This window comes from Streptomyces sp. PR69 (assembly GCF_026420845.1).
GTDB lineage: Bacteria > Actinomycetota > Actinomycetes > Streptomycetales > Streptomycetaceae > Streptomyces.
This window is the reverse complement of sequence record NZ_JAOWCB010000002.1, coordinates 115,344-170,922: the sequence shown is the minus strand read 5'-3', so window position 1 is coordinate 170,922 and position 55,579 is coordinate 115,344. Positions and strand designations below refer to the sequence as shown.

Genomic DNA, 55,579 nt, shown 5'->3' with positions numbered 1-55,579 from the left:
GGAGCGACGGAAGGACTCTGAGCGCGTACAACGGCGACTACACCTGGGAGATCAGCGCCGAGCCGCTCAACGGCATCGGTCCGGCCCTGACCGCCTCCGGCACATTCAAGGTCGTCCGCGAGGACGCCCCGCACGACTACAACGACAACGGCTCTCCGGACGTGCTCCTGCGGGACTCCTCGGGCAGCCTGTGGCGCTCCGACACCCACTACTACACCTACGACGGCAGGCTGTCGGAGGGGGAGCAGAAGCTCATCGGCGGCGGCTGGCAGATCTACGACACGATCGAGGCCGTCGGCGACATCGCCGGCCTGCCGGTCGGCGACGTGGTCGCCCGCGATAGGGACGGCGTCCTCTGGGAGTACCTCGGCTACGGGAACGGGGCCTTCGCCAAGCGCGTCAGGATCGGCGGCGGCTGGCAGGTCTACAACCAGATCGCCGGCGGCAGCGACCTCGACGGCGACGGCAGGAACGACCTCCTCGCCACCGACGCCTCCGGCGGTCTGTGGTTCTACAAGGGCACCGGCGACTGGCGCGCCCCCTTCGCGCCCCGTGTGAAGGCCGGCTGGGGCTGGAGCATCTACAACAAGATCGAGGCCGTCGGAAACATCGCGGGAGCCCCTGCCGGAGACGTGGTCGCCCGTGACAAGGACGGCGTGCTCTGGCTCTATCTCGGCAAGGGAGACGGCACCTTCGCCCCGCGCACCAGGATCGGCGGCGGCTGGAACGTCTACAGCGACCTCGTCGGCATCGGCGACGCGAACCGCGACGGACGCCCGGACCTGTACGCGTACGGCGACCGCGGCGCGTACCTCTACCAGGGCACGGGCGACTGGCGCGCCCCCTTCCGCCCGCGAGAGGTCACCAACATGCCCTACACGGAACCGGCGCACACCGCCGTCGTCTGACGGACGGTCGGCCGACGGCTGACCGACAGCTGATCACCGGCTGAAAGCACGCGGCCCCGGCGGGCTGTCTCACCACGACCCGCCGGGGCCGCGGCTCCGTGTCAGGCGCGCGGGTGGGTCTCGTACATCCGCACCGCAACCACCAGGCCGGAGGCGGCGGTCAGGGCGGCGATCGCCCAGATCGCGGCGGTCAGACCGTAGGCGTCGGCGAGGGCTCCGGCGAGGAGGGCGCCGACCGCGAAGCCGCCGTCGCGCCACAGGCGGTAGACGCCGACGGCGCGGGCGCGCCAGGCGGGGTGGGCGACGTCGCCGATCACCGCGAGCAGGGTGGGGTAGACCAGGGCGGTGCCGATGCCGAGAAGGACCTGGGCCGCGGCCCAGACGCCGAAGGCACTGCCCGCGGCCACTAGGCCGATGGCGGCGGCCTGGAGGAGCATCCCGGCCGTGATCAGGTGTTTGCGGCCGATGTGGTCGGACCACCAGCCCGTGAGCATCTGGCCCGCGCCCCAGACGGCGGGATAGAGGGCGGCGAGGATGCCGATCTGGGCGATCGGCAGTCCGTGCGCGGCGAACAGCAGCGGGAAGATGCCCCAGGCGAGGGCGTCGTTGAGATTGTTGACCAGGCCGGCCTGGCTGGCCGCGGACAGGGATCTGTCGGTGAGGCTGGTGAGGCGGGCGATCTGGCCTGTCGTCAGCTCCGTCGTCGTGTCCACGGGATGGCGGGCCGCTTCGTAGCGGGCGTGGCCGCGGGTCTCGCGTACCGCGAAGGCCGACAGGCCCAGGGCCAGGACGAGATAGGCGGCGCCGAGCAGGAAGGGCGCGGGGCGCAGGCCCGCGTGCTGGGCGATGGCGCCGGTGGCCATGGCGGTGGCGGCGACCGCGAGATAGCCGGCGGCCTCGTTGAAGCCCATGGCCAGGCCGCGGCGTTCCGGACCGACCAGGTCAATCTTCATGATGACGGTGGTGGACCAGGTCAGCCCCTGGTTGACGCCGAGCAGGATGTTCGCGGCGATGATCCAGCCCCACGACGGACCCCACGCGAGCATCGCGGGCACGGGCAGGGCGATCAGCCACCCGGCGATCAGCACCGGTCTGCGGCCGAAGCGGTCGGACCAGGCGCCGGCGAAGAAATTGGTGACCGCCTTTGTCGCGCCGAAGGCCAGGATGTAGGTCAGCGCGGCGGTGTAGGCGGACAGCTGGAAGACGTCTTCGGCCAGCAGCGGCAGGACGGTGCGCTCCTGGCCGAGCATGCCGCCGACCAGTGCGTTGACCACCACGAGCAGGCTGAACTGGGCGAGGTTGGCGCGCAGTCCGAGCCGGATGCCGCCGGTCGCGGGCAGGGCGTCCTGGGAGGTCACTCCCCCTCCTCAAGCGCCCGTCCGCCGGTCCTCGCCCAGTCGGCGGGCCCGCCCTGGAGGACGGCGAGACCGTGCCGCCCGGCCCGCTGCAGCAGGCTGGCGGCGGTCATGGCGCGCTCGCCGTGCCCGCAGTGGACCAGTACGCCGTCCGGCACATCGCCGGCGCGCTCGGCGAGTTGACCCAGTTCGATATGGAGCGCGCCGGGGATATGGCCGGCGCGGTACTCGGCCCGCTGGCGTACATCGAGGACCGGGCGGCCGTGAACCGGTCGGCCGGGGGCCTGGCGGCCGGACACACGCTCCGCGCTGACCAGTTCGACGGTCCGCTGCTGTCCGCCGTCGGCCGCCCAGGCCGCCATCCCGCCGTCGAGACGCCCGGCCAGCCGCTCGTATCCGATCTTCAGGGCCTGCCAGGTGAGTTCGCCGGGATCCTGTCCCGCGCTGGTGACGAACACGAGCGGCATGTCGTCGGGCAGCAGCCATCCCAGCCAGGTGGCGAACTGATCGCGCAGCGGAATGGAGACCGCGCCGGGGATATGGCCGGCGGCGAAGTCGGCGGCAGGACGGACGTCGACGAGCTGCGCACCCCGGCCGAGCAGGCCGCGCACCTCCGCGGCCGTCAGCGGGGCGAGCGCGGGCGACGGGGGGAGGACGGCGGGGCCGCGCCGGTTCGCCTCGCTCAGGCGGTCGAAGTACGCGGGGTAGGAGCCGAGGCTGCCAAGGAGCAGTCGTACAAAGCTGTCCTCGTCCGGTGCGGCGAGCAGGGGGTTGGCCCGCTTCTGTGCGCCGATGGCGGCAGTGCGCGCGGCGCCCGGCGGCGCGGAGCAGAAGGACCCCGCGCCATGCGTCGGCCAGACCGCCGTCTCGTCCGGCAGCTCCGCCAGCCGCCGCAGCGAGCGGTACTGGGCGCGGGCCAGTTCCTCCGCGCGGTCGGCCCCGAGCAGGTCCGTACGGGCGGCGGAGTCGACGATCAGGGAACCGCCGGTGAAGACTCCGAGCTCGCGGCCGCCGTCGAGGAGCAGGAAGGACAGATGCTCGTCGGTGTGGCCGGGGGTGGCCAGCGCGCGCAGCGTCAGGCCGCCGAGGTCCGTCTCGTCGCCGTCGGCGAGCGCGGTGTGCGCAAACGCCCGGTTGCCGGCGGCGGAGGCCAGTACGGCCGCGCCATCGTCGGCGGCCAGCTGCACCGCGCCGGAGAGGAAGTCGGCGTGCAGATGGGTGTCGGCGGCGTACGCCACGGTGAGACCTCGCCGGGCGGCGGCTGCCCGCAGGGTGCGCAGGTCCCGGCTCGCGTCCACGGCGAGTGCCCGGCCGTCGCCGAGATCGACGAGGTAGGCGCTGTTGCCCAGCCCCTCGTCGACCAGCGGTATCAGATGATCGTCGGCAAAGCGCATTGGTACTCCTCCAGGGGAACTGGTTATACTATTCCATGGAATGTTGGAGGATGCCATGGGAGACCCCGAGCGCAAGGCCGCGCTGTACGACGCCTTCGCCCGCACCGGAAAGGCGCTGAGCAATGGAAAGCGCCTGGAACTGCTCGATCTGCTGGCGCAGGGCGAGCGCACCGTCGACGCGCTCGCCAAAGCCGCGGGGCTGAATCTGACCACCGCATCGGCGCATCTGCAGACGCTCAAACAGGCAGGGCTCGTGACCGCCCGCCGCGACGGCGTACGCATCCGCTACCGGCTGGCCGGCGATGACGTCGCCGCCCTCTACGCCCTGCTGCGCCAGGTCGCCCGGACTCATCAGGCCGGCGTCGAGCCCGCCCGCACCGCCTACCTCGGCACGGACGACGCCGAGGAGGTCGACCGCGAGGAGCTGCTGGCGCGCGCCCGGACGGGCGGGGCCGTCATCCTCGACGTCCGCCCGCCCGAGGAGTACGCCGCCGGGCACATCCCCGGCGCGATCTCCATCCCGGTCGGCGAACTGGGTCAGCGCATCGCCGAGCTGCCGGACGGCGTCGAGGTGGTCGCGTACTGCCGCGGCGCGTACTGCGTCCTCGCCTACGACGCCGTACGCCTGCTGAGAGCCCGCGGCCGCAAGGCGGTCCGGCTGACCGACGGGATGCTGGAGTGGCGTCTCGCGGAGCTGCCCGTGGCCAGCGGGGCGGCCGCGTGATCCGCGCACCCGGCCTGTGTTTCCAGACATGTGTCTGGCGCTCGGCCCACGGGGCGGCATGACAGAACGGAGACGGCGGCCGATGACGGACCAGCAGCGGCAGATGCAGATCGGCGACGCCTGCCGCAAGGTCGCCGACGCCCGCTGGGAGAAGCCGCGGGCGCAACTCATGGCCGCCGAAGACTTCGTCGCCGTACTGCGCCGCAAGCTCCGCGGCGCTGGGTGACGAACGGCTGCTGATCGCCGCCACGCGGCCGTGTGCTCCGTGCCTTCAGAGCCCGACGGGCAGGGCGGGGAGGTCCTCCCGGATCTGGCGCAGGTCCGTATATCGGCGGTCGGGCAGGCTTTAGGGACTTCGCGCACCGCTGGCCGGGCGACGGGGACCGTCTGCCGGTTCCTTCGCCTGGCCGGGGCGGTTCAGCGGAGTTTCGCCGCGGGGTCGGAGGCGAGCCAGCCCCGGGCGCCCCAGAAGTCCATGGCCCGGCGGATGGTGTCCAGCGCCGTTCGCGCAGACTCCGACTCGCCGCCGCCCCAGTGGTCCTGGCACCAGGCCGCCAGCGAGTCGGCCGCTTCGGGTGTGTCCAGGGTGCTGAGGCGGTTGTGCGAGCCCAGGTGTGTGCCGAGCAGCACCATCGCCGTGTGGTTGACCTCGCCGGATGCCTCGGCGAGGAATGCCGCGACGGCCTGGCGCACCGTAGGCGCCGCCGACGGCGCTGAAGGACGCGGGCGCGCGGTCGGAGTCCGCCTGCGGGGCGGCGAAGCAGGCCGGGAGCCCCGCGCCGCCGGGGTGCGCCCGGCGGCTGTGGCCGACGGCGGGACGGGCGGCGGCCCGGCCTTGTCCGCGCGTGGCCGGGGCGTACCGGCTGCCGGTGCGGGAGGGGCGGTCGCACCGCCTGGCGGGCGTTCGGCCTGCCCGTGCAGGCACTTGGGCACGTAGTCGCTCGGCACGGGCACGTTCTGGTCGACCGACGCCGCCAGAGCGTCCGCGTCACAGACCCGGCAGAGCGGAACTTCCCGCCACCCGATGATCGACAGTTGCGTCCCGCGCGAGTGCCGGGTCATCGACTGCGGCCGGCGCACGATGTCCGTTCCCCCGCATCCCGCGCAGCGAGGGGCGCCGCGCATCCACTGTGCGCCGCAGGACAGGCATGTGACGCGAATGTCGTTCTCATGCGACTCGCCGCGCAGTGCCTCGGTCTCGCCGCACGACGGACACTCCGGGGCACCGGCCATGGGGCGTCGATCTCCCTCCTGCGACCGTGTCCCTCCTGGGTGCGGTCGCCCGCCCTACTCTAACGCGAGGGTAGAGTTGCCGGAGTCGAGCGGACAGCCGGAGAGGCTCCGGCCTGTGGGGACGGAACCGAGGGCAGCCCGGCCGCGCTTCCTCCGCGGTGTGAGCCGGACACGGCGCCCGCCCTTGGTCGCGACCGCCAGGGACGAAAGTCGTGCCGACGGGGCCGACCCGCACCGCTGTCTCCCGCCCCTGCTCAGGGCCTCCGCGGTCGCTGCGCAGACCGCCTCGCGGTGATGCGCCCACAGCGCCGCAGACAGGTGCGCGCCCAAGGGCGGGCGGGTGTGGGTCCGGGCGGGGCGCGGAACGACGCGCTTCACCATGACCGCGAAGCGACTTTCGTCTGAGGGCTCCTCCTGCGGAAGGACTGCTGACCGGACCTCAAGTCGGCCCCTGAGGCTGACGAGACCGGGCCATGATCCACGCCAGGCTGTGTGGCATCGGCCGCCGCCCCCACGAGGAGCACGCCGCCCCTGGTCAACATGGTCAGCCGGGCGGTGCGGACGGCCGCTTCCCGTCAATGCCGTCACCGGCCGCCCGAGAGGCTCACCCCCGCTGTCCCTCCTCGCGCCTGGTGTGAAAGATCGGATTGCCTGATGCCCATAGCCGCCAGGAAGACCGCACGGGCCGGCGCGCTGAGCGCGGCCGCCGTCGTGCTCAGCGCCACAGTCGTCGCGTGCGACGGCAACGATTCCCCCAAGCCTTCGTCCTCCTCGTCCTCTTCATCGCGTTCGTCCTCGTCCGCGTCGGGTTCCGGCCCGGCCACGAGTGCGCTCCCGGCGTCGCTGACCGGGCAGAAGCTCAGCTGGAAGGAGTGCCCGGAGCCGACTCCCGCGCAGGGCGGCGGCGAGGCTCCGGGGAGCGAGTGGGAGTGCGCCACGCTCACCGCGCCGCTGGACTACGCCAAGCCGGACGGCGAGACGATCGGCATCGCGCTGATCCGCGCCAAGGCCAAGGACCAGGACAAGCGAATAGGCTCGCTCGTCTTCAACTTCGGCGGTCCCGGCGCCTCCGGCGTCACCGGGCTCCCCAGCCTCGCCGAGGACTACGACACGCTGCGCTCACGCTACGACCTGGTCAGCTTTGACCCGCGCGGAGTCGGCGAGAGCGCGGGCGTGACGTGCCTGAGCGACAAGGAGCTGGACGCCTTTGCCGCGGTCGACGGCACGCCGGACGACGACTCCGAGCTGAAGGCCGTGACCGCCGCAGGCAGGAAGTACGCCGAGAGCTGCCAGCGGAACTCCGGCAAGGTGCTCCCGCATGTGGACACCGTGAGCGCCGCGCGCGACCTGGACCTCATGCGTGAGACCCTCGGCGACAAGAAGCTGAACTACTTCGGCATCTCGTACGGCACCAAGCTCGGCGGCGTCTACGCCCACCTCTTCCCTGAGAACGTGGGCCGCTCGGTGCTGGACGCCGTGGTCGACCCGACCGAGGACACGGTCTCCGGAGCGCTCGGCCAGGCGAAGGGCTTCCAGCTCGCGCTGAACAACTACATGCAGGACTGCGCCGCGACGATGGGCGCCGAGTGCCCGACCGGCGCGGGCGGGGACAAGGGCAACCAGAAGATCGCCGCGCTGCTGAAGAAACTCGACGAGCAGCCGCTGCCCACCGACGGGGACCGCAAGCTCACCCAGGACCAGGCGCTCACCGGCATAGCGGCCGCGCTCTACGACAAGGAGTACTGGGAGTACCTGACGACGGGGCTGGGCGAGGCGATGACGCTCGGCCAGGGCAACGTCCTGCTGGCGCTCGCCGACAGCTACATCGGCCGCGATGAGCAGGGCCGCTACAGCAACACCATTCCCGCGAACCGCGCCGTCAACTGTGCGGACGACAAGCGGCGCTTCACCGCGGACGACGTGAAGGCGAAGATGCCGGAGTTCCGCAAGGCCTCACCGGTCTTCGGCGAGTCCATGGCCTGGTCCCTGACCGGCTGCACCGACTGGCCGGTTCCCGGGAAGACCGACACGACCGAGGTCAACGCGGAGGGCTCGGCCCCGATCGTCGTCATCGGCACCACCGGCGACCCGGCCACCCCGTACGAGGGAGCCAGGAAGATGGCCAGGGAGCTGGGCGACGGAGTGGGCGTCGAACTCACCCTCGACGGCGAGGGCCACGGCGGCTACAACAGCGGCAACCCCTGCCTGAAGAAGGCCGTGGACGGCTACCTGCTGGACGGCAAGGTCCCGGCGGCGGGCACTGCCTGCTCATAGCGCCGGGGCGCGTACGAGCACTCGGACCATACGGGCCGCACTCCCGCCGACAGCGGCCGCGCATGACCTGAGCCCGCCCCACCGGAGCCATCCGGTGGGGCGGAGGCGTCGCGGGCCTCGGCCGTGTACTCCGGTCCAAGCCGAGGCGGCCGCAGAACAGAGAGATCCGCGCACCAGGCTTGACCTTCGAGTCGAGTCGAAGGTTTACCGTCGAGGTCATGAAGACCTACCGGATCTCGCAGCTGGCAGAACGCTCCGGCGTCCCGCCGACGACGCTCCGGTTCTACGAGACCGCCGGGCTGCTGCCCGCCGATCGGACCCCGTCCGGCTATCGCGTCTACGACGAGCAGTCCGTGGACAGGCTGGCCTTCATCTCCTCCGCCAAGCTCCTGGGGCTGCCGCTTGAGGAGATCCGCGAACTGCTTGAGGTGTGGGAACAGGGCGTGTGCGCGGCGGTGCGGGCTCGGATGCTGCCGCTGGTCGCCGACCGCATCGCCGACGCGGACCAGCGCCTGGCGGAGCTGTCGGCGTTCTCCGCCCGGCTGGCCGAGGTCTGCGAACAGCTGTCGGGCACCGCGCCGGAAGGGGGCTGCGGGCCGGACTGCGGCTGCGTGACCACCACAGCGCGCCAGGGCCCGGCGCCGGTGGAGCTGACGCCGAACCGGCCCGCGCGGCACCCGAGCGAGGACGAGCCGCGGCGCAACGCCGAGGACGAGCCGCGGCGCAAGGCCGAGGACGAGCCGTGGCGCAACGCGCCGGTGGCCTGCACGCTGAGCGGCGCCGAGCTGGGAGAGCGGGTCGGACAGTGGCAGCGCCTGGCGAGCAAGGCCACCGGCCGCGAGGAGATCCAGGACGGTGTGCGGCTGGCCTTCCCGGCCGCTCCGGAGCTGGCCGGCGAGGTCGTCTCACTGGCCGCCGCCGAGCAGGACTGCTGTGCGTTCTTCGACTTCACCCTGCACCTGGCCCCGACGGAGCTGGTGCTGACCGTGCGGGCCCCCGAGGCCGCCGGCTCCTTGCTGGCCGAGCTGTTCGGAGCGACCGCATGAGCACCTCCTCTCCCCGCCGCTCCCGGCCGTGGACGACGATCGGCGTCGGCGCCGCAGCGGTGGCCGTCTGCGCGGTGTGCTGCGCGGGCCCCCTGCTGGCGCTGCTCGGCGGGATCGGCGTCGCCGCCGCACTGGCCGCCGTGTGGATTCCCGCCCTGGCCGTTCTGGCCGTCGCCGCGCTGGCCGGCGTGGTGTGGGTGCTGCGCCGCCGCCGGGCGGCTGCGTGCATGACCGGGCCGGGCGTCGCCGACCTGGGCATGCCCGCTCCGGCGTCGGCCGAAGCCGAGACCGGTCCGGTGCGGACCTGACCCCACCGGAGCCGACACCCGCTCACCGTCAACCCGACACCGCCCACCGCCAACAGGACCCTCCCGGCTTGAGAGCCGGCGGCTGTCCGCTCTTCCCGGAGGCACCGCCCGTGCGCCCTGCCCGTCCCCTGCCTGCTCGTGCTGGCAGGCGGCTACGTCGCCTGGTACGGCGTCTGCGAACTCCGCCTGTACGCGGGCGGCAGCGCCGAGGACCCGGTCGTCACCGCGGCCTCCGGCATCCAGAACGCCCTGGCCGGATGGGTCGACCGCCTAGGCCCGGCTCCCTTCGCCCTCGCCCTCCTCGCGCTAGTCGCCCTCGCCTGCGTGGCCACACTCCTCACCCGCCGCCGCACCTGCTCCCGCACCGCGCCCGACCGGGGCGGCCCGGTCGACCCGGTCGATCCGCCCGACCCGGTAGGCCCGGGAGCGTCCACCGTCGTGGGCAGGCCCGCAAGCCCGGACGGCAGGACCTCGCGCTGAAGGCCCTGTGGCGGCCGAGAGCGGTCCGCTTGCGCGGCACGGAGTCGGGGTCGTACGGGTCGATCTCCACGATCCAGCCGTGCCGGTTGGGCTCGCTGGGCTCCTCGGCGATGTCGAACCGGTCGTCGAACCGCTCCCACTTGCGGCGGCTGGACCCGCTCGGCAGCCCATAGCGGGCCAGCCGCTGCCGGGCCACGGGGTCGGTGACGGCGGAGGCGTTGGCGAAGTACTGGTTGAAGTTCTCCTCGCCCGAAAGCACCGTGCCCCAGGGCGTGACGCCGCCGCCGCAGTTGTTGAGGGTGCCGAGCACCAGGGTGCCGGTCGGGTCGGCGCCGGTCCTGAGGAACTCGCTGCCCGCGGCAGGACCGGTGATCCGGAACGGCGTGGTCGCGGTGATGCGGCGGTTGTGGCTGTCGCCGGCGACCGGCCACAGCCGGCCGGAGCGCCGGTCGGCGCGCACCAGCAGCACGGTCATGCCGTGCGCAGCCCAGGCGGTCTCCACCTGCTCCCGGGTGGGGGCGGCGGGGTCGTAGCCGAAGAACATGATCTCTTCGTCGGTGTACTCGTGGTTGACCACGAGCAGCTGGTGGTCCCGGCCGCAGGGGGAGTCGAGCAGCGCCATGTAGTCGCAGTTGTAGCCGAACTGGCGGGACTGCGCCGCGGCGCTCTGTCTGAGGGGGTCGAACCGCGGGGCCCGGGAGAGTACCGGATCGCCCCAGCGGATGACGACCTGCTGGCTGAAACCCTCCGGCACGATGACGGCGTCTGCGGTGTTCGGGGCCACCGGCTCGAAGCCGAGCCCGCGCGGCGGGCGGCCGTGGCGGGCCGGAGCCGCCGGTCCCGCGGCCGCGGCTGTCGCCGGCGCGGCGCCCAGACCGGCGCCCGCGGCGACGGCGAGGACCGCGGCGCCCTTGAGCGTGCCCCGGCGGGACAGCGCCCGGTGGATCACATCGCCGAGACAGGGGTTCAGCGAGCGGTTCGGCGCTTCGTGGGAGCAGGCGTCGCCACACCGGTAACGGCAGGTCAGCGCCGACCGGGCGGTGTTGTGGCCGGGCTGGGGCAGCAGGGGGAGTTCGCCGGGGCGTTCGGGCACGGTTCCTCCACGCGATGAGGGTTGAGGGTGCGACCGCCGGGAAGATAGGCGATTGTCGATGCATGACGCTAGGCCGCCTGCGTCGGGAGCTAGGCGGAGGAAGGGTGAACTCCGTCCGAACTGTGGCGGCGGCCGGGGCGTCGGCCGGCCTGACCCCCTCCGTATGATCAATAGTCATCTATATAGATGAACGGCTATCGTTCATGCGGCAGGTGTCGCCCGTACACCCCTCGTTCATATAGTCGAGCTTCGATCCAAGTGTCCGAAACGGCGCGCTCAGCGCACCTGATCCAGACCGCCGGGCATCCGGCAGACACGAGGGTCGAGAGTCGTGAACATTTCCACTTCGTTGCGCAGAGCCAAGGCCCCCCTTGCTCTCACGGCTGCTGTGATGCTGGCCGCGACCGCGTGCGGCGGCGCCGACGCGGGCTCGGACGGCGGTTCGGGGGGCGGTTCGGGGGGCGGCTCGGCCGGCGACAAGCTGTCCGGCTCCATCAAGGTCGACGGCTCCAGCACGGTCGCCCCGCTCTCCACGGCCGCGGCGCAGCTCTTCCAGGCGCAGCACAGCGGGGTCAAGGTCACCGTCGGCACCTCCGGCACCGGCGGCGGCTTCGAGAAGTTCTGCAACGGCGAGACCGACATCTCCGACGCCTCCCGTCCGATCAAGGACGAGGAGGCGGCGAACTGTGAGAAGAACGGCGTCAAGTTCGAGCAGTTCTCCGTCGCCAACGACGGTCTGTCCGTCGTAGTGCCCAAGGAGAACGACTTCGCCGAGTGCCTCACCGTCGAGCAGCTCAACAAGATCTGGGCGCCGGGCTCGAAGGTGAACAACTGGAAGCAGGTCGACCCCAAGTTCCCCGACCTGAAGCTGGAGCTGTTCGGCCCCGGCACCGACTCGGGCACCTTCGACTACTTCACCGAGGTGGTCAACGGCGACGGCGGCGCCTCCCGCACCGACTACTCGCCGAGCGAGGACGACAACGTCATCATCCAGGGCGTCTCCGGCTCCAAGGGCGGCATGGGCTACTTCGGCCTCTCCTACTACGAGGAGAACAAGGACAAGCTCAAGGCGCTGAAGATCGACGGTGGCGGCGGCTGCGTCGAGCCCAGCGTCGAGACCGTCCAGAACGGCACCTACACCCCGCTCGGCCGCCCGCTGTTCATCTACCCGACCACCGCGACGCTGGAGCGCAAGGAGGGCGAGGCGTTCGTCGAGTACTACGTCGAGAACCACGCCGAGATCGCCACGAAGGCCCAGTTCGTGCCGCTCAACAGCGAGCAGGAGGCGGAGCTCAAGAAGGACCTTGAGGCGCTGAAGGCCCAGAAGTAATGAGTTCACCGGTCATCCGGCGGCAGGCCGCTTCAGGGGGCTCCGGCTCCCTGAAGCGGTCTCGGCCGCGTTACGGCGAGCAGGCCATCCAGGTGCTCCTGGTGGCCGCCGCCCTGGTTTCGGTGGCGACGACCGTCGGCATCGTCGTCGCCCTTGTGCCGCCCGTCGTCAGGTTCTTCGGCCACATCGGGATCGGCGAGTTCCTCACCGGCACCAACTGGGCCCCGCTGTTCAAGCCGGCGTCCTTCGGCGTCCTCCCGCTGATCGGCGGCACCCTGATGGTCACCGCCATCGCGCTGCTGGTGGCCGTGCCGCTCGGCCTGGGTGCGGCGGTGTACCTCAGCGAGTACGCCAACTCCCGCGTCCGGAAGGTCTTCAAGCCGGTGCTGGAGGTCCTCGCGGGCATTCCCACCGTCGTCTACGGCTTCTTCGCGCTGAAGGCGATCACCCCGCTGCTCCAGGACATCTGGCCGGGCGGCGAGGGTCCGCAGATCTTCAACGCGCTGTCGGCGGGCTTTGTCATGGGCATCATGATCATCCCGACGATCGCCTCCCTGGCGGAGGACTCGATGAGCGCCGTGCCGCGGGCGCTGCGCGACGGCGCGTTCGCCCTGGGCTCCTCCCGGATGCAGGTCTCCACCCGTGTCGTGTTCCCCGCCGCGCTGTCCGGCACCGTCGCCGCGATCGTGCTGGGCATCTCCCGGGCGATCGGCGAGACGATGATCGTGGTGATCGCCGCGGGCGGCCGGCCCAACCTCTCCTTCAACCCGCTCGAAGGCATGCAGACGATGACGGCGTTCATCGCCAGCACCGGCATCGGCGATGTGCCGGTCGGCAGCGTCGGCTACCAGACGATCTTCGCGGTGGGCATGCTCCTGTTCCTGATGACCCTGGTGATGAACCTGGTCAGCATCCGTCTGGTGCGCAAGTACCGCGAGGTGTACGAATGAGTACCGACGTCATCGACCGCGACCGCACCGTGGACGCCCCGCGGGCGCCGCGGCTCCAGGGCAGCGGCACACCCTGGCGGGAACGCTTCTTCCACCTCAGTCTCTGGGCCTCGCTCGCCGTCGCCGTCGTCTTTCTCGCCTCCCTGCTCGCCTATGTCGTCGTGCAGGGCTGGCCGCGGCTGGACTCCCGGCTGTGGACGAACTTCCCGGACATCATCGACCCGACGCAGGGCGGCGCCCAGTCGGCGATCATGGGAACGATCTGGGTCATCTCCTTCACTGCTCTGTACTGCCTGCCCACCGGCGTCCTCACCGCCATCTATCTGGAGGAGTACGCCGATCCGGATCGGTGGTGGAATCGCGCGATCGAGATCAACATCCAGAATCTGGCGGCGGTCCCGTCGATCGTCTACGGCATCCTCGGCCTCGGCGTCATCGCCCGCGGACTGGGCTTCGGCCTGACGGTGCTGACCGCCTCGCTCACCCTGTCGCTGCTGGTCCTGCCCATCGTGATCATCTCGGCGCGTGAGGCCATCCGCGCGGTGCCGCAGTCCATCCGGCAGGCCTCGCTGGCGCTCGGGGCGACGCGCTGGCAGACGATCTGGCGTCAGGTGCTGCCCGCGTCGGTGCCGGGCATGGCGACCGGCTCCATCCTGGCGCTGTCCCGCGCCATCGGAGAGGCCGCGCCGCTGCTGCTGCTCGGCGGGCTGACCTTCATCACCTTCAACCCCTCCGGCGTGCAGAGCCAGTTCACCGTGCTGCCGATCCAGATCTACAACTGGATCAGCCAGTCGCGTGCCGAGTTCGCGACGCTCGCCTCGGCCGCGATCGTCATCCTCCTGCTGATCCTGCTCGCCATGAACTCGCTGGCGATCTGGCTCCGCAACCGCTACTCGCGCCGGTGGTGACCGTCATGACGCAGGCCGACCGACCCGACAACCCCGTTACCTCCCCGCAGGAGACCCCGATGAGCTCCCCCACAGCCTCCGCAGGCGGCAGGACCCCCAAGGTCGCCTTCCGTGAAGCACCCTCGCTGGTCAGCCCGGTCTTCGAAGTGGGCAGCCTCTCGGTCTTCTACGGTGACGTCGAGGCCGTGCGCGACGTCAACATGAACATCGGGCACCAGCAGATCACCGCGATGATCGGGCCGTCCGGCTGCGGCAAGTCGACCGTGCTGCGCTGCTTCAACCGGATGAACGACCTGGTCCCCACCGCCCGGGTGGCGGGGAAGGTCCGCTACCACGACGAGGACCTGTACGGCCGTGACGTCGACCCCATCGAGGTCCGCCGCCGCATCGGCATGGTCTTCCAGAAGCCCAACCCGTTCCCCAAGTCCATCTACGACAACATCGCCTACGGGCCCAGGGTCGGCGGTTTCAAGGGCAACCTCGACGACCTGGTCGAGGAGACCCTCACCCACGCCGCGCTGTGGGACGAGGTCAAGGACAAGCTCAAGACGTCCGCGCTCGCCCTGTCCGGCGGTCAGCAGCAGCGGCTGTGCATCGCCCGCACCATCGCGGTCAAGCCGGAAGTCATCCTGATGGACGAGCCCTGCTCGGCCCTCGACCCGATCGCGACGGCGAAGATCGAGGACCTGATGGAGCAACTGGCCCGGGAGTTCACCATCATCGTCGTGACGCACAACATGCAGCAGGCCGCGCGTGTCTCGCACCGCACCGCCTTCTTCACCGCGGACGTCGACGACCAGGGCGTGCGCCATGGCCGGCTGGTCGAGTACGACGAGACGGCCCGGATCTTCTCCAACCCCTCCGACCAGCGCACCGAGGACTACATCTCGGGCCGCTTCGGCTGATCTGTCCGCCCTTCCCCAACCGACCGCGGACCGCATGGACCGCTGCCTTTGCGCGCTGCCACACGTGAAGGAGTACGGGTGACTCCCGACGCACCACGCACACCGAAGCCCCCCGCCCAGCGGGGCCCCCATGGCCCGGAAGCGAACGAGCCGCCGGGACTGCTGCTCGCCGACCCCGACGCGGCGATCGCGGCCGAGGCCGAGGCCCGCTTCACCGCAGCAGGCGTGTCGGTCATCACCTGCCACGACGGCGCGGAAACGCTCCTGCAGGTCGGCGCCCGTCACCCTCGGGCGGTGCTGCTCGGCGCCCCGCTCCCGGTGGTGGGCGCTGCCGACGTCACCTCACTGATCGCGCGGCTCCACCCCGTCCCGGTCCTCGTGGGCGCCGGACCCGACGGGGCAGCGGAGGCCACGGCCGCGCTCGCGGCAGGCGCCGTCGCCTTCGTCGCCCGCCCCTACCGCACCGAGGAGATCCTGCCCCTGCTCACCTCGGGCCGGCCGGCCGGGGACGGCTCGGCCGGGACCCTCGTCGTCGGCGACATCGAGCTTGATCCGGCGGGGTTCCACGTCTATGTACAGGGCCGCTCGCTGCAGTTGCCGGTCCGTGAATTCATGCTGCTGCGCTATCTGATGCAGCACCCCAACCGGGTCATCAGCCGTCAGGAGCTCACCCGGGAGCTGTGGGGAACCGACAACCTGGACAGCAACACCCTCACCGTGCACATCAGGCGGGTGCGCAACCGGCTGCGTGAGGAGTCCGGCAGCTGCTGCACCATCGACGCGATCCGGGGAATGGGGTATCGCCTGGAGTGCAGCCCCCGGTGCGGCCGGGAGCCCGCAGAACAGCGGTCCGCGCCCAGCGCATAAGGTCCGCGTGTGCCGAGGCGCACCCCGCGCCCGGCCGGGGACGCCGTCCGAGGCCCGGACACTGATTGCGTGGTGTGCGGCCGAGGCGACGGCCGAGGAGGACTGACGAACCGGCCGGAGAGGCTCGGCGTTCCGCGGCCGGCGGTCAGGACGGCGCGCCGGCCGGCAGCAGCTCCTGCGCGAGCCGTTCGACCCGCCCCTCCAGCGCGTCGCGCACCGCCCGCGCACTCTCCATGTCCAGCCCGCTCAGATCGGGCAGGTCCCAGTCCAGATACCGGCGGCCGGGCAGCACCGGGCAGGCGTCGCCGCAGCCCAGCGTCACCACGACGTCGGCGGCTGTGACGACCTCCGAGGTCAGCGGTTTGGGGAACTCCTCGCCGCAGTCCAGGCCCTGCTCGGCGAGCAGGCGTCGCACCACGGGGGCGACGTCCGCGGCGGGGGCGGAGCCGGCCGTCATGACGATGACCGCGTCCTGGGCGCGGCGGCGCATCAGCGCCGCGGCGAGCTGGGACCTGCCCGCGTTCTCCGTGCAGACGAAGAGGACCTCGGGCACAGGCTTGGGGGAGAGGCCGAGTCCCCTGGCGAGCGCTCCAAGGCGCTGGTCGGCGAACCGCTCGACCAGGACGGGCAGATGGCGGCCCACGCGCGCGCCGTCGGCGAGGAGCACGGCGCACTCGTCCACGTACCGGGCGACGGTCTGGCGGGAGAACGACCGGCTGTGGCGGCCGGCCAGCCGGCGGGTGATGCGGTCGAGCACGCCGCCGCTGTCCCCGAGGGGCGGAGTGGACCGTCCGAGGCGATCCGGACGGTCCGGCGGCGGCTGACCCACGTCCGGCGGCGGCTGACTCACGTCCTGCCTCCCTGCCCTCGGGCCGGTCCAGCTGACCGGACTGCCCTGCCATGATAGATGATCATCTATCTTTTCGGGGGATACGGGACGGAAAGTGAACGCTCGGTGAACACCTGTCGGGGGCGGCTTCCGTCACCCGGTCGGCCCATGTCCCGACCGTATGGTGAATAGATGGCTATCACTGCGTTGGACGCGCCGGAGGCGGCGGTGGACGATCAGGGTGCGCAGACCTGCACCCACGAGCTTGCCTGCCTCCTGATCGACCGGGAGGAGGCGGAACGTTTGGCCTGGATGGTGAAGGCGATCGCCGACCCCACGCGTCTGCAGATCCTCCGGCTGATCGAGCGCTCGCCGTCAGGGGAGGCATGCGTCTGCGACCTGACCGACTGCCTCGGGCTGCGCCAGCCGACGGTCAGCCACCATCTGAAGATCATGACCGATGCCGGGCTGCTCACGCGTGAGCGGCGCGGCACCTGGTCGTGGTTCTCCGTCGACCACGAAGGGCTGCGCCGCATCCGCGACATCCTCGACCCGTCCACCGCCTGATCCCGCCCGCCCTGCGGGAAGGCCGGCCGGCGCCGGTCAGCGCCACGCCCGCGACGACCGCGATCCGGGCGGCCAGCGCTGCACTGCCCTGGCCGCCAGCAGCTCGCAGGCGATGACGAGAAAGCAGTTGAGTGCGATCAGGGCGGCGTACACCGCCGTGCTCGCCCCCAGGCCGCGGACCGTCAGCGGCGGAACCGGGCGGCAGCCGGGGTGCGCCCGATCCGGTGGAGACGCCCGACACGCACTTCAGGCGCAGCGGGCGTCCCCGGCGGGGCAGGGGCGGGTCAGGCCACGGCCGCAGACGCTTCCGGCTCCGCGAGCCGGTCGTGCGCCAGCGAAGCGAGGTGCCGCTCGGCGTCCAGCGCCGCCGCGCAGCCGGTGCCGGCGGCGGTGATGGCCTGACGGTATGTGCGATCGACGACATCCCCGGCGGCGAAGACGCCCGGGAGGTTCGTACGGGTGGAGGGCGCGGCGACCGTCAGATAGCCCTCGTCGTCCAGGTCGAGCTGGCCCTTGAACAGCTCGCTGCGCGGGTCATGGCCGATGGCCACGAACAGCCCGGTGGCCGCAAGCTCCCGCGTCTCGCCGGTGACGGTGTCGCGCAGGGTCAGGCCGGTGAGCTTCTGGTCGCCGTGCACCCCGGCGACCTCGCTGTTCCAGGCGAAGGAGATCTTCGGGTCGGCGAAGGCCCGTTCCTGCATGGCCTTCGAGGCGCGCAGGGTGTCCCTGCGGTGCACGACGGTGACCGATCGGGCGAAGCGGGAGAGGAAGGTGGCTTCCTCCATGGCGGTGTCGCCGCCGCCGACCACGACGATGTCGTGCTCGCGGAAGAAGAACCCGTCGCAGGTGGCGCAGTACGACACGCCCCGTCCGGAGAGAGCGTCCTCACCGGGCAGGCCCAGCGTGCGGTGCTGAGAGCCGGTGGCGACGATGACGGCCCTGGCCCGGTGAACCGTTCCGGCGGAGTCGGTGACTTCCTTGATCGCGCCGGTGAGGTCGACGGCCAGCACGTCGTCGGGGATCAGCTCGGCGCCGAACCGCTCGGCCTGGGCGCGCATGGCGTCCATCAGGTCCGGGCCCATGACGCCGTCCCGGAAGCCGGGGAAGTTCTCGACCTCGGTCGTCTGCATGAGCGCGCCCCCCGCGGTGACGGACCCCTCGAAGACCAGGGGCGCCAGCTGGGCGCGGGCGGCATAGAGGGCGGCGGTGTACCCGGCGGGGCCCGAGCCGATGACGATGACCTCGCGTACGGCGCTCACGCCCCGGCCTCCGGCCCTTCCGGAGCGATGTCGGCGATCAGCCCCTCGACGAGCTTCTTGATCTCGTCGCGGATGGGCCGGACGGCCTCGACGCCCTGCCCGGCCGGGTCGTCGAGCTTCCAGTCGAGGTAGCGCTTGCCGGGGAAGACGGGGCAGGTGTCGCCGCACCCCATGGTGATGCAGACGTCGGACGCCTGGACGGCCTCCACGGTCAGGATCTTCGGCACCTCCGCGGACATGTCGACGCCGACCTCGCGCATGGCCTCGACCGCGGCCGGGTTGACCTGGTCGGCGGGGGCGGAGCCGGCGGAGCGGACCTCGACGCGGTCCCCGGCGAGGTGGGTGAGCCAGGCCGCGGCCATCTGGGAGCGGCCGGCGTTGTGGACACAGACGAAGAGCACGGAGGGCTTGTCGGACATCGGGTCTCTCTTGCCATACGGGGGTCAGGCACACATGACTTCAGCGCCCGGTGGTGTCACTCACCACTGATGTGAGAGTATCAGTCCATGATGACGTCAGTCGACACTGAGCTGATCCGAGTCCTGGCCGACCCGCTCAGGCTCCGGATCGTGACCCTGCTCGCCCGCGAGACCCTGTGCACCAGCCATCTTGTGGAGGAGACGGGAGCCCGCCAGACCAACCTGTCGAACCACCTGAGAGTGCTGCGCGAGGCGGGCGTGGTGGAGACCGAGCCGTGCGGCCGCTTCACGTACTACAAGCTGCGCCCTGACGTCATCGCCTCGCTCGCCGGCCAGTTCGCCGAACTGGCCGAGACCGCCCGCGCCACCGCCGCCGCCGACACCAAAAGGGCCTGTCCGTGACCCGTACCAATACCCCCGAAGTCCCCGCTGCGGCCGCCGAATCGTCGGTGGTCGCAAAGCTGTCGACCCTCGACCGCTATCTCGCGGTCTGGATCCTGCTGGCCATGGGCGTCGGCCTGGGCCTGGGACGGCTCGTCCCGGGGCTGAACGACGCCCTGGCGGCCGTGGAGATCGGCGGCATCTCACTGCCGATCGCGCTCGGCCTGCTGATCATGATGTACCCGGTCCTCGCCAAGGTCCGCTACGACAGGCTCGACGCCGTCACCGGCGACCGGAAGCTGATGCTCTCCTCGCTCGTCATCAACTGGGTCCTCGGTCCGGCGGTGATGTTCGCCCTGGCGTGGATCTTCCTGCCGGACCTGCCCGAATACCGCACCGGCCTGATCATCGTCGGCCTCGCCCGCTGCATCGCCATGGTGATCATCTGGAACGACCTCGCGTGCGGCGACCGGGAGGCCGCCGCCGTCCTGGTCGCCCTGAACTCCGTCTTCCAGGTGCTGGCCTTCGGCCTGCTGGGCTGGTTCTACCTGGATCTGCTGCCCGGCTGGCTCGGCCTCGGTGCCGGGGACCAGCTCGACATCTCCATGTGGAAGATCGCCCTGAACGTCGTCATCTTCCTCGGCGTCCCGCTCGCGGCGGGCTTCCTCACCCGCCGCGCCGGTGAGCGGAGGCTGGGCCGCGAGACGTACGAGTCCCGCTTCCTGCCGAAGATCGGCCCCTGGGCGCTGTACGGACTGCTGTTCACCATCGTGCTGCTGTTCGCCCTCCAGGGGAAGACGATCACCTCACAGCCGCTGGACGTGGCCCGCATCGCGATCCCGCTGCTGGTGTACTTCGCGGTGATGTGGTTCGGCGCCTTCGCACTGGGCAAGGCGATCGGGCTGAACTACGGCCGTACGGCCACGCTCGCCTTCACCGCCGCGGGCAACAACTTCGAACTGGCCATCGCCGTCGCCATCGCCACCTTCGGCGTGACGTCGGGTCAGGCCCTGTCGGGCGTGGTCGGCCCGCTGATCGAGGTGCCTGTCCTGGTGGCCCTGGTGTACGTGTCCCTGGCCTGGCGGCGGAAGTTCGTCACCTCGTGACGGCTGACGTCGACGTCGTGGTGATCGGCGGCGGCCAGTCCGGGCTCGCCGCCGGCTACCACCTGCGCCGCCTGGGCGTGGAGTTCGTCGTCCTCGACGCCCAGGCGGCGCCCGGCGGGGCGTGGCGGCACGCATGGGACTCCCTGCGGCTGTTCTCCCCGGCCGCGTACTCCTCGCTGCCCGGACGGATGATGCCGCCGCAGGAGGGCAGGACATACCCGGACGCGGCGCACGTCGTGTCGTACCTGGCCGACTACGCCCAGCGGTACGAACTGCCCGTCCGCCACGGGGCAGAGGCGCGGGCCGTCCACCGCGACGGGCCGCGCCTGCGCGTCGAGTCGGACGCGGGGGCGTGGCGGGCCCGCGCGGTCGTCAGCGCGACCGGCACCTGGTCGCGCCCCTTCCTGCCCGCCGTGCCGGGGCGGGAGCTGTTCCGGGGACGCCGGCTGCACACCGTGGACTACCGCACCCCGCGCGAGTTCGCCGGACAGCGGGTCATCGTCGTCGGCGGCGGCAACTCCGGCGCGCAGATCGCCGCCGACCTCGCATACGACGCCGAACTGACCTGGGTCACCCTCCGCGAGCCGCGCTTCCTGCCCGACGACGTCGACGGCCGCCTGCTGTTCGACGTCGCCACCGCCCGCCGCCGCGCTCTCGACGCGGGGCGCACCGACACCGGCGGGGTCGCCTCCCTCGGCGACATCGTGGCCGTGCCTCCCGTACGCCAGGCGCGGGACGCCGGACTGCTGAAGGCGCAGCCGATGTTCGACCGGCTCACGCCGACCGGTGCGGCGTGGGCGGACGGCACGACGGCGGACGCCGACGCGATCATCTGGTGCACCGGATTCCGCCCCGCCCTGTCCCACCTCGCCCCCCTGGGACTGCGCGACGCCCGCGGCCGCATCCCCACCGCCGGCACCCGCGCGCTCGCCGAGCCGCGCCTGCACCTGCTCGGCTATGGAGACTGGACCGGCCCCGCCTCCGCGACGCTCATCGGCGTCGGCCGCCCGGCCCGGGACGCCGCCCGTGAGATCGCCGCGCTGCTCAGGACGGCGGACTGACAGCCGGGCCGGGGCTCTGCCGGCTCCGACGCGCCGAGCCGGCCACCCTTCTGGTGTCCCTCGTCCGGCCGACCCGGCCGGGCGCCCTGGCGCGCACCGCGAGAAGGAAGAGGCCCGGCGCGACGAGAGATCTCCGTCAGCTTTCCCGGTCCTCTGCGGCCTCCATGCGGCGCAGACCTTCGTGGGTGATCGTCACGATGGCCGGGGTGCGGTGGGACGTCCATTCGACCGAGACGAGGCCCTCGTCGGCAAGATAGCTGCACGCGGCAGCGAGGTCCTCGTCGGGAAGGCGCACCGCGTCGCGCAGGGTCTCTCCGCTGAGGCTGCTGCGGTTCTCGGCGATCGCTTCGTAGAGGGCGCACAGGACGGCCTCCCGGTACTGCCTGCGTTCCCGCAGTGTTGCCATGGCTGCCGCTCCCTTGGGATGGCGGGTCAGCGCCTGCCCGCCTGGGGACGCTGGTCGGTGGGCGGCCTGCTTGAGGCGAGCCACGACCGGGCAGGACCCGCCGCCCGTGTGGTGTCCACGGTGAGACTGAGGCAGGTGGCGCCTTCACGGCCCGCCGGATAGCTGCGCTGCTCCGTCGCCGCGAAGCAGCGGCGCAGCACCTCCACCACCCTGCGGGCCACCTCGGGAGTCGCGGCGACCACCCGGACGTCTGCCCGGCCGGCCGGGGGCAGCTGTTGCTCGGCCATCGTGAGGTCACCTCCGGTCGGTCCGCACGGAAGACACGATCCCGGTCGGCAACCGGTGCGCCGCGCCGACACGATCGTCCGTGCGCTGTGCCGCGCCGCACCGTGGACCGGGTGGTTCGTCCGGACGTCGTCCTTATCTCCAGTGTGGGTGCCTCACAGCCGGGATGCCAAGCGTGGAGGGAGCCGTCCCGCCGCCTCCTCTTCCTTCCCGGGCGGCCGGCGCCGCGCGTGACCGCAGTATCGTGGACCTGACGGTTCCTCGTCTCCGACTGCCGGGGACTCTCAGTCTCCGGCGGCCGGGCAACTCGACGGCCGACGGGCGGCAGACCATGGACGACGCTACGACGCAGCGACCCGCCGGATTTCTTCCGGACGCGGTTCACGCTTCCGTACGGCCCGGAACAGCCCTGCTGCGGCTGGAAACCACCCAGTCCCGCGAGGGGGCCCTGGACGGTGCCTGGTGGCCCCGCTCCCGCGACATCGGCGCCGAGCTGCCCGCCCTCATCATGGCGGTGACCGAACACCTCGGCCCGGTGACCCGTGTGGGGCTCGACGCCTCCGCCTGGGAGTCACTCCCGACGCGGCTGGTGGTCGATGACCGCGTGGTCCACATCGACTCGTTCCCGGTGGGGGACGACACCGTGCTCGTGACCCGCGGTGATCGCGACCACTTCTCGCTGCTGGTGATTCCCCCGGACTCCACGCCGGAGGCCGCGCACGCCGCGATGGCCCGGGCGGTCGTGCCCGGCAGCGTGAGCCAAGCGCGGCAGATTCTGATCGACACCGCCACAGGGCAGCGGATTCACGAGAGCGGCTGATCGCGCACCGCCCGGACCGGGAGATTGCCCGGGCCGACGCCAGCCGATGCGGACGGCGCCCGGCCGCCGAGCCCCCCTGACGGCCCCCGGCCGTCCGTCGGGCTGCCCGGCGTCGCCCCCCCGGGTGACCGGTGTCGGGCCGGAACGACGGTCATCGGCCTGGGGGCCCTTCTGGCCCTGAGCGACGTCGACGTTCACCCGCCGGCCTTCCCGCAGCTCGCGGAAACCGTCAGCGACGATGTTCGAGCAGTGCGCGAAGACGACGTCGTCGCCGTTCTGCAGGATGGCCGCGGAGCCTGCGGCGCGCCCCGCGCCGGTGCGCGGCGCGGGGCGGCCACGTCAGGCGCGCGACCGGAAGCGTTCCAGGGCGGTGACTCCGGCGGCGGCGAGGCCGACCTGGATGGCCATTTCGATCCAGTCGATTCCCTTGGTGTCGGCGACGCCGAGCGCGGCGGCGATGGCGGTGCCGACGAGCGCGGCGGCGACGCCGACGGCGATGGTCCACAGCCAGCCGATGTTCTGCCGCCCGGGCAGCACCAGTCGGCCCAGCGTGCCGATGACGGCTCCGAAGATGATCGCGGTGATGATGCCGGAGATCTCCATGCGCGTGCCCCTCCTTTGTGGGATTACAGGGTGAACTCGTGGGGCGGCAGTTCGGGGGTGCAGCAGGCTTCCCGTCCGACGGCCTGCCCGGTCTTGTCGCCGTCGCCGTCGGCGCCGCCGATGTTCTTCTCCGCCGTCAGCTGGGTCTGCTCGTCGACGCGGACTCCTTGAGGCGCTCCCACAGGACCATGAGAACTCCTTCGCCGTGTGAGCCGGGGGCGGAGCAGCCGCCCCCGGCCGTTACTTCTGCAGTCGTGCAGGAGCTGTCAGGGTCAGCCTTCCTCGCCCTCGTCGTCGCCTTCGAAGAAGTCGCCGACTTCGTCGACGACCTCCGCGGCGACGAAACCGCCCGCCACGCCGACGGCCAGGCCCGCGGCGCCGGCCGCGATGGCCGTGCCCATGCCGGGGCCGGAGCGGTGGCCGTGGTGGTGGTCGTCGTGCCCGTGGTGGCCGTGGTGGTCGCTCTTGTGCGCGTACGGGTCGCCGTGCTGGTAGGCCCCGTGGAAGCCGTGCGCTCCGTGGGAGCCATGGCGTTCGACGAGTTGACGGATCCAGCCGTCGACCTCGGTGCTCCAGTCGGTGTACGCGACATCGCCGTGGCTCACGGTGAAGCGGGTGAGCGCGTCATGGCCCTCGGAGAAGAAGCCGCCGCGCTTGTCGGCCTCCAGGACGACCTCCATGCCGCCCGGGTTGGCCAGGAAGGTCACCTCGATCTCGTTGACCTGGTGCGCGTACTGCGCGCCGGGGCCAGCTCGATCTCCTGGTAGAACGGCAGCTGCTGGCCGGTGCCGCCGATGTGGCCGTACTCCAGGTCGGCGGACTTGAAGCCGAAGCCGAGCTGCCCGAGGGCTTCGAGGATCGCCTCCTGCGCCGGGAGCGGCCGCACGGCCAGCGGATCCAGGTCGCCCTTGTCCTTCGCGCCGGCCACCGCCAGCTCAGTCCGTACGCCGAGGACGATGCCCAGCGCCTGCCCGTGCAACTCGGTGACCGGCGTCTCCCACGGCAGCATCACGCTGAACGGGATGCTGCGCTGCTCGCCCGCCGCGAGGCGGAAGCCGCCGCCGACGGTGAACCGCTCAAAGGTGACCACGCCCTCGGACTCGCCGCCGTCGTGCTCGGCCTCGACCCGGGCGACCAGTTCCAGGGTGATGTGCTCGATGTCGAAGTCGGCTTCGCCGCCCTTGAGATGTACCTCGCCGGCGAGCGGCCCGCCCGGCTGTACCGCCCCGGGCGCGAGGACCGTGTCAACCGAGGGGCCGCCGATGCCGATCGACCCGAGCAGTCGCTTGAACACCATCGTGGCGTTCACTCCTTCATGATGCGTTGCCGTACGGAGACGGGGGCCGCCGCCGGAGCCGCGGTGGCGGCGGCCCGCGGGAGAACTACTTGGACGCCGCGCCGAGCGCGGCCAGTGCCTGGGCCCAGTGGACATATTTCAGATCGGCGAGATCGGCCACGGTCTTGACCCCGAACGCCTCCTTCAGCAGCTCGCCGTCCTTCTCGGACACGCCCTTGAGTGCGTCCACGGGCGCGGCGAGTATCTCCGCGAGGCTCTTGTCCGCCCACGCCTTGTCCAGCACCTTGTCCAGATCTATCGAAGCCACGAAGGCCCTCCAGCCGAGTGTGAGTGTGAGTGTGAGTGGAGTGCGTGCGACGGACGCCGGGACGGGGCGGCGGCGGGATCGGCTCTGCCTAACCGGCTGAACCTGTCCGAGTGCCGGGGTGGTTCGGCATATCGTCTACACACATGTAGAAGCATAGGCCGGGAGTCGCCCTCCTCGGTAGCCATGTGGAAACTGAGCGTGGCCGCCCGCCGCCCGCCGCCCGGCTCGCGCTCGGACGGGGAGGCGGTCCTCGTGGGGAGCGCTGCCCCGGATTCCCTGGCCGCGGGACTGGCCAATGAATCGACAACGACGTAGAAGATGGGTGTTGAGCGCACTCACGATGCACGGCTGCGGGGATGGCCACGAGGCGGTGGCGGAGTCGCGAGTGGCGGAAGAACGACCGGAAACGAACGATGACGGCTTCAGTACCATGAACGGCCTCGCCGTATGAGCAGGGCCGTTGGGCAGGAGGCGGGCGACATGACGGGACGGAACCAGCAAACTGTCGGCAGACCGCCCGGCCGCCGGGGGCAGGGCGAGCTGGAGACGGAGGTCCTCGCCGCCCTGCGGAGCGCCCCCGAGCCGGTCACCGCCGCATACGTACAGGAGCGTCTCGGCCGGGGCCTCGCCTACACGACCGTGATCACCACCCTGACCCGGCTCCAGGCCAAGGGGGCGGTGGCGAGGCAGCGTGCGGGCCGGGCCTTCGAGTGGACGGCTGTCGCGGACGAAGCCGGACTGGCGGCGCTGCGGCTGCGTCGGCTCCTGGACGCGGAAGCGGATCGCGAGGAGGTGCTGGCGAGATTCGTCACGGCCCTGCTGCCGGGTGACGAGCGGCTCCTGCGCGGGCTGCTGGCCCAGCAGCCCGACGAGGGCGCGAGCTGACGCGAGGGTGGGCGTTCGTCTTTCTGCCCCTGGTGCAATCGCCGGAGCTGCCGCCGACTGGCGCGTGGGTGGTGTGGGCCGCTCTCGGCTGGCGGGGTGGGCGGGCCTGGGGGACCCTGGTGTACACGGAGCCGTCTCGCGTGGCTGCCGGTTCGGCGTCTCGGTGAGTCGGCGGGCGTGCCCTGTTCGCATGTGCCGTGGCGGCGGGCGCGTGGTCGGAGGGCGGTCGTCATGGGCACGGCGCGCTTCCGCCGGGCGCCGGCGGCCACCGACCTGTCCCGTCACGGGAACCGGGCTATTGGGGCGGGCTGTGCGGCTCGCTCGGGTGCACGGCGTTCAGGCTGCCGCCGCCTTGTGGGTGGTGTCTCCCCAGGCGCGGCCCAGCGCGTGATGCGGCGTGCCCGGTGCGATGCCCCCCTCGTCGTACGGGAGGTGACCGGGCTCCCGCCCTCCTCCGCCTCCGGGCGTCCCCGCCGGGGCAGACCGGCGGCGTCAGGAATCACGGCCCCGACCTGGCCGTGATCGGACGGGAGTGATGGAGGTGCACGGGTTCGCCCTCTTCGCCGTCATCCTGGCGATCTCGGCGGTCGTCGGGCTGCTGGCCGTACGTCTGCGGCAGCCGCTGATCGTCGCGTTCATCGGCGTGGGCATCGTGGTCGGTCCGACCGGCTTCGGCTGGGTTGAGGCGGACGGCACCATCGAGCTGCTGGCCAGGCTGGGCATCGCGATCCTGCTGTTCCTCGTCGGCCTCCGGCTGGACCTGCACCTGATCCGCACCACAGGACCCATCGCCCTGGCGACCGGACTCGGCCAGGTCCTCTTCACCTCGGTCATCGGCTACCTGATCGCCATCGGCCTCGGCATGGACACGGTCACCGCGCTCTACGTGGCGGTGGCGCTGACCTTCTCGTCCACGATCATCATCGTGAAGCTGCTGTCGGACAAGCGGGAGCTGGAGCAGCTCCACGGGCGGATCGCGGTCGGCTTCCTCATCGTCCAGGACATCGTGGTGGTCCTGGTGATGATCGCGCTGACCGCCGTCGGAAGACAGACCGGCGACAACCTGGCGGCTGATGTCGCCCTGGTCTTCGCGAAGGGCCTTGGACTGCTGGCCGGTATCGCCGTGTTCATGCGGTACGTGCTGCCGAAGGCGCTGCACCAGGTGGCCCGGTCGCAGGAGTTGCTGGTTCTCTTCGGCGTCGCGTACGCCGTGTCGGTCGCGGCCTTGAGCGACTGGATGGGCTTCAGCACCGAAATCGGGGCGTTCCTCGCAGGCGTCTCGCTCGCCACGACGCCGTATCGGGACGCGCTCGGCGCCCGCCTCGTCAGCCTGCGCGACTTCCTGCTGCTGTTCTTCTTCCTCGAACTCGGCGCGCGGCTGGAGTTCACCGACACATCCCAGCAACTCACCGAGGCAGCGATCTTCTCCGCCTTTGTCCTCGTGGGCAATCCGCTGATCGTCGTACTGATCATGGCGGCCATGCGCTACCCGGTACGGGTGGGGTTCCTGGCCGGCCTCACGGTCGCGCAGATCTCCGAGTTCTCCCTCATCCTCGCCGCACTCGGCCTCAGCCTCGGACACATCACCGGCACCACAGTCAGCCTGATCACGGTCGTGGGCCTGATCACCATCGGTGGCTCCACCTATCTCATCCTGTACTCCCATCAGATTTACGCACGCCTGGAACGCTGGCTGTCGGTGCTCGACCGGACCGACGGGAGAACGCGGGACTTTCACGGACAGGAGAAGGAAGCCGACGTGATCCTCTACGGCATGGGCCGCTTCGGCGGGGCCATCGCCGACCAGCTCGGCCAGGCCGGCCACCGGGTCCTGGCCGTGGACTTCGACCCGCACCGCGTTGCCCGATGCGACCGGGAGGGCGTGACCGCCGTGTTCGGCAGCGCAGAGGACATGCATCTGCTGGAAAGCCTTCCGCTCTCCCGCGCACGCTGCGTGATCAGCACCATTCCGCTGACGGAGACCAGCAAGGCGCTTCTGCACGGGCTGCGGCACCACGACTACCAGGGCAAGGTGGCCCTGACCGCCCACTCCGAGCGCGACGCCAAGCAGCTGGACGCCGCAGGCGCCGACCTCATCCTGCGGCCGTACCCGCTCGCCGCCATGGCCGCTGCCGAAGTCCTCGAACAACTCCTCGGGCACGGAGACCAGGACCGGGGCAGCGGCTCGCCACCCGCTTGAAGGACCGTATGAGCAGCCACATGGCGGGCCCCAGAAGGCGAGGGGAAGCCGGTGCGAGATGTAGCGGGTGAACCGCTGTCGCGATGACAGCCGACTCAGCCGCCGTGGCGGTGTACCCGCAGGCGACTCACCCGGAAGGACATGTCGGTCACACCGGGCTCCGGCGGACAGTGATGCCGCCCGGCCGACACGGACAGGTTGACGATGAGGTAGGCGCACCAGTCCCCGCCCACACCCGTGCCGTCCGCGAAGACCCGCCGCCCGTTCACCCACCACACGACCGACCGGTCGCCGAAGTCGACGCGCAGATCCACCCACGCTCCGGGGGCGACGGCCGGGTCCCGGTAGTAGTGGCACCCGCCGTTCACGTGGTTGGACAGCTCCAGGACATCCGGATTGTCCGGGTGGTACTCGAACACGTCGATCTCCTGGCCGCCGTCCCGCCACGTCCAGATCGCCGGCCACGCCCCCAGCGCCCTGGCGAGCCGCACCCTGGCCTCCAGCACATCCCCGGTGCGCACCATGAAGCCCTCGCGGCTGCCCTCGGTGGTCAGCAGCCCGGCGTTCCACAGCCCGTCCGGCCGCAGAGCCGCGCGGAAGGCGCCGCCGCGGCAGTAGAACGGGTCGTCGACGAGATGGTCCAGCTTCCCGTCCCCCGGATTGACCGGCCCCCCACCGGGATACGCCCATGACCGCCCCGCGACCCACTGCGCGGCCGACGCGAAATCGGCGGTGAACGTGGCAGACAAGGGCGACACCTCACATCTTTGCACGAGTTGGGGCACGTGAGCCGCGGCGCTTCCGGTGCGGTGGTGTGCACCGGGAGTGCCGCGGGGGTGGTGGGCGGCGGGGGTGTAGGGCCGGTCCGTACGATGATGGGCGGGCCGGTGGCAGATCCGGCCCCCCGGTTTCGCTGAAGGAACGAAGCCCATGTGATCCGCGTGACGACGTGCGTGACCAGCAGGCGGCTGGACAGGCTGGAGCCGATCGGTCAGGACGCACCGGTTGCGAAGCAGCGGATGGGGGACGCCCCGCGGCCGGGCCCTTGCGGTCGGTGGTGCGTCGATGTCCCTCACCGGCACGCGGGTCACCACGGCACTTCCCCTGCGTACGTCGAAGAAGCCGCCGGTGGGGCCGTCGTCGGGGAGGGTCGCGAGGCGGATCGCGATCGCCGCTGTCGCGGGCGGTCCGCGGGCTCGAACGGCGCCTCGGGGCGGCCCTGCTGGAACGCGCCAGTCGCGCGGTCACCCTGACCGGGGCCGGGTCGGTGCTTCTGCGGGAGGCCCGGGCGGCGCTGGACGCGCCCACAGTCACGACGGTCATCGCCTGGCCACCCCACAGCCGGTCCCGAGCCGTCGCCGGCCTCGTTCAGGCCGCGATCCGTCTCTCATAGCTGGTGAAACGATCGGGGACGTCTTCCTGATGCGTCTGCCAGATGAGGCCGCAGGCGATGGAGACATCGCACTCCTGACGGGCACGCATCGGGCACGATGGGCCGTAGCGCGGCCTGGACAACACCTAACCCCCAGATCGTTGACCTGCCCCGCTGTCTGCTGTGCAGGGCCTTGCGCGGCTGCTCAGCGTTTGGCGTGGCGGCGTCGCCCGGCTGGGGCCGGGACATCGCTGTCCTGCATGCGATCGGCCGGTGTCTGCTGCGTGCCGGCGCGGGCGCGGAGGACCTCGATGACGATGGGCACGACGGAGAGCAGCACAATGCCGACGAGGATGGCCTCGATGTGCTCGCGGACGAAGGTGATCTGGCCGAGGGCGGCGCCGAGGAGGGTGACGCCGACACCCCACAGGATGCCGCCGACGATGTTGTACGTGAGGAACGAGCGGTAGTTCATGCGGCTGACGCCGGCGATGATCGGCGTGAACGTCCGGACGATGGGGACGAACCGGCACAGGACGAGCGACTTCGGTCCGTGCTTCTCGAAGAACTCGTGCGCCTTCTGGACGTTCTCCTGCTTGAAGAAGCGGGAGTCGGGGCGGTTGAAGATCGCCGGGCCCACCTTGCGGCCGAACAGGTAGCCGGCCTGGTCGCCGAGGATGGCCGCGATCGCGATGAGGGTGCAGGTCTGCCAGAGCGGCGTGTCGAGGACTCCGGTGGTGGTCAGCAGACCCGTGGTGAAGAGCAGCGAGTCACCCGGGAGGAAGAAGCCGATGAGCAGGCCGGATTCGGCGAAGACGATCGCCAGCACTCCGTAAAGACCGAATTCGTTGATCAGGAAGTCGGGGTCCAGCCAGCTCGGGCCGAGCGCGAGCGTCGAAACGTGGGTGTTCACGGGCGGAAGGGCTCCTGCGGAAGCGGCGGACGCGATTGGCCCGCATGGTGCAGACAAGCTACCAACGCGCCGGCAGACTCGCTGTCGCCAGCCCGGTCACCGTTTTCGCGCCGGGGCCTCCTGGCCACGCCTCCCGCTCCCGCCCTCCTTGCCGGTGCGTGGGGGGCGACGGGCTACGATCCGTTCAGCGGGCCGCAGACGTCCTCGTGGGAGAGACGGCCCCGGTCGAAGAAGGTGGTCATCATGGGTGCTTTCAGCGCTTCGCACATCCTCATCGTTCTCGGTGTCGCCGTGCTGTTGTTCGGCAGTGCGAAGTTGCCCGAGATGGCCCGCGCGCTCGGCAAGTCCGCGCGCATCCTGAAGAGCGAAGCCGCGGCGATGAAGGACGACGGCACGACGGCCGCCGAACCGGCGCTCCCCCCGTCGCAGAGGACCGCCTGACTTCACCCCTGCGTACCCGGCGAGGCGGCCGCGGGCGCGAGCGGGTTCGGGGTGGGCTGCGCCCGAGCGGCGCCTTTGGGCGAGTTGGGGCACGAGGAGGGCACGGCGACCGGCAATAGGTCCAGACAACAAGAAAGGCCCAGGTCGCTGACCTGGGCCTTCAATCAAGAGCGGGTGACGGGAATCGAACCCGCGCTCTGAGCTTGGGAAGCTCATGTTCTACCATTAAACTACACCCGCGCGGCGGAGCCGATCATCGGAGCCGCATCGTCGCTCACTGTACCTCATCACTGGCCCCCGGTGTTATGCGCCGTGGGGTCTTTGTGTTGTGTGCGGGTGGTGAGGGGGTGGATGCGGCTGCGGGGGGCGGGAGTTGGGGCGTAGCGTTGGTCTACGGAGTGCCGCGTGGAGTGGCATCCGGTTCATCCCCTAATGTGGCTTTCGTCCGCATTGGCTGGGGAAGGGACTCGATGGACTTGATGGAGCGCACCGTCGTCCGCTGTGCCGAGGGGCATGTCTTCGCTACCGCTTCGTTTCCGATGCAGCAGCTCGGCGCCGACCGGATCGGACCTGGGCGGCTCATCCGGTGTCCGCGCTGTGCGCGGCTGCGGCATGCGGTGCCCGTGGAGCCGGTGAAGCGGTAGGCCGGAGACGGAAGGACAGGCCGGGAGAAGAGCCGAGGGCGGTGCGCGCGGGGACGGCGGAGTCGGATTACGGCGGGCCCGCGCGCTCCCCGTATCCTCGGGGGGTGCTTCTCTCAGACAAGGACATCCGGGCCGAGATCGACGCCGGGCGCGTGCGCATCGATCCGTATGACGAATCCATGGTGCAGCCCTCGAGCATCGATGTGCGGCTGGACCGCTATTTCCGGGTGTTCGAGAACCACCGCTACCCGCATATCGACCCCGCGGTCGAGCAGGCGGATCTGACGCGGCTGGTCGAGCCGGACGGCGACGAGGCGTTCATCCTGCACCCCGGCGAATTTGTGCTCGCCTCGACCTATGAGGTCATCTCGCTGCCGGAGGACCTCGCCAGCAGGCTGGAGGGAAAGAGCTCCCTCGGGCGGCTGGGTCTGGTGACCCATTCGACCGCCGGCTTTATCGACCCCGGCTTCTCCGGGCATGTGACGCTTGAGCTGTCCAACCTCGCCACCCTGCCCATCAAGCTGTGGCCGGGCATGAAGATCGGGCAGCTGTGCATGTTCCGGCTCAGCTCTCCGGCCGAGGCGCCGTACGGGAGTGAGCGGTACGGATCGCGTTATCAGGGGCAGCGGGGGCCGACCGCCTCGCGCTCCTTCCAGAACTTCCATCGGACGCAGGTGTGAGCAATGACTGAGGTACGGGAGAACCTGACGTACGAAGGGTTCGGGCGCGCGATCCGCGAGCTGGCGCAGACCATCGCCGATGACGGGTACGAGCCCGACATCGTGCTGTCGATCGCGCGCGGCGGCGTCTTCGTCGCGGGCGGGCTCGCCTACGCCCTGGACTGCAAGAACATCCACCTGGTGAATGTGGAGTTCTACACAGGCGTGGGGACGACCCTGGAAATGCCCGTCATGCTCGCGCCTATGCCCAACGCGATCGACTTCTCCGACAAGAAGGTCCTGATCACCGACGACGTCGCCGACACGGGCAAGACGCTCAAGCTGGTTCACGACTTCTGCCTCGACACCGTCGCCGAGGTCCGCAGCGCCGTCATCTACCAGAAGTCGCATTCCCTGGTGGACTGCGAGTACGTCTGGAAGCGGACCGACGAGTGGATCAACTTCCCGTGGTCCGTCGAGCCGCCCGTGGTGCAGCGTGCGGGGCAGGTCCTCGACGCCTGAGCGGGCGGAGACAAGGACCAGCGGAGACCAAGGAAAAGGAACAGGGGCGTTCGCCGGTGATCGGCGAGCGCCCCTTCTCCGTTTCCCTCGCTCTCGCGACGCGTCAGGACGTGTGAGGACGCGTGAGGACGCGTGAGGACGCGTCAGATGGTGCCCAGCTTGATGATCGACAGGATGCCGATCAGCTGGATCGCCGACGCCCCCAGCGCCTTCGGCCACGGCAGATCGTGCGACTTGCTCACCATCGAGGTGAACAGCGCGCCCGCCGCCAGCCAGGTCAGCCAGCCGACCACCTGGACCAGGGAGTTCTCGCCGCCCAGGAAGAGCGCGAAGAGCAGTCGCGGGGCGTCCGTGATGGACATGATCAGCATGGAGAGGCCGACCGTCGGCTGCCAGGCGCCGTCGCCGCCGAGCTGGCGGGCCAGGGTGTGCGTCACCGCGCCCAGGATCAGACCGCCGATGACGAACGCCACCGCCGTGGTCAGCACATAGGGGATCGCGGTGGAGATCGTGGCGTTGATCGCCTCGTCGCGTGCCTGATCGAAGCCGAACAGCGCCAGCAGCCCGTACAGGAAGGTGACGATCAGCGCCGGGCCCCACACCGCGTAGTCCCGCATCTGCCAGAACGTCGGGCCGGGGCGCAGCACGATGCCGCTCAGCAGCTGCTTCCAGTGCAGCCGGGGGCCGGCGGGCTGGGCGGGCGCGGCCCCGGCGCGGTAGGTCGCGCCGTCGCCGTACGGGTCCTCGCCGACGCTGAACACCTGGGTGTGGCCCGGGGTGTTGGCGTACGGGTCCGAGCCCCGCGGCGGCTGCGGGCCGTGCGGCGGATACGGCTGCTGGTGTGGGTCGCCGCCGTCCCCGAAGTACTCGGGTTCGCCGTACGGGCCGCTGCCGCCCGTCGGGGGCCACTGCGGGGCCTGCGGCTGCGCATACGGGGGCGCCGCAGGAGCGCCTCCGTACGGCGTCTGCGGCGCCTGCTGCGGTTGTCGTTGCGGGGTGCGGTTGTCCCGGCCGCGTCCGATCCTGAATCCAGCCACGCCTTCGAACGTACCCGGTCCCACTCGCCCCGCGGTCGCGGGGGAGTGCCTCCCGCGGCCTTTGCTGCGGACCTGTGACATCCCCTAAGGGGCGGGAATCGGGGAGGAGACAGGGGTGATGACAGGGGTGGGGACAGGGGGAATGCGGGTACGGAGAGGGGCCGGCGCCCGCAGGCGGCCCGGCCCCTCTCCGGCTGTGCGACGGCCGTGTGCGGCGGCCGCGTCGACGGTCCTACTTGACCGGCTCCGGCTCCTGGGAGTTCGGCGTCTCCGCCTCCGGCGGCACCGGCGCCTTCACCGAGTCGAGCAGCAGCTGTGCCACATCCACGACCTGGAGCGACTCCTTCGCCTGGCCCTCGTTCTTCTTGCCGTTCACGGAGTCCGTGAGCATCACCAGACAGAACGGGCAGGCCGTGGAGACGATGTCCGGGTTCAGCGACAGCGCCTCGTCCACCCGCTCGGTGTTGATGCGCTTGCCGATCCGCTCCTCCATCCACATCCGCGCGCCGCCCGCGCCACAGCAGAAGCCGCGCTCCTTGTGGCGGTGCATCTCCTGCTGGCGCAGGCCGGGCACCTTGTCCATGATCTCGCGCGGGGGCGTGTAGACCTTGTTGTGGCGGCCCAGATAGCAGGGGTCGTGGTAGGTGATCAGGCCCTCGACCGGGGTCACCGGGATCAGCTTGCCCTCGTCGATCAGATGCTGGAGCAGCTGCGTGTGGTGGATGACCTCGAACTCGCCGCCGAGCTGCGGGTACTCGTTCGCGATCGTGTTGAAACAGTGCGGGCAGGTCGCGACGATCTTCTTCGACGCCTTGGGCTTGCGGGTGGACTCGTCGTCCTCATCCTCGCCGAACGCCATGTTCAGCATGGCCACGTTCTCCTGGCCCAGCTGCTGGAACAGCGGCTCATTGCCCAGACGGCGCGGCGAGTCACCGGTGCACTTCTCATCGCCGCCCATGATCGCGAACTTGACGCCCGCGATGTGCAGCAGCTCGGCGAAGGCCTTCGTGGTCTTCTTGGCCCGGTCCTCCAGGGCGCCGGCGCAGCCGACCCAGTACAGATAGTCGACCTCGGTGAGGTCCTCGACGTCCTTGCCGACGATCGGGACCTCGAAGTCGACCTCCTTGGTCCACTCGACCCGCTGCTTCTTGGCCAGACCCCAGGGGTTGCCCTTCTTCTCCAGGTTCTTGAGCATCGTGCCCGCCTCGCTCGGGAAGGCGGACTCGATCATCACCTGGTAGCGGCGCATGTCGACGATGTGGTCGATGTGCTCGATGTCGACCGGGCACTGCTCCACGCACGCGCCGCAGGTGGTGCAGGACCACAACACATCCGGGTCGATGACGCCGTTCTCCTCGACGGCGCCGATCAGCGGGCGCTCGGCCTCAGCCAGTGCGGCCGCGGGGACGCCCGCGAGCTGCTCCTCGCTCGCCTTCTCCTCGCCCTCCATCGTCTTGCCGCCGCCGGCCAGCAGATACGGGGCCTTGGCGTGCGCATGGTCGCGCAGCGACATGATCAGCAGCTTCGGGGAGAGCGGCTTGCCGGTGTTCCAGGCGGGGCACTGCGACTGGCAGCGGCCGCACTCGGTGCAGGTGGCGAAGTCGAGGATGCCCTTCCAGGAGAACTGCTCGACCTGGCTGACGCCGAAGACATCGTCCTCGCCGGGGTCTTCGAAGTCGATCTCCTTGCCGCCGGAGGTCATCGGCTGCAGGGCGCCCAGCGCGCTCTCGCCGGTCGCGTTGCGCTTGAACCAGATGTTGGGGAAGCCGAGGAAGCGGTGCCAGGCCACGCCCATATTGGTGTTGAGCGAGACCGTGATCATCCAGATCAGCGAGACGCCGATCTTGATCATCGCGGTGAAGTAGATCAGCGTCTGGAGGGTGGGCACGCTGAGCCCGTCGAAGGCGAGGACCAGCGGGTACGAGATGAAGTACGCGGCCTCGTAGCCCTCGACATGGTGGATCGCGCCTTCAAGGCCGCGCAGGGTGAGGATCGCCAGGCCGATGGCGAGGATGACGTACTCGACGAAGTACGCCTGCCAGGCCTTGGAGCCCGCGAAGCGCGACTTGCGGCCGGCCCGGGAGGGCAGGTTCAGCAGCCGGATGGCCATCAGCACGGCGATGCCGACGACCGTCATCAGACCGATGAACTCGATGTACATCTCGAACGGCAGGAATCCGCCGAGCACCGGCAGCCTCCAGTCGGCCTGGAAGAGCTGGCCGTACGCCTGCGCCAGCGTCGGCGGCAGGGTGAGGAAGCCGATCGCGACGAACCAGTGGGCGAAGCCCACGATCCCCCACCGGTTCATCCGGGTGTGGCCGAGGAACTCCTTGACCAGGGTGATCGTGCGCGCCTTGGGGTTGTCGGTGCGGCTGCCCGCAGGCACGGCCTGGCCGAGCCTGACGAACCGGTAGATCTGTGCGACGGCTCGGGCGATGAGCGCAACGCCGACCACGGTCAGGACCAGCGACACAATGATCGCGGCGAGTTGCATTTGGGGGCTCCTCGGGCCTGCGAGGGTGGGGATCGATCCAGTACTACTAAGCGGTAACTTATTGAGTCCGTGCCGAGAGTACCCACTTATGCACTCGCACTGTAGTCGCGCACTCGGTGATCTGCGTCGCTCAGGCAACCCTTGCCGGGGTCCTCGATCACGGCGTGCGCCGCAGCTCGCGGCCGGGTCCGCGCCCTGGGCCGGACCCTGACTCGCGCCCTGGGCCGTACCCCGGAGCGCGCCCCGGAGCGCGCCTCTGGGCGGCCTGCGGCGGCGATGCGGACCGTGCGGGCCAGGATGGCCAGGTCCATGCCGAGCCAGTGCTGCTCGGCGTAGTGGCGGTCGAGTACGGACATCTCCTCCCACGGCAGCTCCGAGCGGCCGCTGAGCTGCCAGGGGCCCGTCATCCCGGGGCGCACGCATCGACGCGCCGGATGCGCGGGGCGGCCGGGCGGCAGCGGCGCCGGGCCGACCAGGGACATCTCGCCGCGCACCACATTGATCAGCCGGGGGAGCGTGTCGAGGCAGCGGCGGCGCAGCAGCCGGCCGACCGGGGTGACGTCGCCGAGCGGCCCGGGCGGCTCGGTCCGCGTCGTACGGAAGCCGAGCATCGTGAAGGGACGGCCCCGCAGGCCCGCTCGCCGCCGTCGTACGAGCACCGGGCCGGGGGAGGTGAGCGCGACCGCCGCCGCGGTGGCCAGCAGGACGGGGGAGAGGAGCAGGAGCAGCAGCAGCGCCCCGGCAAGATCGACGACCCGCTTGGCCCCGACGGCCCCGACGGCCTCGACGGTGCGGACGGCGGCCTCTGCGGCGCGGGCGGCGGCCCCGGCTGCCCGGGCGGCGGCCTGAAGCGCCCTCGCGGCGCCGGGGGTGCGTCCCGGCCGCCGCGCCCGCCCTGGCGGCCTCACCGGCTTCGGCCGCTTCAGCCATTCCGTCTGTCTCGTCCGGCTCGCTTGCCTGCCCCGCATGGCGTGCGCTCCTCGCTCCGGGCTCCCCGGTCCGGGCCGCTCGGCGCCCACCCCCTGGCCCCGATCCCATTTGTCGGGTTTAGTTGGTTTTCATCCATGACTCTGGCATGAATGGCGTTCGCGGTGGCGCTGCGCCACGCCTCTGACCTCCAAGGCTGCACTTAAGGGCCGGATAAAAGTTGAGTCGATCGGACTCAGCTCTGTTGACGTGGTTTCTTCGGTCGGGCATCCTTGAGCCAGTTCCACTCAAGGAAGCAGCTGGAGGAAACGAAAATGGCACGTGCGGTCGGCATCGACCTGGGCACGACGAACTCTGTCGTCAGCGTTCTGGAGGGCGGCGAGCCCACCGTCATCACCAACGCCGAAGGTGCCAGGACCACGCCGTCCGTCGTCGCCTTCGCCAAGAACGGCGAGGTGCTGGTCGGCGAGGTCGCCAAGCGCCAGGCGGTCACCAACGTCGACAGGACCATCCGGTCGGTCAAGCGCCACATGGGCACCGACTGGAAGATCGAGCTCGACGGCAAGAACTTCAACCCGCAGCAGATGAGCGCCTTCATCCTGCAGAAGCTGAAGCGGGACGCCGAGGCATACCTGGGCGAGAAGGTCACCGACGCCGTCATCACCGTCCCGGCGTACTTCAACGACGCCGAGCGCCAGGCCACCAAGGAGGCCGGCGAGATCGCGGGCCTGAACGTCCTGCGCATCGTCAACGAGCCGACCGCGGCCGCCCTCGCCTACGGGCTGGAGAAGGACGACCAGACGATCCTGGTCTTCGACCTCGGCGGCGGCACCTTCGACGTCTCGCTGCTGGAGATCGGCGACGGCGTTGTGGAGGTCAAGGCCACCAACGGCGACAACCACCTCGGCGGCGACGACTGGGACCAGCGCGTCGTCGACTACCTGGTCAAGCAGTTCCAGTCCGGCCACGGCGTGGACCTGTCCAAGGACAAGATGGCCCTCCAGCGCCTGCGTGAGGCCGCGGAGAAGGCCAAGATCGAGCTGTCCTCGTCCACCGAGACCTCGATCAACCTGCCCTACATCACGGCGTCCGCCGAGGGCCCGCTGCACCTGGACGAGAAGCTCACCCGCGCCCAGTTCCAGCAGCTCACCTCCGATCTGCTGGAGCGCTGCAAGGTGCCGTTCCACAACGTCATCAAGGACGCGGGCATCCAGCTGAGCGAGATCGACCACGTCGTCCTCGTCGGCGGTTCGACGCGTATGCCGGCGGTGGCGGAGCTGGTGAAGGAGCTGACCGGCGGCAAGGAGGCCAACAAGGGTGTGAACCCGGACGAGGTCGTCGCGATCGGCGCCTCGCTCCAGGCCGGTGTGCTGAAGGGCGAGGTCAAGGACGTCCTGCTGCTCGATGTGACCCCGCTGTCCCTGGGCATCGAGACCAAGGGCGGCATCATGACCAAGCTGATCGAGCGGAACACCACGATCCCGACGAAGCGTTCGGAGATCTTCACCACGGCGGAGGACAACCAGCCGTCGGTGCAGATCCAGGTGTACCAGGGTGAGCGGGAGATCGCGGCGTACAACAAGAAGCTCGGGATGTTCGAGCTGACGGGTCTGCCGCCGGCCCCGCGCGGGGTGCCGCAGATCGAGGTGTCCTTCGACATCGACGCCAACGGCATCATGCATGTGACCGCGAAGGACCTGGGCACGGGCAAGGAGCAGAAGATGACCGTCACCGGCGGCTCCTCGCTGCCGAAGGAGGAGGTCGACCGGATGCGGGAGGAGGCCGAGCGTTACGCGGACGAGGACCACAAGCGCCGCGAGGCCGCCGAGAGCCGCAACCAGGGCGAGCAGCTCGTCTACCAGACCGAGAAGTTCCTCAAGGACAACGAGGACAAGGTCCCCGCTGAGGTGAAGACCGAGGTCGAGACCGCCGTCGGCGAGCTGAAGGAGAAGCTCAAGGGCGAGGACACGGCCGAGATCCGCGCCGCTGCGGAGAAGGTCGCCGCCGTCTCGCAGAAGCTGGGCCAGGCGATGTACGCCGACGCCCAGGCCGCGCAGGGCGCCGCTGACGGCGCCGGCGCCGCGGGCGGCCAGGCCAAGGCCGACGACGACGTGGTCGACGCCGAGATCGTCGACGACGAGCAGCCCAAGGACGCGAAGGGCGGTGCCGCATGACGGAGGAGACCCCGGGCTTTGACGAGAAGCCTGACGTCCCCTCCGGCGCCACCCCTGACGACGCCGCCGAGACCGCCGAGTCCTCCCGCGAGGAGGGCACGGCGGCCCCGGCAGGGGACGCAGCAGCACAGACCGCCGGTCTGACGGCGCAGCTGGACCAGACCCGCACCGCGCTCAACGAGCGCACCGCGGACCTCCAGCGGCTCCAGGCCGAGTACCAGAACTACCGCCGCCGCGTGGAGCGCGACCGGGTGACGGTCAAGGAGATCGCCACGGCGAATCTGCTGACCGAGCTTCTGCCCGTGCTCGACGACATCGGCCGGGCGCGGGACCACGGGGAGCTGGTGGGCGGCTTCAAGTCCGTCGCCGAGTCCCTGGAGACCGCGGTCGCCAAGATGGGCCTGCAGCAGTTCGGCAAGGAGGGCGAGCCCTTTGACCCGACGATCCACGAGGCCCTGATGCACAGTTACGCGCCGGACGTCACCGAGACCACGTGCGTCGCCGTGCTTCAGCCGGGGTATCGGATCGGCGAGCGCACCATCCGCCCCGCGCGCGTCGCGGTGGCCGAGCCCCAGCCGGGCGCGGCCCCCAAGGAGGCGCAGGGCGGTGCGCAGGCCGAGCCCAAGGCCCCGTCCGCGACGGACGAGTCCGGCAGCGGCGGCGCCGGCGGAAACGGCGGAAACGGCGGAAACAACGAGGAGAGCGGTGGCCCGGAGCAGGGCTGACGCCGAGGCGGTCCGGGAGGAGGGACGTCGATGAGCACGAAGGACTTCGTCGAGAAGGACTACTACAAGGTCCTCGGCGTCCCCAAGGACGCCACCGACGCCGAGATCAAGAAGGCGTACCGGAAGCTCGCCCGCGAGAACCACCCGGACGCCAACAAGGGCGACGCCAAGGCTGAGGAGCGCTTCAAGGAGATCTCCGAGGCCAATGACGTGCTCGGCGACCCCAAGCGGCGCAAGGAGTACGACGAGGCGCGCGCCCTCTTCGGCAACGGCGGCTTCCGTCCGCCTGGCGCCACAGGGCCCGGCGGCACCTTCAACTTCGACCTGGGCGACCTCTTCGGAGGCGGAGGCGCCCAGGGCGGGGCGGGCGGCGCCGGAGGCTTCGGCGGCGGCCTGGGCGACGTCTTCGGCGGGCTGTTCAACCGGGGCGCGGGCGGCGCGGGCGCCAGGACGCAGCCGCGCCGCGGCCAGGACATCGAGTCCGAGGTGACGCTCAGCTTCACCGAGGCCGTGCACGGGGCCACCGTCCCGCTGCGGATGTCCAGCCAGGCCCCCTGTGCGGCCTGCTCCGGCACCGGCGACAAGAACGGCACGCCCCGCGTGTGCCCGACCTGCGTCGGCACCGGACAGATCTCGCGCGGCGGCAGCGGGTCCTTCTCGCTCACCGACCCGTGCGTGGACTGCAAGGGGCGCGGACTGATCGCGCAGGACCCCTGCGAGACGTGCAAGGGCAGCGGGCGCGCCCGCTCCTCGCGCACCATGCAGGTCCGCATCCCCGCGGGCGTCGCCGACGGGCAGCGCATCCGGCTGCGCGGCAAGGGCGCGCCCGGCGAGCGCGGCGGCCCGGCCGGCGATCTGTATGTGGTGGTGCATGTCGACGCCCACCCGGTCTTCGGCCGCAAGGGCGACAACCTCACCGTCACCGTGCCCGTCACCTTCGCGGAGGCGGCACTCGGCGGCGAAGTGAAGGTGCCCACCCTGGGCGGCCCGCCGGTGACGCTGAAGCTGCCCGCCGGCACCCCCAACGGCCGTACCATGCGCGCCCGCGGCAAGGGCGCGGTCCGCAAGGACGGCACCCGCGGGGACCTGCTGGTCACCGTGGAGGTCGCCGTGCCCAGCCAGCTCGGCGACAAGGCGAAGGAAGCGCTGGAGGCCTACCGCGACGCCGCCGCGGACGAGGACCCGCGGGCAGAGCTGTTCCAGGCCGCGAAGGGAGCTTGAGATGGAAGGCCGGTCGCGACGCAGTCGTAACCCGTACGAGCTCAACGACGAGACGCCGGTGTACGTGATCTCGGTGGCGGCCCAGCTGTCGGGCCTGCACCCGCAGACGCTGCGTCAGTACGACCGGCTCGGCCTGGTCTCTCCCGACCGCACGGCCGGGCGCGGCCGTCGCTACTCGGCCCGCGACATCGAACTGCTGCGCACCGTCCAGCAGCTGTCGCAGGACGAGGGGGTGAACCTGGCCGGAATCAAGCGCATCATCGAGCTGCAGAACCAGGTCGCCGCACTGCAGCAGAAGGTCGCCGAGCTGTCCGCGGCCGTGGACGGCGCGGCGGCGGCGATGCGGCAGCGCGAGGCGCAGGTGCACGCGTCGTACCGGCGCGACCTGGTGCCGTATCAGGATGTGCAGCAGAGCGGTGCGCTGGTGGTCTGGCGGCCCAAGCGGTCCGCGGACTGAGCCGCACGGTTCTCGCGAACGGCGATCCCCGCCGGACTCCGAGTCCGGCGGGGATCGCCGTTCGCTTCCAGAAAGGCGGGGCTCACTGGTTGTGCGTCGCCATCCGGGGAAGCCGGGGGCAGCGCTCCTCGTCCTGCTCCAGAATGCCCGACTGCGCGATCAGATAGCCGAGTTGCGTTCTGCTGCCGCTGCCCAGCGCCGAGCCCAGCTTGGCGATGTGGGCGCGGCAGGTGCGCACATTCATCCCGAGGCGGCGGGCGATCGCCTCGTCGACATGCCCTTCGACGAGCAGCTTCGCTATGGAGCGCTGGACGCCGGTGATGCCGTCCAGCGTCGGCCCGTACGAGATCTGCTCCTCCCACGGGATGCCGTGCAGCCAGAACTGCTCGAAGACGCCGACGAGATACTCGACGATCCCCTTGTGCCGCAGCTCCAGCGCGGAGAGCCGGTCGCTGCTCGCCGGAATGAAGGCCACTTTCCGGTCGACGATGATCAACCGGTCGATGATCTCCTCCAGCGTCCGCACCTCCACGCCCGAAGGGCCGACCTGCTCCATGTACGAGAGCGTGGCCGGGTGGTGGCGCGCCGTGTGCTGATAGAGCGTACGCATTCGGACACCCCGGTCGATGAGCGGCTCGACCCGGCGCAGCGCCTTCTCCAGAATATGCGGCTGACGCCCGCTGCCCGGCTGGACCGTGAGAAGCTCCTCCGTACAGTCGGCGGTGACCTGATCGAGGGTGGTGTTGATGCGGTTGAGCCCCTCGAGCACGGTGATCCCTTGCGGGACAGTGGAGTTCTGGGCGCTGAAGGCCATGAATGGCTCAAGTGCGTCGGTCAGAGCCACAGTTCGGCGTCTGCGCTCTTGGATCTCCCTCTCAATGGGGTGTATCAGCTGTGTCAACGCGGTGGTCGGAGGGACCGGACGGAGCCACTGGGCATCGTCGGGATCCGGGTGAAGCAGGGCGAGATCGAACAGGCATGGGGTCGCCTCTGCCTCTGAGCGGGTGATTCTCCCCGTCCGGAGGGCTGTTGTGTACAGGCCCTTGGCTGCCTCGCACAGCTCGCCACTCGGGTGAGAGTGTCCGGATTCGCCCTCGATCGACGTCATATGCACCCCCTCAGGCTCCTGCATTACAGGAACATGATGCCTGCCGTCGCTGGTGCAAGCGTTCGGAGTGAGACATCGTCTAATGCGCGGGGGAGGAGGAATGATCTGAAGAGGTGGAGATCTCCCATGTCTAGGAAGCTTCGTGCGCTATGTGCTCTAGCCGTGGCGGCGGCCGCGTTCGGCGCGGTGGCCTCCGGCGAGCCCTCCTGGGGCGGATCCCCCGCCGGCGACGTGACGGCGGCCGTTCAGGGCGAGCCCTCCTGGGGCACCGCTCCCGCGGCCCTGCCGGGCGAGCCCTCGTGGGGCGTGGCGCCCGCGGCGACCGAAGGCGAGCCCTCCTGGGGCGTCGTTCCGGCGGCCGCCACCGGCGAGCCCTCGTGGGGTGTTGCTCCTGCGACCGCCCAGGGTGAGCCCTCTTGGGGCTTCGCCGCGGGCACCCTCGAAGCATGACCGTGCCCCCGGACGACCGGGTCTTCCGGCGTGAGATGGCAACGGCCTACCGCTCGGGGTGGCATTTCATCGATCTCGTCACGGCCATTCCCCACCGTGGCGACTCGTTGATGGTCACCCTCTTCGGAGAGCCGATCGTCGTGGCACGCGAAGAGGACGAGGACGTCCGCGCCTACCGTTGCCTCCGCCGGCCCCGGGGAGCTCCGCAACCGGTCCGCTGTGCCATCCGGTACGGCATGATTTTCGTCAATCTCGACGCGCGCGACCACCAGCTCGTCGAGTCCGACGCCACCGCCACCCCCCGCAGTGCCTGAGCGATTCCCCCGTCGTTGTAGATCGCTTGGGTGCTTCCCCCACACAGCGGCGCCATCGTGGACCTGAAACGCGATGGCGCCGCTGTGCTGTGTTTTTGTGGCTCCTTCGCCTCCGGGGTGCTTGAGCGTGTGTCGACGGTCGGTCATGCTCGGTCCCTCGTTCCTCGGGACCTGCGCGTTCCCCCAGCTACCGCTGGGAGGTGCCCCCACCCTTTCGACACCCGCGCGCCCCTTCGGCTCACTCGCCGGGGCGCGGGGGCTCGGCGGCTGATCAGACGCGGCCCATCGCCCTCGTCAGGGCGATCTCGATGACGACCCGGTCCGGGTTGGGCCTCGGGACGCGCCCGTAGCGCTCCGTGTAGCGCGCCACCGCGTCGGCGACCGACTCCGGGTCCGTGCGGACCGTCGCCCGCCCCTCCAGCGTCGCCCAGCGGGCCCTGCTGACCTGGCAGAGTGCCACCCGCGCCCCCTCGGGGCCCGCGGCCAGCACATGGGAGACCTTGCGGCTGTGCTTGCTGGCGATCACCCGTGCGATGCCCCGCTCGCCGCCCTCGGGGTCGTACGTCGCCCCCACCGGCACCACATGAGGGGTGCCGTCGGGGCGCGGGGTGGTCAGGGTGCAGACATGGTGCTCGCGCCAGAAGCTGAGGTACGACGCGTCGGGGTTGTGCAGGTCGATCGCCATGTTCCGGAACCTACCTCCCGATCCTTGAGCGAGATGGACTCAACTTTATGTATTCTGGATGAGTCATGGAGGTGCTGGTCCGCAGTCGACGAGGAGAAACCGCAGGTGGACGCCGAGCTGACCAACAAGAGCCGCGCCGCGCTGAACGCGGCCACCAATCGGGCCGTGTCGGCGGGACACCCCGATCTCACCCCCGCCCATCTGCTCCTCGCCCTCCTCACGGGTGAGGAGAACGAGAACATCACCGACCTGCTGGCCGCCGTCGAGGCGGATCAGGCGGCCGTGCGCTCCGGCGCCGAGCGGGCCCTCGGCACCCTGCCCAGCGTGACCGGCTCCACGGTCGCGCCGCCCCAGCCCAACCGCGATCTGCTCGCCGTCCTCGCCGAGGCCGACCGGCAGGCCAAGGAGCTGGGCGACGAGTACCTCTCCACCGAGCATCTGCTGATCGCGACCGCCGCCAAGGGCGGCCCCGCCGGGGACGTCCTCACCCGGCAGGGCGCCACCGCGAAGAAGCTGCTGGCCGCCTTCCAGTCGGTGCGCGGCGAGCGCCGGGTGACCACCCCCGACCCCGAGGCGCAGTACAAGGCCCTGGAGAAGTTCGGCACGGACTTCACCGCGGCCGCGCGCGAGGGAAAGCTGGACCCGGTGATCGGCCGGGACCAGGAGATCCGCCGGGTCGTCCAGGTGCTCTCGCGCCGCACCAAGAACAACCCGGTGCTGATCGGCGAGCCCGGCGTCGGTAAGACGGCCGTCGTCGAGGGCCTCGCCCAGCGCATTGTCAAGGGCGACGTGCCGGAGTCCCTGCGCAACAAGCGGCTGGTCGCCCTGGACCTCGGTGCAATGGTTGCGGGTGCGAAGTACCGCGGCGAGTTCGAGGAACGGCTGAAAACCGTCCTTTCCGAGATCAAGGAGAGCGACGGCCAGATCATCACCTTCATCGACGAGCTGCACACCGTCGTCGGCGCGGGCGCGGGCGGCGACTCGGCCATGGACGCCGGCAATATGCTCAAGCCGATGCTGGCCCGCGGCGAGCTGCGCATGGTCGGCGCCACCACGCTCGACGAGTACCGCGAGCGGATCGAGAAGGACGCGGCGCTGGAACGGCGCTTCCAGCAGGTGCTGGTCGCCGAGCCGACGGTCGAGGACACCATCGCCATCCTGCGCGGACTCAAGGGCCGGTACGAGGCCCACCACAAGGTCCAGATCGCCGACGGCGCGCTGGTGGCCGCCGCTGCCCTCTCCGACCGCTACATCACCTCCCGCTTCCTGCCCGACAAGGCCATCGACCTCGTCGACGAGGCGGCCTCCCGGCTCCGTATGGAGATCGACTCCTCCCCGGTCGAGATCGACGAGCTGCAGCGCGCCGTCGACCGGCTGCGCATGGAGGAGCTGGCGCTCAAGAACGAGTCCGACGTGGCCAGCAGGCAGCGGCTGGAGAAGCTGCGCCGCGACCTCGCCGACAAGGAGGAGGAGCTGCGCGGACTGACCGCCCGCTGGGAGAAGGAGAAGCAGGGCCTCAACCGGGTCGGCGAGCTGAAGGAGCAGCTCGACCAGTTGCGCGGCCAGGCCGAGCGTGCCGAGCGGGACGGCGATCTGGAGACCGCCTCCCGGCTCAAGTACGGGGACATCCGCGCCCTGGAGCGCGAGCTTGAGGAAGCCAGCGAGGCCGAGCAGGAGGCCGAGGCCGCCCGCGACACCATGGTCAAGGAGGAGGTCGGCTCCGATGACATCGCCGATGTCGTCGCCTCCTGGACCGGCATCCCGGCCGGCCGGCTGCTGGAGGGCGAGACGCAGAAGCTGCTGCGCATGGAGGACGAGCTGGGAAAGCGGCTGATCGGCCAGACCGAGGCGGTCCGGGCCGTCTCCGACGCGGTACGGCGCTCCCGCGCGGGCATCGCCGACCCCGACCGCCCCACCGGCTCCTTCCTCTTCCTCGGCCCGACCGGCGTCGGCAAGACCGAGCTGGCCAAGGCGCTCGCCGACTTCCTCTTCGACGACGAGCGGGCCATGGTCCGCATCGACATGTCGGAGTACAGCGAGAAGCACAGCGTCGCCCGGCTGGTCGGCGCGCCGCCCGGCTATGTCGGCTACGAGGAGGGCGGCCAGCTCACCGAGGCCGTCCGCCGCCGCCCGTACAGCGTGGTGCTCCTGGACGAGGTGGAGAAGGCCCACCCCGAGGTCTTCGACATCCTGCTCCAGGTCCTCGACGACGGCCGGCTGACCGACGGGCAGGGCCGGACGGTGGACTTCCGCAACACCATCCTGGTGCTCACCTCCAACCTCGGCAGCCAGTATCTGGTCGAGCCCCTGACCAGCGAGGAGGAGAAGAAGCAGCAGGTCCTGGAGGTGGTCCGGGCCTCCTTCAAGCCCGAGTTCCTCAACCGCCTGGACGATCTGGTGGTCTTCTCCGCCCTCGCCAAGGACGAGCTGACGAAGATCGCCGAGCTGCAGATCCGCCGGCTGGCCGAGCGGCTCGCCGAACGCCGCCTCACCCTCGACGTCACCCCGGCCGCCCTCGCCTGGCTGGCCGACGAGGGCAACGACCCGGCGTACGGTGCGCGGCCGCTGCGCCGACTGGTGCAGACCGCGATCGGCGACCGCCTCGCCAGGGAGATCCTTTCGGGTGAGGTCAAGGACGGTGACACGGTCCGCGTCGACCGGTTCGGCGACAGCCCGGACGGCGGACTGATCGTGGGCCCGGCCTGATCACCGCGGGGACCGGGCGCAGGGATCAGGACTCCCTCCCGGGGAGGGTTGCGACCCCCTCCCCGGGATGAGAGAGGATGGCGGGAACCGTACGAAGGGACATCCACGGTGACCATCGATCCGTCCTCGATTCCGAATTTCGGGGGCAAGCCACAGCCTCAGCAGGCCTCGGGACCGGCGGGCCCCGTCGTTCCCGACCAGGACCTGGTCAAGCAGCTCCTCGACCAGATGGAGCTGAAGTACGTCGTCGACGACGAGGGCGACCTCGCCGCGCCGTGGGAGGACTTCCGCACGTACTTCATGTTCCGCGGGGAAGGGGACCAGCAGGTCTTCTCGGTGCGGACGTTCTACGACCGCCCGCACTCGCCCGAGGACCGGGTCAAGATCCTCGACGCGATCGACGACTGGAACCGCCGCACCCTGTGGCCCAAGATCTACACCCACCTCCACGAGGACGAGGGCGGCGCCGCCACCCTCCGTCTCATCGGCGAGGCGCAGATGCTGATCGGCACGGGTGTGAGCCTTGAGCACTTCGTGTCCTCGACCGTGAGCTGGGTGCGCGCCTCGATCGAGTTCGACAAGTGGCTCGTCGAGCAGTTCGGCCTGGAGAAGCCGGAGACGGACGGCACGCCGTCCGACGAGGCCTGAGGTCTTACGCCACGCAGACACAGGAGAGCCCGGCCGGAGGACGGCCGGGCTCTCCCCTGTTCGACGTCCGTCTGGCCGCCGCAGCGCCCCGGCACCGCGTACTGGAACGGCCCCCGCCGAGACGAACGTCAGATACCGCTTCGCCGAGCGGACCGCGGCCGCCAGCTCGCGCGCCGCCGTCACCGTGCTGCTGGCCGGACAGCACCTCGACGGTCCGAAGCAGGTGCCCGGCCTGCCCGGCACCCGCCCGGATCCCGTACACGTCGCGCCGGCGGATACATTGGACCGCCGACGTGGCTGTTGCGTTTGGGGGGATCCGTGCAGGAGAGTGAAATCGCCATAGGCGACCGGGCGGTATTCGACCCTGAGTTGCCCGAAGCCGTCCGGAAGCTGTTCACCGTGGTCCCGGCGTCCGCGCTTCGGCCGACCGACGGCACGGGAGCCGAAGAGACGAACCGGGGAACCGGCTGCCTGAGCGGGTGCACGGCAGTGCTGTTCATCCTCGGGGTCTTGCTCATCGGATCGGCGACACGGTTCGCCGCCGTATGCCTGGTGATCGGCACGGTCATCGTCGGTTGCCGGGTGATGGCACGACGGCACCACAGGGTAATGGACCCCGTCGGCACCGCCCGGAAGCACCGTCACCAGTGCGTCCGTCCCTCCGATTTGGAAGCCGATCCAGGCGCGTTGCTCGTGCGTGCCGTGATTGCCGTGGACACCGTGTTCTCCTCTGCGGCCCACCGGGACGGCGTCGTCGACCGCGCCCGCAACGAGGTCGAGTTGCCTCATGGTCTCTGGAAGATCGCCAAGGACCTGCGCAGCCTGAGCGAGCTGACTGTGCGTCATCGAGAGGCGAAGAGCGCCAGCGTTGGCGGTGCCGTGGACTCTGTACTCGAGACGCAGGCGGCCGCGCTGCATGCCAGCCGCGACGCCATCGAGAAGCGCGTCGAGGCACTTGAGCAGTACGCCAGGAGCGTCGGATCCCTCGACAGGCTCGCCGAGCAGCACGCGCAGATACAGGCTCTGCAAGGCGTCAACGACGACTACCTGAACCTGCTGGCCTCCGTCAGTGAGGCCTCATCCGCCACAGCGCACCCGGACCCGGCCGCCCACGAAGCCGAATTGTTGTCCCGCTCTCTGAAGGAAGCCATAGAGCACGCCCGCATCGCCGCGGAGCTGGCATTGCCGGCCGAATCAGACGCATAGCCTTTACTCCCCTTGATCGCTGGGACTGGATTCCCCATGTCCGGGGCCGAGTTTCCCGATGCGGTGATGAGCGTGCTCGTGGTCTCATCGCGGGGGCATGCGTTCAGCCCGCCAGGCGTCGGAGGCGGGTGGTGGCCTCGTGGAGGACGCCGTCCTTCTTGCAGAAGGTGAAGCGGACCTGACTGCGGCCGGCGTCGGGGTCGTCGTAGAAGACGGAGTTGGGGACGGCGACGACGCCGCAGCGTTCGGGGAGGGCGCGGCAGAAGGCATAGGCGTCCTTCTCGCCGAAGGGGGTGACGTCGGTGGTGATGAAGTATGTGCCCTGGGGCTGGTAGACCTCGAACCCGGCCGCGCGTAGGCCGTCGGCGAGCAGGTCGCGCTTGCGTTGGAGGTCGGCGCGGAAGCCGTCGAAGTACGCGTCCGGCAGATTGAGCGCCTCGGCGATCGCGTACTGGAAGGGTCCCGCGTTGACGTACGTCAGGTACTGCTTGGCGGTCCGGACGGCGGCGATGAGCGGGGCGTCCGCCATGGCCCAGCCAACCTTCCATCCGGTGAAGGAGAAGGTCTTGCCGGCGGAGGAGATGGTGACGGTGCGCTCGCGCATGCCAGGGAGCGTGGCGATCGGGACGTGGGCGGCGTCGTCAAAGGCCAGATGCTCGTACACCTCGTCGGTGACGACGAGCAGGTCGTGTTCGACGGCGAGCGCGGCGATGGCGCTCTGCTCGTCGGTGGTGAGGACCATGCCGGTCGGGTTGTGCGGTGTGTTGAGGAGCAGGAGGCGGGTGCGCGGGGTGATCTTGGATCGCAGCTCGTCCACGTCCGGGCGGAAGGACGGGGCGCGCAGGGTGAGCGGTACGCGCTTCGCTCCGGCCATCGCGATGCAGGCGGCGTAGGAGTCGTAGAAGGGTTCGAAGGCGATCACCTCGTCACCGGGCTCCAGCAACGCGAGCATGGTCGCCGCGATCGCCTCCGTTGCGCCCGCTGTGACCAGGACTTCCGTGTCGGGGTCGATGGTCTGGTCGTAGAAGCGGCGCTGGTGGTCGCTGATGGCGGCGCGCAGCTCGGGGATGCCCGGGCCCGGCGGGTACTGGTTGCCGCGGCCGTCGCGCAGCGCTCGTACGGCGGCCTCGCGTACCGACTCCGGGCCATCCGTGTCCGGGAAGCCCTGGCCCAGGTTGATCGCGCCCGTCGCTGTCGCCAGTGCCGACATCTCCGCGAAGATCGTCGTCCCGAGCCCGTCCAGCCTGCGGTTCAGCAGCGGCCGTCCTGTTCGTCCTGTCATGGCCGCCATCCTGGGCCGAACCTCTGGAGATGCTCAAGTCTGCTTTGGGCCCGTGTGGCCCGGGGCATCCCGTTGTCACACGGCGGTGAACGCCGTACAGGCCATACAGGCAGCACAAGGACGTGAAGCGGTCACGCAATGGCGCGGGGGGCTCGCTTCGGGGGACGTGAGGATGTGAGAGCCATGGAAGGCTTCATTGTGATCGTGATGGTCGTTTTCGTTGCCATCGTGGTCTTCATGGTGTCGATGGCTGCCCGCGGACAGGGCGGAGGGGGACGCCGCCGCAGGGGCACGGGAGGCGGGGGCGCCAGCTGGTACGCGAGCGACGGGGGAGGCGGCCATCACCACGGCGGCGGCTCCTCGTGCGGCGGGGGAAGCTCTTCATGCGGGGGCGGAAGCTCCTCGTGCGGCGGCGGCGGGGGCGGCGGCGGAGGCGGCTGCGGCGGCGGAGGGAGCTGACGTACGCCACGCAACACCCTGCGCGGAGGCGGCTGACACGGGGCAGCCGCCTTCCGCGGCCATGCTGGCGGCCGGTTGGCGCATGGCGGGCTCAACAGCCGCCGTATGCCGGTGTGTTGATGATGTGCAGACCGTGCGACGGTCCAACGGCGGTCACTGTGACGGTCGTTCTGTCGACCTTCTCGACCATTTTCAGTTGAACAGATGAACTGTTGAGCCCCCAAGAGGATGGAAAGCTAATCAACTTGGGTAAAACCGCTGTGGGCATCCAGCAGTTCATGATTCAGTCACTGTCGGAACCTGATTGGAACCATCCAGCCCTCGGACCTGATGAAGGGGCCTGTGGGGATCCCCCTGTGCCCCGGCGGTGCAGAGGGAGGCGTTCCGTCTCTTCTTGATTCCTTCTTCCGGGACGCCCCCCGGTCCACGAGTCCACCCGCCAAAGCGTGTTTGCGGAGCCGACCCATGCTCACGACCCTCAAGACCGCCTATACCGACACCCGCGCCGACGACCTCGCCTGGGCGCTCGGTCGGGAGCCGCTGCCCGCCCTCGCGCTGCTCGATCTCGAACTGTCCGGCGCAAAACTCCAGTTGAGACTGCTCGGGGCGTCGCACCAGGTGCTGCTGGAAGAGGAGCGGGGCAGTTGCTCCGAGACCGTCGCGTGTATGCCAGGCAGCAGCACACCGCTGCCGCTCGGCGTGGCGAAGCGGCTCGGTGACTGGGAGTACGAGTTCGCGGCGCGCGTCGAGACACTGGGACAAGGGTCGTTCGCCGGACGTGCGCAGGAGCTGCTGGCGCTGGTCGCCGACCATCCACAGGGGCTCGCCGGAACCTTCCCCGGCTCGCCGTACGCGTTCACGGCGATGCTGGCGCAGCGCAGCGAGGGCCAGGTGCGGTGGCGGACCTGGCATGCGTACCCCCAGGAGGGGCGGCTCGTCGTCACCCGCACACGGGTCGGCGTCCGTATGCCCGCCGCCGCGCTCTAGCGCCGCGACAGGGTTTCTCCGGTTACACCTCCGACGGCTGAGATGCACCCGTGTGGGTGACCCGCCGTGCGTGGCCGGTGACGTAGCGTTTCGCCCGTGATCGACCAGCAGCCGACTTCACCGCCCCAGGGTGCGGTGCGGCTCCCCGTACGCCCCAGAGCGGGGCGCGGGCTGGTGCTCGCCGCCGTCTTCGTCTGCGCCGCCTGCGGACTGGTGTACGAGCTGGAGCTGGTCGCACTCGCCTCGTATCTCATCGGCGACTCCGTCACCCAGGCGTCCGTCGTGCTGTCCGTGATGGTCTTCGCGATGGGCGTCGGCTCCCTGCTCGCCAAACGGCTGCGCTGCCGCGCCGCCGTCGGCTTCGGGCTGCTGGAAGCGGCGCTCGCGCTGCTCGGCGGCTGCTCGGCGATGGTGCTGTACGCGTGCTTCGCCTGGATGGGCGAGCCCCGCGTCGCCCTCGTCGGCTTCTCCCTCGCCATCGGCGTGCTGATCGGCGCGGAGATACCGCTGCTGATGTCCCTGATCCAGCGGATCTCCCGGCGCGACGCGGAAGGCACCGTCGCCGATCTGTTCGCCGCGGACTACGTAGGGGCGCTCGTCGGCGGGCTGGCCTTCCCCTTCCTGCTGCTGCCATGGCTCGGCCAGCTCACCGGGGCGCTGCTCACCGGCGCCGTCAACGCCGTGGCGGGCGGGGGGCTGGTGCTCTGGCTGTTCCGCCGGGATCTGACCGCGCGGGCGCGCGCGGTGCTCCTCGTCGCCAACGTCGCCGTGCTCGCGGTGCTGGCGACCGCGACCGTCCTCGTCGACGACTTCGAGCGGGCCGCGCGGCGGGCCGTGTACGGCGACGACGTACGCGTCGCCGTGCTCACCGAGATGCAGGAGATCGTGCTGACCGGATCGCCGGACCGGCCGCCCGACCTCTTCCTCGACGGGCGGCTGCGGGTCAGCGGCCGTGACGAGCACCGCTACCACGAATCGCTGGTGCACCCCGCCATGCGGGGGCCGCGCGGGCGGGTGCTGATCCTCGGCGGCGGCGACGGGCTCGCCGCCCGTGAAGCGCTGCGCTATCCGGACGTAAAGGTCGTGACCGTCGTCGAGGCCGACCCCGGCGTCGTACGGCTGGCCCGCACCGATCCGGGGCTCGCGGAGCTGAACGGGCATGCGTACCGGGACCCGCGGGTGCGGGTGGAGATCGCGGACGCGTTCTCCTGGCTGCGGGCGGCGGGGCCCGCCCAGGCGGCGAGGGCTGCCGGGGCGGCGGGGGCGGCGGGGGCCGGGCAGCCGTACGACGTCGTCATCGCGGACCTGCCGAACCCGGGCATCACGGCGAGCGCCAAGCTGTACTCGCAGGAGTTCTACGGGCTCGCGGCGCGGGTGCTGAGCAAAGACGGGCGGCTCGTCGTACACGCGGGGCCGATGGCCGGGCGGCCGCGGACCTACTGGACGGTGGAGGCGTCCCTGCGGGCGGCGGGGTACGGGACCCGGCCCTACCGGGCCACGGGCCGGCTGGCGGGGTTCGCGGCGGGGCCGGACCGCTCGACGGACGAGTCCACCGCGCCGCACGACTGGGGTCTGCTGCTGGCGGAGGTGGGCCGGGCGCCCCGCCTGTCGCTTCCGGCGGACGCGCCGCGGCTGCGGTCCGTGACGCGCGCGGGTTTGGCGGCGGGGGCGCGGGAGGCGGAGGCGGCGAGGGTGTCGGGGCTGAGGGCGTCGACGCTGGTGCATCCGAGGTATGCGCCGTGAGGTGGGTGCGGGGGCTGTGGCCCCCGTGCCCCCGGGGCCGCGCGCGGTGGCCCTCGCGGGTGCGGGTCTCTTTCCCACCCTCCCGCCCTCTCGGGTGCGGGGGCTTCGCCCCGCGCACCCCCGGTGCGGTGCTGCGCGCCGTGCGGGTTTCCCGGGCGTGCCGGTCTCCGCGGGTGCGGGCCCTTTCCCGCCCACCCGCCCTGTGTGGGTGTGGGGGCTTCGCCCCGCACACCCCCTGGCGGCGCTGCGCGCCGTGGGGTTTCTCGCGGTGCGGCCACCTTGGTCAGGCGCGGGCCGTCCCGTGTCCTGGGCATGCTGGTCTCCGCTGGGCGCGGGCCTTTCGGGCCCTTGGGTGTGCCGGGCCCTTGCCGGGTGCGGGTTGCCTGCCCCTTGGGGTTCCTCGGGGCTCGGGCCCTTGTCCCGCCTCGGGTGGTCGGGGCCCCTCCGGGCTCACCTCCTCAAGGCCGGCGGCGTGGTCGGTCTTGTCGGGGTGGGCCGGGTTTTGCCGCCGGTCCTCTGCGGGGGCGACCCTGCACGGCCCCTCCGCCCCTGACGGGCACGGCCCCCCATCCCGCGCCTGGCGGGGTGCTGGAAACGGGCGGGAGGGAGGGACAAGCACCTGCCCGGGCCACAGGCGACCCGGGCGGATGGGCGGCCGCGCCCCGGAGAGCGCCCCGCGTCCCGCGCCGGACGGAGGAGCCGCACGGGCGGGTGGGTGGGAGAGGCACCTGCCCGGGCCACGGGCAACCCGGGCGGACGGGCACCCGCGCCCCCAGGGCACCCCGGCAGGGTGCTGGAAGGCGGGGCGCCTGCCCGGGCCCCGGGCGTGCCGCACGGGCGGGCAGCCGTGACCCCGGGGCACCCCGCCCCGCGCCCAGCGGAGTGCCAAAGGCAGAGGCACCCGCCCGGGCCCCGGGCAACCCGCACCGCACCCCCCGCCCCAAAGGCGCACACGGCGGAACCGCTGACGCGAGCCCGACCGCTGAGTAGGCTCATGGCATGGAGCATGAGGTGTTCGTTCCGGTTCCGGCAGAGGCTCTGCGGCAGGTGCTGCGCGACCCCGCGCGCGTCGCCCGATGCATTCCCGGGCTGCAGCAGGACGCCGATGAGACCGCAAGCCCCCTTTCCGGCCGTCTGAAGGTCCGCGCCGGCGGACACACGATCACGTACCGCGGAGTCCTGCGCATCGTCGAGCAGGGGGATGGCTTCGCCGTCGAGGGCGAAGGCGTCGAGGCGCGGGGCAGCGGCTCCGCGAAGGTGACGCTGACGGTCCGTCCGGAGCCGGCCGAGGAGGGCGTCACTCTCGCCGTCACCGGGGCCACCCGCGCGGAGGGCCGCCTCGCTGAACTCGCCGATGACGCGGTGGAGTCCGCCGCCCGACGCCTCCTCGACCGCATCGCCGACCGGCTCGCCACGGAGGCGGCGGAGCCCGCGGAGGTCTCGGACACCGCTGAGGCCGCCGACGCAACCCCGGAGGCGACCGAGCCCGCGGAGGCCACGCCCACCGTCTTCGACACACCCGTCCCGCCCCCCTCCCTCGACGAGGACGCTTTCGATGACCGCGGCGAAGGGCCGCCCGCCGCCGAAGCCGCCCACGCCCGTCGCACGATGATCGGCCGGAGTGCCGAAGAGGTCGACCACGCGCCGCCCCGCGGCCGCTACGCACCTGTGCCCGCGGCCGATGCCACCGCCTCTGGAGGAACGCTTCGCTGGCTCGCCCCGGCCGCCGCGCTCGCGCTCGCCTCCGCCGTCGTCGTCTCACGGGCGCTGCGCCGCCGGCGGTGACGTCGCCGCCCGGTGAGCGGCCGTCTGCGCCGCGAGCCGTCCGCTCCGCGAGCTGTCCGCTCCGCGAGCTGTCCGCGCCGCGCAGTCAGTAGTGTCGGAGGCGTGAGCAACGAAGAGAACGGCGTGCTGCTGGCCGCCGGGGACGTCGAGTTGACCGTGCGGCCGGACAACGGCTGCCGTATCGCCAGTCTTGTCATCGGCGGCGCCGAGCTGCTCCGCCAGGGCGAGAGATACGGGACCTTCCCCATGGTCCCCTGGTGCGGCCGGGTGGCGGACGGCCGGTTCCGCAATGGCGGCGTACTCCACCAGCTCCCGCTGAACTCCCCGCCGCACGCCATCCACGGCACCGGCCGCGACTCCGTCTGGCGCACCGCACGCGCCGGAAAGTCCGAGGCTTCCTTCACCTACGACCTGGCGGAC

At 70.9% G+C, this 55,579-nt stretch carries 53 protein-coding genes, 1 tRNA gene and 6 pseudogenes (2 of these 60 only partly in view); 36 read left to right on the top strand and 24 right to left on the bottom strand.

Features of this window, described 5'->3' with window-relative positions:
- Positions 1–908, top strand: the end of a protein-coding gene (locus OF819_RS02550; RefSeq protein ID WP_267241623.1) for an FG-GAP repeat domain-containing protein. The gene continues 1,294 nt to the left of window position 1, outside the view; the window shows 908 of its 2,202 coding nt (coding positions 1,295–2,202); the start codon falls outside the window, past its left edge; it ends in the stop codon at positions 906–908.
- A gap of 101 nt (positions 909–1,009) precedes the next feature.
- Here OF819_RS02550 and OF819_RS02545 read toward each other — a convergent pair whose 3' ends face one another.
- The gene (locus OF819_RS02545; protein ID WP_267241622.1) at positions 1,010–2,266 is read right to left on the bottom strand and encodes an MFS transporter; all 1,257 of its coding nucleotides are present in this window, start codon (positions 2,264–2,266) and stop codon (positions 1,010–1,012) included.
- Positions 2,263–3,657, bottom strand: coding sequence for an MBL fold metallo-hydrolase (locus OF819_RS02540; RefSeq protein ID WP_267241621.1), 1,395 nt, complete (start codon positions 3,655–3,657; stop codon positions 2,263–2,265). The genes OF819_RS02545 and OF819_RS02540 overlap by 4 nt, the downstream gene beginning before the upstream one ends.
- A 40-nt stretch (positions 3,658–3,697) precedes the next feature.
- On the opposite strand from OF819_RS02540, the gene OF819_RS02535 reads away from it, so the two are divergent.
- Positions 3,698–4,381 carry an ArsR/SmtB family transcription factor gene (locus OF819_RS02535; RefSeq protein WP_267241620.1) on the top strand — a complete coding sequence of 228 codons (684 nt, stop codon included), beginning with the start codon at positions 3,698–3,700 and terminating at the stop codon, positions 4,379–4,381.
- 82 nt (positions 4,382–4,463) lie between these two features.
- Positions 4,464–4,607: a hypothetical protein gene (locus OF819_RS02530; RefSeq protein ID WP_267241619.1), complete on the top strand. Its 144-nt coding sequence runs from the start codon at positions 4,464–4,466 to the stop codon at positions 4,605–4,607.
- 191 nt (positions 4,608–4,798) lie between these two features.
- Here OF819_RS02530 and OF819_RS02525 read toward each other — a convergent pair whose 3' ends face one another.
- A complete protein-coding gene (locus OF819_RS02525; protein ID WP_267241618.1) occupies positions 4,799–5,074 on the bottom strand; it encodes a hypothetical protein in 276 nt (91 codons plus the stop codon).
- Positions 5,075–6,268: 1,194 nt separating this feature from the next.
- Here OF819_RS02525 and OF819_RS02520 point away from each other — a divergent pair.
- The 3 genes from OF819_RS02520 (at position 6,269) to OF819_RS02510 (ending at position 9,242) form a co-directional block, all read left to right on the top strand.
- The gene (locus OF819_RS02520) at positions 6,269–7,888 is read left to right on the top strand and encodes an alpha/beta hydrolase (RefSeq protein ID WP_267241617.1); all 1,620 of its coding nucleotides are present in this window, start codon (positions 6,269–6,271) and stop codon (positions 7,886–7,888) included.
- Between the two features lie 218 nt (positions 7,889–8,106).
- Positions 8,107–8,934 carry a MerR family transcriptional regulator gene (locus OF819_RS02515; RefSeq protein ID WP_267241616.1) on the top strand — a complete coding sequence of 276 codons (828 nt, stop codon included), beginning with the start codon at positions 8,107–8,109 and terminating at the stop codon, positions 8,932–8,934.
- Complete coding sequence (locus tag OF819_RS02510; protein ID WP_267241615.1) at positions 8,931–9,242, top strand: hypothetical protein; 312 nt, start codon at positions 8,931–8,933, stop codon at positions 9,240–9,242. The genes OF819_RS02515 and OF819_RS02510 overlap by 4 nt, the downstream gene beginning before the upstream one ends.
- Positions 9,243–9,696: 454 nt before the next feature.
- Here OF819_RS02510 and OF819_RS02505 read toward each other — a convergent pair.
- A pseudogene (locus tag OF819_RS02505) lies at positions 9,697–10,815 on the bottom strand (PhoX family protein); the annotation flags it as partial.
- Positions 10,816–11,146: 331 nt separating this feature from the next.
- Here OF819_RS02505 and OF819_RS02500 point away from each other — a divergent pair.
- From OF819_RS02500 to OF819_RS02480, 5 genes are all read left to right on the top strand, one after another.
- Entirely contained in the window at positions 11,147–12,145 is a 999-nt protein-coding gene (locus OF819_RS02500; RefSeq protein WP_267241614.1) for a PstS family phosphate ABC transporter substrate-binding protein, read from the top strand.
- Positions 12,145–13,095, top strand: a complete 951-nt coding sequence (gene pstC, locus OF819_RS02495) for a phosphate ABC transporter permease subunit PstC (RefSeq protein ID WP_267241613.1) — start codon at positions 12,145–12,147, stop codon at positions 13,093–13,095. The genes OF819_RS02500 and pstC overlap by 1 nt, the downstream gene beginning before the upstream one ends.
- On the top strand, positions 13,092–14,003 hold the full coding sequence (gene pstA / locus OF819_RS02490) for a phosphate ABC transporter permease PstA (RefSeq protein WP_267241612.1): 912 nt from the start codon (positions 13,092–13,094) through the stop codon (positions 14,001–14,003). Before pstC ends, pstA begins: the two co-directional genes overlap by 4 nt.
- 59 nt (positions 14,004–14,062) lie before the next feature.
- On the top strand, positions 14,063–14,908 hold the full coding sequence (pstB, locus tag OF819_RS02485; RefSeq protein WP_267241611.1) for a phosphate ABC transporter ATP-binding protein PstB: 846 nt from the start codon (positions 14,063–14,065) through the stop codon (positions 14,906–14,908).
- A 78-nt stretch (positions 14,909–14,986) separates the two neighbouring features.
- Positions 14,987–15,775 (top strand): winged helix-turn-helix transcriptional regulator, encoded by a 789-nt coding sequence (locus OF819_RS02480; RefSeq protein ID WP_267241610.1) that lies wholly within the window; start codon positions 14,987–14,989, stop codon positions 15,773–15,775.
- Positions 15,776–15,920: 145 nt separating this feature from the next.
- On the opposite strand, the gene OF819_RS02475 is transcribed toward OF819_RS02480, so the two are convergent.
- Positions 15,921–16,625, bottom strand: a complete 705-nt coding sequence (locus OF819_RS02475; protein ID WP_267241609.1) for a low molecular weight phosphatase family protein — start codon at positions 16,623–16,625, stop codon at positions 15,921–15,923.
- 171 nt (positions 16,626–16,796) lie between these two features.
- On the opposite strand from OF819_RS02475, the gene OF819_RS02470 reads away from it, so the two are divergent.
- Positions 16,797–17,171, top strand: coding sequence for an ArsR/SmtB family transcription factor (locus OF819_RS02470; protein ID WP_267241608.1), 375 nt, complete (start codon positions 16,797–16,799; stop codon positions 17,169–17,171).
- Positions 17,172–17,455: 284 nt separating this feature from the next.
- Here OF819_RS02470 and trxB read toward each other — a convergent pair whose 3' ends face one another.
- On the bottom strand, positions 17,456–18,430 hold the full coding sequence (trxB, locus tag OF819_RS02465) for a thioredoxin-disulfide reductase (RefSeq protein ID WP_267241607.1): 975 nt from the start codon (positions 18,428–18,430) through the stop codon (positions 17,456–17,458).
- The gene (locus OF819_RS02460; protein ID WP_267241606.1) at positions 18,427–18,849 is read right to left on the bottom strand and encodes an arsenate reductase ArsC; all 423 of its coding nucleotides are present in this window, start codon (positions 18,847–18,849) and stop codon (positions 18,427–18,429) included. Before OF819_RS02460 ends, trxB begins: the two co-directional genes overlap by 4 nt.
- Positions 18,850–18,936: 87 nt before the next feature.
- On the opposite strand from OF819_RS02460, the gene OF819_RS02455 reads away from it, so the two are divergent.
- The 3 genes from OF819_RS02455 to OF819_RS02445 are packed head-to-tail and all read left to right on the top strand — an operon-like array spanning position 18,937 to position 21,397.
- Entirely contained in the window at positions 18,937–19,251 is a 315-nt protein-coding gene (locus OF819_RS02455; RefSeq protein ID WP_267241605.1) for an ArsR/SmtB family transcription factor, read from the top strand.
- Positions 19,248–20,336 (top strand): ACR3 family arsenite efflux transporter, encoded by a 1,089-nt coding sequence (gene arsB, locus OF819_RS02450; protein ID WP_267241604.1) that lies wholly within the window; start codon positions 19,248–19,250, stop codon positions 20,334–20,336. Before OF819_RS02455 ends, arsB begins: the two co-directional genes overlap by 4 nt.
- Positions 20,333–21,397 carry an ArsO family NAD(P)H-dependent flavin-containing monooxygenase gene (locus OF819_RS02445; protein ID WP_267241603.1) on the top strand — a complete coding sequence of 355 codons (1,065 nt, stop codon included), beginning with the start codon at positions 20,333–20,335 and terminating at the stop codon, positions 21,395–21,397. The genes arsB and OF819_RS02445 overlap by 4 nt, the downstream gene beginning before the upstream one ends.
- A gap of 136 nt (positions 21,398–21,533) precedes the next feature.
- Here the strand turns inward: OF819_RS02445 and OF819_RS02440 are convergent, their stop codons facing one another.
- Both OF819_RS02440 and OF819_RS02435 read right to left on the bottom strand, forming a co-directional pair.
- The gene (locus tag OF819_RS02440) at positions 21,534–21,803 is read right to left on the bottom strand and encodes a hypothetical protein (protein WP_267241602.1); all 270 of its coding nucleotides are present in this window, start codon (positions 21,801–21,803) and stop codon (positions 21,534–21,536) included.
- A gap of 26 nt (positions 21,804–21,829) precedes the next feature.
- Positions 21,830–22,090, bottom strand: coding sequence for a hypothetical protein (locus OF819_RS02435; RefSeq protein WP_267241601.1), 261 nt, complete (start codon positions 22,088–22,090; stop codon positions 21,830–21,832).
- Between the two features lie 329 nt (positions 22,091–22,419).
- On the opposite strand from OF819_RS02435, the gene OF819_RS02430 reads away from it, so the two are divergent.
- On the top strand, positions 22,420–22,908 hold the full coding sequence (locus OF819_RS02430; protein WP_267241600.1) for a DUF5994 family protein: 489 nt from the start codon (positions 22,420–22,422) through the stop codon (positions 22,906–22,908).
- 165 nt (positions 22,909–23,073) lie between these two features.
- Here OF819_RS02430 and OF819_RS02425 read toward each other — a convergent pair.
- The 5 genes and pseudogenes from OF819_RS02425 to OF819_RS02405 all read right to left on the bottom strand — a co-directional run.
- Positions 23,074–23,190: pseudogene (locus OF819_RS02425) on the bottom strand (cold shock domain-containing protein); the annotation flags it as partial.
- A 57-nt stretch (positions 23,191–23,247) separates the two neighbouring features.
- Positions 23,248–23,511, bottom strand: coding sequence for a GlsB/YeaQ/YmgE family stress response membrane protein (locus OF819_RS02420; protein WP_267241599.1), 264 nt, complete (start codon positions 23,509–23,511; stop codon positions 23,248–23,250).
- 23 nt (positions 23,512–23,534) lie between these two features.
- Positions 23,535–23,693, bottom strand: coding sequence for a hypothetical protein (locus tag OF819_RS29195; protein ID WP_416370460.1), 159 nt, complete (start codon positions 23,691–23,693; stop codon positions 23,535–23,537).
- A gap of 90 nt (positions 23,694–23,783) precedes the next feature.
- A pseudogene (locus OF819_RS02410) lies at positions 23,784–24,808 on the bottom strand (sporulation protein).
- Between the two features lie 85 nt (positions 24,809–24,893).
- Positions 24,894–25,115, bottom strand: a complete 222-nt coding sequence (locus OF819_RS02405; RefSeq protein ID WP_267241598.1) for a hypothetical protein — start codon at positions 25,113–25,115, stop codon at positions 24,894–24,896.
- Between the two features lie 480 nt (positions 25,116–25,595).
- Between OF819_RS02405 and OF819_RS02400 the strand changes: the two genes are divergently transcribed.
- Positions 25,596–26,000, top strand: a complete 405-nt coding sequence (locus OF819_RS02400) for a BlaI/MecI/CopY family transcriptional regulator (protein WP_267241597.1) — start codon at positions 25,596–25,598, stop codon at positions 25,998–26,000.
- Between the two features lie 535 nt (positions 26,001–26,535).
- Positions 26,536–28,200 carry a cation:proton antiporter gene (locus OF819_RS02395; RefSeq protein ID WP_267241596.1) on the top strand — a complete coding sequence of 555 codons (1,665 nt, stop codon included), beginning with the start codon at positions 26,536–26,538 and terminating at the stop codon, positions 28,198–28,200.
- Positions 28,201–28,295: 95 nt separating this feature from the next.
- Here OF819_RS02395 and OF819_RS02390 read toward each other — a convergent pair whose 3' ends face one another.
- Complete coding sequence (locus OF819_RS02390; RefSeq protein ID WP_267241595.1) at positions 28,296–28,949, bottom strand: family 16 glycosylhydrolase; 654 nt, start codon at positions 28,947–28,949, stop codon at positions 28,296–28,298.
- Positions 28,950–29,287: 338 nt separating this feature from the next.
- Positions 29,288–29,393, bottom strand: a pseudogene (locus OF819_RS02385) (dehydrogenase); the annotation flags it as partial.
- Between OF819_RS02385 and OF819_RS02380 the strand changes: the two are divergent.
- Positions 29,357–29,503: pseudogene (locus OF819_RS02380) on the top strand (LysR family transcriptional regulator); the annotation flags it as partial. The pseudogenes OF819_RS02385 and OF819_RS02380 sit on opposite strands and share 37 nt — an antisense overlap.
- 274 nt (positions 29,504–29,777) lie before the next feature.
- Here the strand turns inward: OF819_RS02380 and OF819_RS02375 are convergent.
- Positions 29,778–30,485 carry a DedA family protein gene (locus tag OF819_RS02375; RefSeq protein ID WP_267241594.1) on the bottom strand — a complete coding sequence of 236 codons (708 nt, stop codon included), beginning with the start codon at positions 30,483–30,485 and terminating at the stop codon, positions 29,778–29,780.
- Positions 30,486–30,728: 243 nt separating this feature from the next.
- Between OF819_RS02375 and tatA the strand changes: the two are divergent.
- Positions 30,729–30,911, top strand: a pseudogene (tatA, locus tag OF819_RS02370) (Sec-independent protein translocase subunit TatA); the annotation flags it as partial.
- A gap of 184 nt (positions 30,912–31,095) precedes the next feature.
- Here the strand turns inward: tatA and OF819_RS02365 are convergent.
- A tRNA-Gly gene (locus OF819_RS02365) sits at positions 31,096–31,166 on the bottom strand.
- Positions 31,167–31,396: 230 nt separating this feature from the next.
- Between OF819_RS02365 and OF819_RS02360 the strand changes: the two genes are divergently transcribed.
- The 3 genes from OF819_RS02360 (at position 31,397) to OF819_RS02350 (ending at position 32,751) form a co-directional block, all read left to right on the top strand.
- Positions 31,397–31,570 (top strand): hypothetical protein, encoded by a 174-nt coding sequence (locus OF819_RS02360; RefSeq protein ID WP_267241593.1) that lies wholly within the window; start codon positions 31,397–31,399, stop codon positions 31,568–31,570.
- A gap of 104 nt (positions 31,571–31,674) precedes the next feature.
- Complete coding sequence (gene dcd / locus OF819_RS02355) at positions 31,675–32,250, top strand: dCTP deaminase (protein ID WP_267241592.1); 576 nt, start codon at positions 31,675–31,677, stop codon at positions 32,248–32,250.
- Positions 32,251–32,253: 3 nt separating this feature from the next.
- Positions 32,254–32,751, top strand: a complete 498-nt coding sequence (locus OF819_RS02350; protein ID WP_267241591.1) for a phosphoribosyltransferase — start codon at positions 32,254–32,256, stop codon at positions 32,749–32,751.
- A gap of 143 nt (positions 32,752–32,894) precedes the next feature.
- Here the strand turns inward: OF819_RS02350 and OF819_RS02345 are convergent, their stop codons facing one another.
- From OF819_RS02345 to OF819_RS02335, 3 genes are all read right to left on the bottom strand, one after another.
- A complete protein-coding gene (locus OF819_RS02345; protein ID WP_267241590.1) occupies positions 32,895–33,788 on the bottom strand; it encodes a Yip1 family protein in 894 nt (297 codons plus the stop codon).
- Positions 33,789–34,020: 232 nt separating this feature from the next.
- Positions 34,021–36,282, bottom strand: a complete 2,262-nt coding sequence (locus OF819_RS02340) for a (Fe-S)-binding protein (protein ID WP_267241589.1) — start codon at positions 36,280–36,282, stop codon at positions 34,021–34,023.
- An 86-nt stretch (positions 36,283–36,368) separates the two neighbouring features.
- On the bottom strand, positions 36,369–37,250 hold the full coding sequence (locus tag OF819_RS02335; protein WP_267241588.1) for a sugar transferase: 882 nt from the start codon (positions 37,248–37,250) through the stop codon (positions 36,369–36,371).
- A 273-nt stretch (positions 37,251–37,523) separates the two neighbouring features.
- Between OF819_RS02335 and dnaK the strand changes: the two genes are divergently transcribed.
- From dnaK to OF819_RS02315, 4 genes are read left to right on the top strand one after another with little or no spacing between them, the layout of a single operon-like run.
- A complete protein-coding gene (gene dnaK / locus OF819_RS02330) occupies positions 37,524–39,383 on the top strand; it encodes a molecular chaperone DnaK (RefSeq protein WP_267241587.1) in 1,860 nt (619 codons plus the stop codon).
- Positions 39,380–40,108: a nucleotide exchange factor GrpE gene (gene grpE, locus OF819_RS02325; RefSeq protein WP_267241586.1), complete on the top strand. Its 729-nt coding sequence runs from the start codon at positions 39,380–39,382 to the stop codon at positions 40,106–40,108. The genes dnaK and grpE overlap by 4 nt, the downstream gene beginning before the upstream one ends.
- A gap of 30 nt (positions 40,109–40,138) precedes the next feature.
- Positions 40,139–41,329 (top strand): molecular chaperone DnaJ, encoded by a 1,191-nt coding sequence (gene dnaJ, locus OF819_RS02320; RefSeq protein ID WP_267241585.1) that lies wholly within the window; start codon positions 40,139–40,141, stop codon positions 41,327–41,329.
- Between the two features lies 1 nt (position 41,330).
- Positions 41,331–41,786, top strand: a complete 456-nt coding sequence (locus OF819_RS02315) for a heat shock protein transcriptional repressor HspR (RefSeq protein ID WP_267241584.1) — start codon at positions 41,331–41,333, stop codon at positions 41,784–41,786.
- Between the two features lie 82 nt (positions 41,787–41,868).
- On the opposite strand, the gene OF819_RS02310 is transcribed toward OF819_RS02315, so the two are convergent.
- Positions 41,869–42,894, bottom strand: a complete 1,026-nt coding sequence (locus OF819_RS02310; RefSeq protein WP_267241787.1) for a helix-turn-helix transcriptional regulator — start codon at positions 42,892–42,894, stop codon at positions 41,869–41,871.
- 162 nt (positions 42,895–43,056) lie between these two features.
- Here OF819_RS02310 and OF819_RS02305 point away from each other — a divergent pair, with 162 nt between their 5' ends.
- Positions 43,057–43,344 carry a hypothetical protein gene (locus OF819_RS02305; protein ID WP_267241583.1) on the top strand — a complete coding sequence of 96 codons (288 nt, stop codon included), beginning with the start codon at positions 43,057–43,059 and terminating at the stop codon, positions 43,342–43,344.
- Positions 43,341–43,658, top strand: coding sequence for a (2Fe-2S)-binding protein (locus OF819_RS02300; RefSeq protein WP_267241582.1), 318 nt, complete (start codon positions 43,341–43,343; stop codon positions 43,656–43,658). The genes OF819_RS02305 and OF819_RS02300 overlap by 4 nt, the downstream gene beginning before the upstream one ends.
- 271 nt (positions 43,659–43,929) lie before the next feature.
- Here OF819_RS02300 and OF819_RS02295 read toward each other — a convergent pair whose 3' ends face one another.
- Complete coding sequence (locus OF819_RS02295) at positions 43,930–44,343, bottom strand: pyridoxamine 5'-phosphate oxidase family protein (RefSeq protein ID WP_267241581.1); 414 nt, start codon at positions 44,341–44,343, stop codon at positions 43,930–43,932.
- Positions 44,344–44,448: 105 nt separating this feature from the next.
- Here OF819_RS02295 and clpB point away from each other — a divergent pair, with 105 nt between their 5' ends.
- From clpB to OF819_RS02280, 3 genes are all read left to right on the top strand, one after another.
- Positions 44,449–47,049, top strand: coding sequence for an ATP-dependent chaperone ClpB (gene clpB, locus OF819_RS02290; RefSeq protein ID WP_267241580.1), 2,601 nt, complete (start codon positions 44,449–44,451; stop codon positions 47,047–47,049).
- Between the two features lie 108 nt (positions 47,050–47,157).
- Positions 47,158–47,697: a YbjN domain-containing protein gene (locus OF819_RS02285; protein ID WP_267241579.1), complete on the top strand. Its 540-nt coding sequence runs from the start codon at positions 47,158–47,160 to the stop codon at positions 47,695–47,697.
- Between the two features lie 318 nt (positions 47,698–48,015).
- A complete protein-coding gene (locus tag OF819_RS02280; protein ID WP_267241578.1) occupies positions 48,016–48,903 on the top strand; it encodes a hypothetical protein in 888 nt (295 codons plus the stop codon).
- A gap of 103 nt (positions 48,904–49,006) precedes the next feature.
- Here the strand turns inward: OF819_RS02280 and OF819_RS02275 are convergent, their stop codons facing one another.
- Positions 49,007–50,194: a pyridoxal phosphate-dependent aminotransferase gene (locus OF819_RS02275; protein ID WP_267241577.1), complete on the bottom strand. Its 1,188-nt coding sequence runs from the start codon at positions 50,192–50,194 to the stop codon at positions 49,007–49,009.
- Between the two features lie 915 nt (positions 50,195–51,109).
- Between OF819_RS02275 and OF819_RS02270 the strand changes: the two genes are divergently transcribed.
- The 4 genes from OF819_RS02270 to OF819_RS02255 form a co-directional block, all read left to right on the top strand.
- On the top strand, positions 51,110–51,631 hold the full coding sequence (locus OF819_RS02270) for a DUF2617 family protein (RefSeq protein ID WP_267241576.1): 522 nt from the start codon (positions 51,110–51,112) through the stop codon (positions 51,629–51,631).
- A gap of 96 nt (positions 51,632–51,727) precedes the next feature.
- Positions 51,728–53,374: a polyamine aminopropyltransferase gene (locus OF819_RS02265; RefSeq protein ID WP_267241575.1), complete on the top strand. Its 1,647-nt coding sequence runs from the start codon at positions 51,728–51,730 to the stop codon at positions 53,372–53,374.
- A 999-nt stretch (positions 53,375–54,373) separates the two neighbouring features.
- Positions 54,374–55,159 (top strand): SRPBCC domain-containing protein, encoded by a 786-nt coding sequence (locus tag OF819_RS02260; protein WP_267241574.1) that lies wholly within the window; start codon positions 54,374–54,376, stop codon positions 55,157–55,159.
- 102 nt (positions 55,160–55,261) lie between these two features.
- A protein-coding gene (locus OF819_RS02255; RefSeq protein WP_267241573.1) for an aldose 1-epimerase crosses the window boundary here: on the top strand, positions 55,262–55,579 show its 5' portion. The gene runs 483 nt beyond the window's last position; only the first 318 of its 801 coding nucleotides appear in the window; it begins with the start codon at positions 55,262–55,264; the stop codon falls past the right edge of the window.

What these genes read in the sequence shown, in the direction of transcription:
- OF819_RS02535 (WP_267241620.1), top strand. Translation starts at nt 3,698, where the DNA reads ATGTTGGAGGATGCCATGGGAGACCCCGAGCGCAAGGCCGCGCTGTAC.
- OF819_RS02435 (WP_267241601.1), bottom strand. Translation starts at nt 22,090, where the DNA reads ATGGCCGAGCAACAGCTGCCCCCGGCCGGCCGGGCAGACGTCCGGGTG.
- OF819_RS02300 (WP_267241582.1), top strand. Translation starts at nt 43,341, where the DNA reads ATGACCGTGCCCCCGGACGACCGGGTCTTCCGGCGTGAGATGGCAACG.
- OF819_RS02295 (WP_267241581.1), bottom strand. Translation starts at nt 44,343, where the DNA reads ATGGCGATCGACCTGCACAACCCCGACGCGTCGTACCTCAGCTTCTGG.
- OF819_RS02275 (WP_267241577.1), bottom strand. Translation starts at nt 50,194, where the DNA reads ATGGCGGCCATGACAGGACGAACAGGACGGCCGCTGCTGAACCGCAGG.
- OF819_RS02395 (WP_267241596.1), top strand. Translation starts at nt 26,536, where the DNA reads ATGGAGGTGCACGGGTTCGCCCTCTTCGCCGTCATCCTGGCGATCTCG.
- dnaK (WP_267241587.1), top strand. Translation starts at nt 37,524, where the DNA reads ATGGCACGTGCGGTCGGCATCGACCTGGGCACGACGAACTCTGTCGTC.
- OF819_RS02510 (WP_267241615.1), top strand. Translation starts at nt 8,931, where the DNA reads ATGAGCACCTCCTCTCCCCGCCGCTCCCGGCCGTGGACGACGATCGGC.
- OF819_RS02540 (WP_267241621.1), bottom strand. Translation starts at nt 3,657, where the DNA reads ATGCGCTTTGCCGACGATCATCTGATACCGCTGGTCGACGAGGGGCTG.
- OF819_RS02455 (WP_267241605.1), top strand. Translation starts at nt 18,937, where the DNA reads ATGATGACGTCAGTCGACACTGAGCTGATCCGAGTCCTGGCCGACCCG.
- OF819_RS02350 (WP_267241591.1), top strand. Translation starts at nt 32,254, where the DNA reads ATGACTGAGGTACGGGAGAACCTGACGTACGAAGGGTTCGGGCGCGCG.
- OF819_RS02430 (WP_267241600.1), top strand. Translation starts at nt 22,420, where the DNA reads ATGGACGACGCTACGACGCAGCGACCCGCCGGATTTCTTCCGGACGCG.
- OF819_RS02420 (WP_267241599.1), bottom strand. Translation starts at nt 23,511, where the DNA reads ATGGAGATCTCCGGCATCATCACCGCGATCATCTTCGGAGCCGTCATC.
- OF819_RS02440 (WP_267241602.1), bottom strand. Translation starts at nt 21,803, where the DNA reads ATGGCAACACTGCGGGAACGCAGGCAGTACCGGGAGGCCGTCCTGTGC.
- OF819_RS02340 (WP_267241589.1), bottom strand. Translation starts at nt 36,282, where the DNA reads ATGCAACTCGCCGCGATCATTGTGTCGCTGGTCCTGACCGTGGTCGGC.
- OF819_RS02520 (WP_267241617.1), top strand. Translation starts at nt 6,269, where the DNA reads ATGCCCATAGCCGCCAGGAAGACCGCACGGGCCGGCGCGCTGAGCGCG.
- OF819_RS02270 (WP_267241576.1), top strand. Translation starts at nt 51,110, where the DNA reads ATGCTCACGACCCTCAAGACCGCCTATACCGACACCCGCGCCGACGAC.
- grpE (WP_267241586.1), top strand. Translation starts at nt 39,380, where the DNA reads ATGACGGAGGAGACCCCGGGCTTTGACGAGAAGCCTGACGTCCCCTCC.
- OF819_RS02335 (WP_267241588.1), bottom strand. Translation starts at nt 37,250, where the DNA reads ATGCGGGGCAGGCAAGCGAGCCGGACGAGACAGACGGAATGGCTGAAG.
- OF819_RS02400 (WP_267241597.1), top strand. Translation starts at nt 25,596, where the DNA reads ATGACGGGACGGAACCAGCAAACTGTCGGCAGACCGCCCGGCCGCCGG.
- pstB (WP_267241611.1), top strand. Translation starts at nt 14,063, where the DNA reads ATGAGCTCCCCCACAGCCTCCGCAGGCGGCAGGACCCCCAAGGTCGCC.
- OF819_RS02315 (WP_267241584.1), top strand. Translation starts at nt 41,331, where the DNA reads ATGGAAGGCCGGTCGCGACGCAGTCGTAACCCGTACGAGCTCAACGAC.
- pstA (WP_267241612.1), top strand. Translation starts at nt 13,092, where the DNA reads ATGAGTACCGACGTCATCGACCGCGACCGCACCGTGGACGCCCCGCGG.
- OF819_RS02515 (WP_267241616.1), top strand. Translation starts at nt 8,107, where the DNA reads ATGAAGACCTACCGGATCTCGCAGCTGGCAGAACGCTCCGGCGTCCCG.
- OF819_RS02470 (WP_267241608.1), top strand. Translation starts at nt 16,797, where the DNA reads ATGGCTATCACTGCGTTGGACGCGCCGGAGGCGGCGGTGGACGATCAG.
- OF819_RS02530 (WP_267241619.1), top strand. Translation starts at nt 4,464, where the DNA reads ATGACGGACCAGCAGCGGCAGATGCAGATCGGCGACGCCTGCCGCAAG.
- OF819_RS02310 (WP_267241787.1), bottom strand. Translation starts at nt 42,894, where the DNA reads ATGACGTCGATCGAGGGCGAATCCGGACACTCTCACCCGAGTGGCGAG.
- dnaJ (WP_267241585.1), top strand. Translation starts at nt 40,139, where the DNA reads ATGAGCACGAAGGACTTCGTCGAGAAGGACTACTACAAGGTCCTCGGC.
- OF819_RS02460 (WP_267241606.1), bottom strand. Translation starts at nt 18,849, where the DNA reads ATGTCCGACAAGCCCTCCGTGCTCTTCGTCTGTGTCCACAACGCCGGC.
- pstC (WP_267241613.1), top strand. Translation starts at nt 12,145, where the DNA reads ATGAGTTCACCGGTCATCCGGCGGCAGGCCGCTTCAGGGGGCTCCGGC.
- OF819_RS02360 (WP_267241593.1), top strand. Translation starts at nt 31,397, where the DNA reads ATGGACTTGATGGAGCGCACCGTCGTCCGCTGTGCCGAGGGGCATGTC.
- OF819_RS02260 (WP_267241574.1), top strand. Translation starts at nt 54,374, where the DNA reads ATGGAGCATGAGGTGTTCGTTCCGGTTCCGGCAGAGGCTCTGCGGCAG.